The sequence below is a fragment of the Agromyces sp. ISL-38 genome, assembly GCF_018613935.1.
In the GTDB taxonomy this organism is placed as follows: Bacteria; Actinomycetota; Actinomycetes; order Actinomycetales; family Microbacteriaceae; genus Agromyces.
The window spans coordinates 111,779-168,442 of the sequence record NZ_JAGGPF010000001.1 but is presented as its reverse complement, the minus strand read 5'-3'; the positions used below and the strand labels follow the sequence as shown (position 1 = coordinate 168,442).

Sequence of the window (56,664 nt, the reverse complement as noted above, 5' to 3'; positions counted from 1 at the left end):
GTGATCGTCAGGGTGGTGCGGGTGGGTCGAATGTTCACGGTTGTCGCCTCCTTCTACTGTTCGGTGATGCCGGCGGCGAGGGTCTGGCCGTCAGCGGGGTGGATCACGAGGAACGAGCCGGCGTGCCGATTCGCCCCGTACGGTTCGAGCGGCAGCGGTGCCGCGAGACGTAGGCGAGCGCGGCCGATGTCGTTCGCCTCGAGCGTCTCGGCGGGCTCATGGGCGAGCGTGTCGAGGTCGCGCTTGGAGTCGACGGATGCCACGAGTGCCTGCACCGTGGCCGTGCCGTGCTTCACGAGCACGCGTGCCCCGGGCAGCAGCGGCCGCGGGTCGAGCCAGAAGAGCTCGGCGTCGACGTCGCGGCGCCCCTCGGGGAGGGTGCCCGTCTCGACGATCACGGCGCCGCGGGCGGCGTCGATGTCGTCGGCGAGGCGCAGCGCAACCGACTGGGGTGCCACCGCCTCGTCGAGGGATGCGCCGGCCTGGTCGATGCCCGCGACGGTGGTCTCGATGCCCGAGGGGAACACGCTCACGCGGTCGCCGACCCGAACCCGGCCCGAGCCGATGCGGCCCGCGAAGGCGCGGTAGTCGCGGAACGACTCGGCGCGCTCGGGGTCGCTCGCGACATCCGCAGCCAGGCCTCCCTGCGGGCGCAGCACGAGCTGCACCGCGAGGCGGAACGCGTCGAGCTCGGTCTCGAGCTCGTCGAGCGAGGGCAGCTGCTCGAGCAGTTCGAGGAGCGCGGGGCCGTCGTACCAGGGGGTGCGCTCCGAGCGCGTGACGATGTTGTCGCCCTCGAGCGCCGACACGGGCAGCACGTGCACGTCGTCGAGGCCTAGCTCGGCGGTGACGCGGCGCACGTCGGCGTCGACCTCGATGAACGCCTGCTCGTCGTAGCCGAGCAGGTCGATCTTGTTGACCGCGATGATGACGTGCGGCACTCGCAGCAGCGCGACCACGGAGAGGTGGCGGCGGGTCTGCTCGAGCACGCCCTTGCGGCCGTCGATGAGCACGACGACGGCGTCGGCCGTGGTCGCGCCGGTGACCATGTTGCGCGTGTACTGCACGTGGCCCGGGCAGTCGGCGAGGATGAAGCTGCGCGCCCCCGTCGTGAAGTACCGGTAGGCGACGTCGATCGTGATGCCCTGCTCGCGTTCGGCGCGCAGGCCGTCGGTGAGGAGTGCGAAGTCGAAGCCCGTGCCGTCGCCGAACCCGCGCTCGGCTGAGGTGCGCGCCACCGCCTCGAGCTGGTCGGCGAGGATCGCCTTCGAGTCGTGCAGCAGGCGGCCGACGAGCGTGGACTTGCCGTCGTCGACCGAGCCGGCGGTCGCGAAGCGGAACAGCGTGCCGGTCATCAGAAGTACCCGTCCTTCTTGCGGTCCTCCATGGCGGCCTCCGAGATGCGGTCGTCGGCACGCGTGGCGCCGCGCTCGGTGAGCGTGGACTGGGCCACCTCGCGCACGACGTCGGCGACGTCGGCGGCATCCGATTCCACGGCCCCGGTGCAGCTCATGTCGCCGACAGTGCGGTAGCGCACCGTGCGCAGCTCGACCGTCTCGCCGGGACGCGGTGGCGAGACCTCGCCGACCGCGCGCCACATGCCGTCGCGACGATAGACCTCGCGCTCGTGCGCGAAGTAGAGCTCGGGAAGCGGGATGTTCTCGCGCTCGATGTAGCTCCACACGTCGAGCTCGGTCCAATTGCTGATGGGGAACGCGCGCACGTGCTGGCCCGGGGTGTGGCGCCCGTTGTACAGGCTCCAGAGCTCTGGGCGCTGGTTGCGCGGATCCCACTGGCCGAACTCGTCGCGCAGCGAGATGATGCGCTCCTTGGCGCGCGCCTTGTCTTCGTCGCGGCGGGCGCCGCCGAAGACCGCGTCGTGCCGGCCGGCTGCGATCGCGTCGAGCAGCGGCTGCGTCTGGAGCGGGTTGCGAGTGCCGTCGGCGCGTTCGTGGAGGCGACCGTCGTCGATGTAGCTCTGCACCTCGGCGACCTCGAGGCGCAGGCCGAGGCGCTCGACCGTGGCGTCGCGGAACGCGATGACCTCGGGGAAGTTGTGACCCGTGTCGACGTGCAGCACCGGGAACGGCACGCGTCCCGGCCAGAACGCCTTCGCGGCGAGGTGCAGCACGACGACGGAGTCCTTGCCGCCCGAGAACAGCAGCACGGGACGCTCGAACTCCGCGACGACCTCGCGAATGATGTGGATGGCCTCGGACTCGAGCACGTCGAGCGCGTCGAGTTCGGCCCGCCCGTTGGTTGAGTAGGCCGCCTGCGGCCGTATCGAAACCACTTCGTTGACGCTGGTGGTGGCCTCGATACGCGCCTCCGGCGCTACTCGACCACCGGCAGTGACGATCTCGGTCATAGGTGCAATCCGCATTCGGTCTTGGCGAGGCCGGCCCAGCGGCCGGACCTCGGGTCTTCGCCCTCGGCGACGGGCTTCGTGCAGGGCGCGCACCCGATCGAGGGGTAGCCATGCGACATGAGGAGGTTCACGGGCACCTGGTGTGCGCCCGCGTAGTCGAGCAGTTCGTCGAAGGTCCAGGCCGCGAGCGGGTTCACCTTGATGAGCCCGTTGCGCTCGTCCCACTGGAGGAGCGGCGTGTTCGCGCGGGTCGGCGCCTCTTCGCGGCGCACGCCCGTGAACCACAGCTCGTAGCCCGCGAGGGCCTCCTGCAGCGGCGCGACCTTGCGGAGCGCGCAGCACTGGCCCGGGTCGCGCGAGAACAGCTCGGCGCCGAACTCGGCGTCCTGCTGCGCGACCGTCTGGCGCGGCAGCACGTCGACGATGCGCACGTCGAGCGCGCGGGCCACCTCATCGCGGGTCACGTAGGTCTCGGTGAAGTGGTAGCCCGTGTCGAGGAACAGCACGTCGATGCCGGGCAGCTGGCCCGCGACCACGTGCGGCAGCACGGCGTCGGCCATCGAGCACGCGACCGCTGCGGCGTCCGCCGAGAAGTTCTCGGCCACCCACGCGACGACCTCGGCAGCGGATGCCTCGGGGCCGCCCTCGGGCGAGAGCAGCGCGTTGCCCGACTCGACGAGCGCGCGCAGGGTATCGGCGTCGCGCTTCACGGCGACGCGGGGGGCCAGGCTCACGCTCACTGGAGTGCCTCCTCTTCGGCTCGGTGCGCCCATTCGGCGAACGTCTCGTCGATGGCGGCATCGCGGTCGGCGAGGAACCGTCGCACGAGGCGCTCGACGTAGTCGACGAGGCCGTCGGCGGTCACCTTGAGTCCGCGTACCGTGCGGCCGAGACCGGCCTCCTCGCGATCCTCGGACGCGAGTCCACCGCCGAGGTGCACCTGGAAGCCGGGCGTCTGACCGCCGTCGCCGTCGGGGAGGAGCTGGCCCTTGAGCCCGATGTCGGCGGTCTGGATGCGAGCGCAGGAGTTGGGGCATCCGTTGACGTGCAGGCTGAGCGGATGCGGCAGGTCGAGGCCCGCGAGCCGCTCCTCGAGCGCGAGCACGGCGTCGGTCGCGGTCTGCTTGGTCTCGACGATCGCGAGCTTGCAGAACTCGATGCCGGTGCACGCGATCGTGCCGCGGCGGAAGACGCTCGGCCGCGCCGAGAGTCCGAGTTCGTCGAGCTCGGCGACGACCTGCTCGACGTCGCGTTCCTCGATGTCGAGGAGCACGAGCTTCTGGTGCGGGGTCGTGCGCAGGCGCCCAGAGCCATGGCGCTCGAGGAGGTCGGCGAGGGCGGTCAGCTTCGAGCCCGAGACCCGGCCGACGAACGGCGTGACGCCGATGTAGTAGCGGCCGTCGTGCTGGCGATGCACGCCCACGTGGTCGCCCTGCGTGCGCGGCTTCGGAGCGGCCGGGCCGTCGGGAAGCGGGGCGTCGAGGTACTCGGTCTCGAGCACCTCGCGGAACTTCTCGGGCCCCCAGTCGGCGACGAGGTACTTGAGGCGTGCCTTGTTGCGCAGCCGCCGGTAGCCGTAATCGCGGAAGATCGCGGCGACGCCGAACCAGACATCGGGAACCAGCTCGGGGGCGACGAAGGTGCCGAGCCGCACGGCGAGGTGGGCGCTCGTCGAGAGTCCGCCGCCGACCCACAGGTCGTAGCCGACCCCGAGCTCGGGGTGGTTCACGGCGACGAAGGCGACGTCGTTGATCTCGTGCACGACGTCTTGGCTCGGGTGGCCCGTGATCGCGGTCTTGAATTTGCGCGGCAGGTTCGCGAGCTCGGGGATGCCGATGTAGCGCTCGGTGATGGCGTCGATCGAGGGCGTCGGGTCGATGAGCTCGTCGGCGGCGATGCCGGCGACCGGGGAGCCGAGCACCACTCGGGGCACGTCGCCGCACGCCTCGGTCGTGCCGAGCCCGACGGCTTCGAGGCGCCGCCAGATCTCGGGCACGTCTTCGACGCGAACCCAGTGCAGCTGCACGTTCTGCCGGTCGGTGAGGTCGGCGCTGTCGCGGCCGAACTCAGTGGAGATCTCGCCGATCACGCGGAGCTGCTGGGTCGTGAGCTGCCCGCCGTCGATGCGGACCCGAAGCATGAAGTACTCGTCTTCGAGCTCGTGCGGTTCGAGGGTCGCGGTCTTGCCGCCGTCGATGCCGGGCTTGCGCTGCGTGTAGAGGCCCCACCAGCGGAACCGGCCGTGCAGGTCGGTCGGGTCGATCGACGCGAAGCCGCCCGCGGCGTAGGTGTTCTCGATGCGCTCTCGCACGGCGAGGCCGCCGTCTTCCTGCTTCCACACCTCGTTGGCGTTGAGCGGGGTCGTGCCGTCGATCTTCCACTGGCCGTGCGGGCGAGAAGCGGGGCGCGGCGGGCGGTTGCCACGGTCGGTGCTGGCCGGGCGCTGGGGAGCGGCATCCGTCGTCGTAGGGGTCGTCACGGGCTTCCTCCTTCCTCAACCGGCGCAGGGTGCGCGAACGGTGGTATTCGCTCGAAGCTAGGCGAGGTCGGCGGGTGCCGACAATGCGTGTTGTCATGCCCGGTCACGTCGTGTCGCATTACGTCACAGAGCGACCCGAATGACATCGGGGGTTGCGCAGCGCAGAATGCAAGCCGAGGCAGACGCGCGGCGCGCGGTAGAGGACGAACTCCGGGCCGCTGAACCGGCTGGTGCGACCGGCCGGCCTGACCGGTCGACGAGTTCAGTCGAGCTGAGCGGATGCCGCGGCGTAGCGATCGAGCACGATGTCGACGAGCTCGGCCGGGGCCGGCTCATCCGGCAGCAGCAACGGGCGCGCGGTGATGTCGGCTCCGGCGCGCACGGCGAGGCGGTCGAAGTAGCCGGGAGCGAGCAGGTAGTTCGCGACGACGACGCGCTCACCGTCGTCGGCGGCCAGACGGGCGGTGGCAACGGCGTCGGGAAGCGCAGGCTGGGCGGCCGACAGGAAGCCCAACGCCACCTCGCGGCCGGATGCCGTGGCGAGCCTCGCGGCCATGTCGCGGCAGTGCTCGACGGCTCGAACGTCGCTCGACCCGGCGACGGCGAGCACGACATGGTCGCCCTCGCGGAGCCCCGCCTCGTGCAGGCGGCGCAGGAGCACGGCGACGAGTCGATCGTCGGGTCCGAGCGCGCCGGCGAGCACGACGGTGCGGTCGGTCTCCGCCTCGACGGCCTCGGTGAGGTCGACGTGCACGTGGTAGCCCGCCGAGAGCAGGAGCGGCACCACGACCGCGGGCTCGCCCGGCGCCAGGGTGGCGAGCGTCGCCGGCACGTCGGGCTGCTCGACGTCGACGTGTCCGAGCCGAACGGAGGAGGCAGCCGACGGATGCCGCGCGGCCACGGCCGCCTCGACGGCCTCGTGCAGGCCGCGCACCGCCCGTCTTCCCTCATCGGAGGACGTGCCGTGCGAGATGCCGACGAGTGCAGGGGGCCGTGCAGTCATCCGCCCATGGTGCCAAATTCCCCGCTCATATGCATTCTGCTGCGTCATCACGTGACGTCGGGCGCCTCCATCTCACCGAGACAGGACGTGGGCGCCGGGAGTGAGCCGCGGACGTCACGTGCACGTCATTCTCAGAAGCTCGTCACGAGGTCGCCGAGCACGTCGCCGACCTTGGTGGGGTCCGTCGCATCGTAGTAATGGGCGCCCGTCGTGCTCGAGATCGACTGCAGCGTTGCGACATCCGCGTCGGCGCCGTAGGCGAGGGTGAACACGAGCACCGGAGTGCTGTGGTGCAGGGCGTCGAGGTCCGCGACCATCTGCGCGGGGTCGACGGTCGGACTCGCCGTCTCGTTCTTGCCGTCGCTGAGGAGCACGATCGCGTTGATGCGATCAGGATCCCAGTTCTGGGCCCGCTGCTGCGCGAACGTGTCGACCGCGGAGTAGAGCGGCGTCCACTCCACGGGTTGCAGCGTGCCGAGCGCCTGCAGGAAGCCGTCGCGTCCGGCGCCGATGTCGGAGACCGGGCTCACGATGCCCGGCGTGATCGCACCGTCGTCGTCGGCGGAGAACGCGGCGAGCCCCACGTCGTCGCCGGCGGAGAAGTGATCCAGTGCCTTGGTGATGGCATCCTTCGCCGCAGCGAGCTTCGTCTGCCCGGTCGCGATCGGATCACCCATCGACCCCGAGACGTCGAGGAGGAAGAGCACCTCCGCGCGCTTGCGCACCTCGGGGAACGACTCGTGCACCGCGGCGACGACCTTCTGGCCGGGGAACTCCAGGGCGCCCTTCGGTGCGTCGGCGAGCTGCCCGACCTCCTCGGCGAGTGGGCTCAGCGCGCCGTTCAGGTCGCGGTAGCCGGCGTCGCGCACGATCTGCTGGCCCTCCTTCGTGCCGGCGAAGCGCACGAAGTCGTCGGCGGCGGCCTTCTCGTCGTCCTCGACCCACGCGCCGGTCAGCACGACGGCGGGATTGTCGGCCACATAGAAGCCGTCGGTCGGGTAGATGGGCCGGAGTTTCTCCGCGGGCGGAGTGCTCTCGATGCGGGTGACGCCGTCGCGGCTCGTGATGCCGCGGTTGTAGTCCCAGACCGACTTCTCGTCGACGATCACGGCGGACAGGAAGTCGGCGACGGAGCCGCCCTTGTCCTCGGATTGGCGCGCGTGCCAGAGGAAGTGCTCTGGCGTCGCCATGTAGTGGCTCGTCGCGAGCTCGTTCTGCTTGACCTGGTCGGTGACGTCGGCGTCGCCGATCTCGTCGGCGGTGAGCTTGGCCACGGAGCCCGCGGCGGAACCGTAGGAGGCGAGCAGGGCGGCCTCGCCCGAGCTCGCGATGAGCGGGCTGGTCTTGCCGAGCTTGAACGCGCCCCACTCGGGATGTCCGAGGTCGCTCCAGGCGTTCTCGTCTCCGGCGGCGGCGAAGACGTCGCTCCAGGTCGGCGGCTTCTGGTCCCATCCGATGGCGGACGCGAGCGCGTCGGGCATGGCCAGGACGATGTCGGATGCCCCGACGCTCGTGCCCTCCTTCGGCACGTTCGCGCTGCCGCCGGCGTCACGTGCCACCGAGATCCACGAGCGCGCGTCGGGCAGCCACACCGTCGGCTTCGCGGGTTCGGCGACGTCTGGGAAGCCCACCGCGGCGTCCGCGGCGGCGAGGCCCGACTTGTCGGCCTTCGCGACGACGGTCACGCAGGCGCCGTCGATGTCACGGGGTTGCGCGTTGTAGCCCTCGACGAGCTTCGCCACCATCTCGGCGTTCTCGAGCGAGGAGAGCACGTTCACCGTGATGCACGGCTCGGCTCCGGATGCCGCAGCGGGCTCGTCATCGGGGAAGACGATCGGCTGCGCTGCGGCTTGGGTGTTCGGGGCCTCTGCCGCCCCACCCTGACCCAACAGGAGCGCCGCGGTGGCCGCTCCGCCAGCGACGACCAGCACGCCCAGCGCGGCGGCGATGGCGATCCAGAAGATGCGACGACGACGACGTCGTTCCTCCCGGAGCCGGCGCCGATCGCGCCGGCCCGGAACGCCGCCCGCGCTCATGCGGCCGCCTCCGGGCGCGGGTCACCGGTCGGCGGGCGGCAGGCGCCGCGGGCCGACGCGGCATCGGGTGTATGACGCATCGTTCATCCTCAGGTCGGGTACTGGGATGGGGTGAGCCTATCTCGACGATCTGAGTGCGCCCAAAGAACTGCGTCGACCCGCGGTGGGGGTCGACGCCGGCCGATGTTCACGTGGTGGAGTTCACCATGCCGATGAGCACCGCGGTCCACCAGGCGATCTGCGACACGATCGCGCTCGTCATGAACGCGATCCGAGCGCTCTTCGGCAGCGCGGCGAAGCGTGCCTTCGAGGGCAGGCGCGAGAGATCCCTCGTCCACCGCGTGAGCGCGACGCCGTTCAGGGACAGCACCAGCACCGCGACGAGCTTGACGATGGTCCAGGGGTGGTCGAGGTGCGGCTGGAGGAGCGCGCCGCTCAGGAGCAGGCCGCCGAGCCCGACCCAGATCGGCAGGATCAACGTGCGGTCGGCCTGCCGCAACTCCCGCACGCGGCCCCAACCGGTGGCCCAGAGGAGCGCGTGCCACTCGATCATCAGGACCGCGCCGAGGCCCACGACGAGCGAGACCAGGTGCATGAACAGGACGGGCAGGTGCAGCCAGTCGGGGGGTTCGAGCACCGTGCTGAGCCAGACCGAGGTGGCCCACGCCGCCGTGACGCCCACGTAGGCGGCGATCCGACGACGCAGGCGACGGCGCTGCTTCTCTCTCAGGGTCATCGTCACGAGCTGATCGCGGCCTCTCGCTCATCGCGACCGCGATCGCGACAGCGACCGCGTACTCCAGTCCCCCGCGTACACACTATCCGAGGCGACCACGGTTCCTCCCCGGCGTCGGGAGTGGTCGGATGCCTCAGGCTTCGAGCACGAGCGCGAGCGACGTGTCGCCGCACGGCACGAGGGTCGCGCCGCCCGGCAGCGCCGCTGCATCGGTCGCCGTGACCGCATCGCGCAACGGCGTGAGCGCGTCGACGAGGCCGTCGAGCCGAAGCAGCGCACCGGTGGCCCGATGCGGGTCGGTCGACGTGACGATGCGGCCCGAGGCGTTCACGAGGGAGCACGGATGCCCCGACTCGCGGATCACCGGAAGCAGCACTCGCTCGAGGCGCGCGACGTACAGGTCGGTGCCGACCATGCCCGCGAGCTCTCCGGCGGCCATTACGGGCGTCGTGATGGTGACCGTGTAGTCGTCGGTGCAGAGGTAGTCGACGTACGGGCCGGTGAGGTGCCGGGTGCCGGTGCGCTCGGGCACCCGCCACCACTCGAGCGTCGTGTAGTCGCGGAACTGCTCGGAGTCGGGGTCGTTCACCGTGGCGAGGCGACGCAGCCCGGCGTCGGGCGCCGCGCGGAAGGTGTTCGCTCCGCTCAGCCACCACGCGAGGTGCCACGGCGCATCGGGGAGGAACCCGGGCGACGCCACGAAGCCGGCGCCCGTGATGAGGCTGCCGGGTCGCTCGAGCTCGGGTGCCACGAGGGCGGCGATGAGCGGGTCGAGGCTCGCCGCTCGCGGCTCGGGCTCGGTCGCGATCGCGCGCTCGACCGCGTCGCGCCAGCCGTCGATCATCGCGAAGACGGGGTCGATGGTCGAGGCGATGCGCTGCGCGATCAGTTGCGCGGTGACATCGACGGTGACGGTCATGCCGCGCCTCCTTCCGTTCGTTCGGCGACGGATGCCTCTGGCGACCCGGCAGGCCCGGGCGCCTCTGGCGGTTCGCTCGCCTCGAGCCGCACCTTCTCTTCGATGAGCCATTCGACGGCCGACGCGATGTGATCGGTCGTCACCCGGCGGGCCCGCTCGGGCTCCACCGAGCGGATCGCCTCGATCACGTCGAGTCGCGCCTGCCTGCTCCGGTCACGATAGTCCTGCTCACGCAGGCAGAGCCAGAGCAGGCTGCCGGTCTCGGCCTGCAGGCGCAGCTCCTCGTGCACGAGTCGCGGCGACTGGCTGACCGCGGCGATCTCCAGCTGGAAGCGCCCCACGGCCCGGCGTGCGCCGCCGGGCGTGGTGAGGTCGGCGCGCTCGTCGATCTCGACGAGGCTCTGCACGTCGTCGTCGCTCGCGCGGTCGGCCGCGACCTCGGCGGCCATGCCGGCGATCGCCGCGTAGTGCAGCGAGAGGTCGCGCAGCTCGATGCGGCTCTGCGCGCGCACGCGCTCGTCGATCATTCGCGTCGTGGCGTCGCGGTCGTGGGTGACGAAGCTGCCGCCGTCGCGGCCGCGACGGGTGAGCACGAGGCCCTTGTCACGCAGCGACTCGAGCGCCTCGCGGGCGGTCACGACGGCCACGCCGAGGCTGCGGGCGAGCTCGGATTCGCTCGGCAAGCGCTCCCCGTCGCGCAGCACGCCCGCGACGATGGCGTCGGTCAGGCGCTGCTCGACGAGCTCGGCGCGACCGGCGCCGTCGAGCGGCGAGAAGACGACCGCGCGCGTGGCGTCGCCGCGGCCCGTGGTCTGCGGCATCCGACCTCCCGGCATCCGTGCTGGCGAATCTGTGACATGACCGTAACACGGGCCTCTGGACATTTACATCTGGAGCCATATGATTTTGACCACGAACAACTGGTTCCAGATGTTTTGTGCATGTCGAAGGAGAACACATGACCGACTCGCAGCCGGCCATCCGCCTGACGGGGCTCACCAAGGAGTTCGGCTCGGTCACCGCGGTCGATCACGTCGACCTCGAGATCGCGGCCGGCGAGTTCTTCTCCATGCTCGGCCCGTCGGGATCGGGAAAGACCACCGTGCTGCGGCTCATAGCGGGCTTCGAACAACCCAGCGGCGGCACGATCGAGCTCTTCGGGCACGACGTCACGAAGCGCGCCCCGTTCGACCGCGACGTCAACACGGTGTTCCAGGACTACGCGCTCTTCCCGCACATGAACGTGCTCGACAACGTCGCCTACGGTCTCCGCGTGCGCGGCATCGGCCGCAAGGAGCGTAACGAGAGGGCGATGCGCGCGCTCGCCGCCGTGAAGCTCGAGCAGATGGCCGCACGCAAGCCCTCGAAGCTCTCGGGCGGCCAGCGGCAGCGCGTCGCGCTCGCCCGCGCCACCGTCGTCGAGCCGAAGGTGCTGCTGCTCGACGAGCCGCTCGGCGCCCTCGACCTGAAGCTCCGCGAGCAGATGCAGGTCGAGCTCAAGGAGATCCAGCGCGCGCTCGGCATCACCTTCATCTTCGTCACGCACGACCAGGAGGAGGCGCTCACCCTCTCCGACCGCATCGCCGTCTTCAACGACGGCCGCATCGAGCAGCTCGGCACGCCCGCCGAACTCTACGAGCGGCCCGGTTCCCGATTCGTCGCCGACTTCGTCGGCACCTCGAACCTCCTCGACACCGAGCGCTCGCTCGCGCTGCTCGGCCGAGCGGGCGAACACTCCGTGCGGCCCGAGAAGATGACCGTCGGCGCGGGCGAACTCGCGGGCGACGGAGTCAGGAACGCGTGGGGCACCGTCGTCGAGGCGATCTACCTCGGCAGCGGCATCCGGCTCGTCGTCGACCTCGACGCCGGCACCCGCGTCACCGTGCTCGAACAGAACGACCGGCACCGGGCGCACGACGACGAACGCGGCGACCGCGTCGTCGTGAGCTGGCACGACGCCGACGTCGTCGCGCTCGCTGCAGCGACGGATGCCGCCGCGTGAACAGACCCGCACCACACGGCACACCACACAGGAACAGGAGAGAACCATGAAGCGGATTCCCCCCACGGCACGCCGTGGCGCGACGGTGGGCCTCGCGCTCGCCTCGATCGCGCTACTCACCGCTTGCGGCACGACTGCTGCCAACAACGACGCAGGCGGCGAGGCGGCCGACGAACTCGGTGAGTTCGAGGGCCAGGTCTCGCTGCTCGCGTGGCCTGGCTACGTCGAGGACGGCACGAACGACCCCGAGGTCGACTGGGTCACCCCCTTCGAGGAGGAGACCGGCTGCGAGGTCACCTCGAAGTCGTACGGCACCTCGGATGAGGCGTTCAACCTCATGAAGACGGGCGACTACGACGTGGTCGCGGCTTCCGGTGACGCCTCGCTACGTCTCGTCGCCGCGGGCGACGTCGCGCCGATCAACACCGACCTCATTCCGAACTACGAGGGCATCTACGACTTCCTGAAGATGCAGTCGTGGAACTCGGTCGACGGCGAGGCCTACGGCGTGCCGCACGGGTACGGCGCGAACCTCCTCATGTACAACACCGAGCTGTTCCCCGAGGCGCCCACGTCGTGGGACGTCGTCTTCGACAAGGCGAGCGAGAACACGGGCAAGGTCACCGCCTACGACTCGCCCATCTACATCGCGGATGCCGCGGTGTACCTCATGGCCCACCAGCCCGAGCTCGGCATCGAGAATCCGTACGCGCTCGACGAGGAGCAGTTCCAGGCGGCCGTCGACCTGCTGAAGGAGCAGCGTGCGTCGATCGGCGAGTACTGGTCCGACTACCTCAAGGAGATCCAGGCGTTCGAGACCGGCGACACTGTCGTCGGCACGAGCTGGCAGGTCATCCAGAACGTGCTCGAGGGTTCGGGAGCGCCGACCGCGGTCACGCTGCCCGAGGAGGGCACCACCGGTTGGTCGGACACCTGGATGATCGCGTCGAAGGCGAAGAACCCGAACTGCGCGTACGCGTGGCTCGACTACATCGCGAGCCCCGAGGCGAACGCCGCCGCCACCGAGTACTTCGGTGAGGCGCCGTCGAACGAGGCCGCGTGCGAGTTCCGTTCCGAGGGATCCTGCGAGGCGTTCCACGCCGGTGACGAGGACTACGCGTCGCAGATCTGGTACTGGTCGACCCCGATCGCCGAGTGCCTCGACGGACGCACGGACGTCGAGTGCGTCGACTACTCCGGCTGGACCGAGGCCTGGTCGGAGATCAAGGGCTAGCCCCGGTGGTTGAGTAGCGCCGCCGCAGGCGACGCGTATCGAAACCACCACGGGCCAACCCAGTGGTTTCGATACGCCTGCCGCGCTGGCTACTCAACCACCGCCACCAACGACACGACAGGACATGCATTGACCCACGCAACCGTGCCGCGTCCACGCGACTCCGCCGCCCGCAAGGGGTCGGTGTTCCTCAGCACGCACCCGCGGGCCCGGCTCGCGCTGCTGCTCAGCGCGCCGCTCTTCTGGCTCGGGCTCGTCTACATCGTGGCGCTCGTGCTGCTGCTCGTCACCGCGTTCTGGACGGTCGACAGCTTCACGGGGAAGATCAGCCAGACGTGGACGCTCGACAACATCCTCACCGTCGTCACGGGTTCGCTCTACCAGACGGTGACCCTGCGCACCCTCGGCGTGGCGCTGCTCGTGACCCTCATCGACGTCGCCCTCGCCCTGCCGATCGCGTTCTTCATGGCGAAGGTCGCGACGCCGCGGATGCAGCGCATCCTCGTCATCGCGGTGCTCACGCCGCTCTGGGCTTCGTACCTCGTGAAGGCGTACGCGTGGCGCTCGGTGCTCTCGCAAGACGGGATCCTCGAGTGGCTCGTCGCGCCGATCGGCGGGCACACTCCGGGTTACGGCCTGCCCGCGACGATCATCACGCTCGCCTACCTGTGGCTGCCGTACGTGATCCTCCCGATCTATGCGGGACTCGAGCGCGTGCCCGACTCGTTGCTCGAGGCATCCGGAGACCTCGGGGGCAAGACTTGGTCGACGCTGCGGCTCGTCGTCTTCCCGCTGGCACTGCCGGCCATCATCGCCGGCACGATCTTCAGCTTCTCGCTCTCGCTCGGCGACTACATCACGGTGAACATCGTGGGCGGCGCGAACCAGATGCTCGGCAACCTCGTCTACACGAACGTCGGTGCGGCGAACAACCTGCCACTGGCATCCGCGATCGCCCTCATCCCGATCGTCATCATCTTCGGCTACCTCTTCCTCGTGCGCCGCACCGGTGCGCTCGACAACCTCTAGGGATCACGGATGCGACTCTCTCGCCTTTCCCGCACGACGCTCGGTCTCGTGACCGGCCTGATCCTCCTGGTCGTCTACGTGCCGCTCTTCGTCGTGCTCGTGAACTCGTTCTCGACGTCGACGTCGCTCACGTGGCCGCCGCCGGGCCTCACGCTCGAGTGGTGGGGGCGCGCGTTCCGGAGCGCAGGAGCGCTCGAGGCCGTCGGGACGAGCGTGCAGGTCGCGATCGTCTCGACGATCATCTCGCTCGTGCTCGGCACGCTCATCTCGCTCGCGCTGCAGCGATTCGAGTTCTTCGGCCGCGAGGCGATCAGCCTGCTCATCATCCTGCCGATCGCGCTGCCCGGCATCATCACGGGCATCGCGCTCAACAACTTCTTCCGCACGATCATGGGCGTGCCGCTCTCGATCTGGACGGTCGTGATCGCCCACGCGACGTTCTGCATCGTGACGGTGTTCAACAACGTCATCGCGCGGCTACGGCGGCTCGGCACGAATCTCGAGGAGGCGTCGGCCGACCTCGGTGCCGGCGTCTGGACGACGTTCCGGCTCGTGACCTTCCCGCAGTTGCGCTCGGCGCTCCTGGCTGGTGGTCTGCTGGCGTTCGCGTTGAGCTTCGACGAGATCATCGTCACGACGTTCACGGCGGGGTCGGGTGTGACGACGCTGCCGATCTTCATCCTGAACAACATGTTCCGGCCGAGCCAGGCGCCGATCGTGGCGGTCATCGCGGTGGTGCTCGTGCTCGTGTCGATCATCCCGATCTACATCGCGCAGCGGCTGTCGGGGTCCGAGCAGCAGCGGCGCTGAGCGCGAGGAGGCAGAATAACCGGTATGGATGCCTCCCTCGCCACCGATTTCTCCGCGTCGCTGCCCTCGTGGCTCGTCGACGACATGGCCGCGCTCGCCGCGTCTCCGCTCGCCACGCCCGAGGATCGGATGCGCCTCGTGAACGAGCTCGCCGATCGCAACTGGCGTGCGGGCAACGGTGGGCCGTTCGCGGCGATCGTCGTCGACGCGGCATCCGGAGCTCTCGTCTCGATGGGCGTGAACGTGGTGCTCGCGAGCGGGATCACCTCGATGCACGCCGAGGTCATGGCGCTGAGCCTCGCGCAGCGCGCGGTCGGCCGGTGGGATCTCGGGGCGGGCGGCGCGGATCTCGAGCTCATCGTCAACTGGCGGCCGTGCGTGATGTGTTACGGCGCGACGATGTGGTCGGGCGTGCGGCGGCTTACGATCGCGGGCGAGGGGGCGGAGCTCGAGCGGCTGACGGGGTTCGACGAGGGGCCGATGACCGAGGACTGGGAGGGCGAGTTCGAGCGGCGCGGCATCCGGGTGTCGGTCGGCGTCGGACACGACGACGCGCTCGAGGTGTTCCGCGCCTATGGGGCGTCGGACGCGGTCGTCTACAACGCGCGCGGCGTGACCGAGACCGGCGGCGCGTAGCGGGAGGCGCGGCAGGCGCGGCAGGCGCTGCAGGCGCGGCAGGCGTGAAGAGGCCCGATGCTCGGTGAGCATCGGGCCTTTGCGGTGGCGGGCGTCGAAGGCTACTGCCATCCAAGGGGATGTCTCTCTGCAAAATCGGTAGATTCGTCGACTTGTCTACTGATCTGCGAGGAAACTCACGACCGCTCATCCGAGGCGGATGTCTCTCTGCAAAATCGGTAGATTCGTCGACTTGTTCAGCGATTTTGCGGAGAGAACATCCCCTGGATCGGACCGGGGTGCCGGGTCACTCGGCAGCGTCCGTGCGGTCGGTGTCGGTGTCGGTGCCGCGGTCGCGATCGCTGTCGCGACCGTGCACGTGATCGCGGTGGCCGAAGCGGTGGCGGTGTTCACCGTCGTGACGGTGGTCGAACCCGTGCCCGCGCTCGCTGTCGTGAGAGAGGTCGAACCCGTGCCCGCGCTCGCCGTCGTGAGAGCGGTCGAACCCGTGCCCGCGCTCGCCGTCGTGAGAGCGGTCGAACCCGTGCCCGCGCTCGCCGCGGTGGCCGACGCGGTGCTCGTGCTCGCTGTCGTGAGAGTGGCCGAACCCGGGGCCGCGTTCGCCGGGGCGACCGTGGCCGAACCAGCGGCGGCGCTTGCGCGGCATCCGCTCGTCTTCGCTCCAACCGAGCTTGCGGGCGATCGCCTCGAGCGAGCTCATGGTGGTGGCGAAGTCCTCGGGGCTGACGGCCTCAGCGACGGTCGCGCGGAGTGAGGAGACCCGCCCGTGCAGGGACTGCAGGGCGGCCTCGCCGGCCTCGGTCAGGCTCCAGGAACCGGGTTCGCCGGTGACCCAGCCTCGTTCGACGAGCGGAGCGATGCGCTCGGGGCGCGCTGCCAGCCGCTCGGTCATGCCCGGGTCGGAGACCGTGCCGGCGATGAGGTTGAGCCGGCGCCAATCGCGGCGGCTGATGCCCTCGGCGGCGAAGAGGTCGCGCATCGCGTCGTCGAGGCGACGGTCGATGACGCGGAGCCAGTAGCCGAGGGGCCGCGGGCTCGTGGGGACAGTGGTTTCGGTGTGGTTGTCGTGGGTGGTCACGCGTGTTCCTTTCGTGACGCGGTGCGCGTCGGTGTTGCGGGCGGTACTCGAGGCTCGCCCGCTCGGGGAGGTGCTCACAGGCGGCGGATCCGCTCACGCCCGTGTCGGGCACCTGATCAATTACATGCACTATTACATGTGTATGTAGAATGACATACATGAACGGATCGCGTCAAGTCCCGCCCGGTGAACGCTCAGGGTCCGATGACGCGCCCGACCCGAACGACCCGGTAGCCCTCATCGAAGCGGCCCTTGTCGCGATGCGTCGCGACCAGGGCCGGAGGCGGCTGCAGCGTCGCGCCGAGGCGAACGAGCACGGGCTCGGGCGCGGACATGGCGATACCCACGGTTTCGGCTCTGCCCACGCGCACATCGAGCACGCGCATGACGAGCACGTTCGCGGACACGGCCACCGACGTGGCGGTCGCGGGACGGGCGGCCCGGATGCCGATGACGCCGAGGAGGGGACCGGGCGGGGGCATCCGCACCTCCGTGGCGGTCGCCGAGGCGATGGGCTCGCACAGGCTGCGCGTTTCCGCTTGCTCGACGCCCTCGAGGGCACCGAGCGCCCGCCGTCGGTGAGCGAGCTCGCCGACGCGATCGGGGTCGATCAGCCGCGCGCGAGCCGTCTCGTGCAGGCGGCCATCGACGCCGGCCACGCCCGGCGCGAGGTCGACCCCGCCGATGCGCGTCGCAGCGCCATCGTGCTCACCGCGGCCGGCCGCAAGATCCTCGCCGACGCAAGGGGCACGCGGCGCGACGCCGTCGTGACCGCGCTCGCCGAGTTCACTCCCGAGGAGCGCGCCGAGCTCGCCCGCTTGCTCTCACGCTTCGTGGCGGCCTGGCCACGCGACTGACCGTCTCTCTCGGACCGCCGGGAGCTCGGCAGGCCAGGTTTGGAGGACTTCGGGCGCTTGGGAGGACGGATGCGCCGCTCCGCGTCCTACGAATCGGCCGACGTCCTGCAAACCTGAAGCAAGGTCATGCTGCCGACCTCAGGCACGGTCGGCAGCCGGCACCTTCACGAAGAGCATGAGCACGAGGCCCGCCGCCACCACGATCATGATGCCGAGGATGCCCCAGTACGTCGCTCCGAACGCGGCGATGAACGACGCCCACAGCAACGGCGAGAGGAAGCTCGCCGCGCGACCGGTCGTCGCGTAGAGGCCGAAGATCTCGCTTTCGCGGCCGGCGGGAGTCACGCGCGCGAGGAAGGAGCGCGACGCCGCCTGGGCTGGGCCCACGAACAGCGTGAGCACGAGACCGAAGATCCAGAACACGAGCTTGCCCGAGTCGTGGAAGAAGAAGACCGTGAGGCCGGCGACGAGCAGGCCGCTGAGCGAGAAGATGATGACGGCTCGCGGTCCGAAGCGGTCGTCGAAGCGGCCCGCGAGGATGGTCGAAAGACCGGCGATGAGGTTGGCAGCGATGCCGAAGGTCAAGACCTCGTCCCTTGTGAAGTGGAACGCGACCGCCGCGATCACCGCGCCGAAGGCGAACACGCCCGCGAGGCCGTCGCGAAACACGGCGCTCGCGAGCAGGAACCAGAACGTCGGCCGGGTGCCGCGCCAGAGCGCGATGACGTCCCTGACGAGCACCGCGTAGCTGCGGAAGAACGACACTCGCTCGCGGCGCGGTGCGGGCGGTGCCTCGGGCACATACACGAGCACGGGCCAGGCGAAGGCGATCGTCCACACGGCGCATCCGACTGCGATCACCCGGAACGCGAGCCCGTTGTCGGTCGGCATGCCCCACCAGTCGAAGGTGGTCGCGACGACCACGAGCACGAGCGCGATGATGCCGCCGATGTAGCCGAGGCCCCAGCCGAGACCCGAGACCCTGCCCACCGTCTTCGGCGTCGACACCTGCACGAGCATCGCGTTGTAGTTCACGCCCGCGATCTCACTGAACACCGTCCCCGCGGCGATGAGCGAGACGCCGAGCACGAAGTACGCGGGCGCGCCCTGCACGAAGAACAGGGCGAACATGCACAGCACGAGCGCTGCGGTGGCGCCGCCGAGCCAGAGCTTGCGCCGGCCCGCGACATCCGCTCGCTGACCGAGCACCGGGGCGAGCACGGCGATGAGGATGCCCGCGATCGTGATCGCCCATCCGAGCCCGCTCGCCAGGTCGGCGAGCCCGCGCTCGCGCAACGGGTCTCCCTCGGCGAGCTCCGCGACCGCCGGGTCGAGGAACGTATCGCTCGTGAGGTACAGCGCCGTGAACACGAACGTGAGGATCACCGAGTTGAACGGCTGCGTCGCCCAGTCCCACAGCGCCCACGAGAACACCTGTCGGCGCGGGATGACCCGCCCCTCCTGCAGCTCGAGGCCCATCACCTTCACGGCGTCGCTGTCGATCGGGGACGGCTCGGGGGGAAGGGTCATGACTGAAGCCTCGTTCGGTCGGATGAACGGCAGGTGACGCGAGCGGCCGGGCGTGGCATCCGTCTCCGTTTCGATCGGCGCTGATCTTCGAGCACTGTAGCGCTCACGGATGCCGCTGCGGTAGCGGCTCGCGCACGCGCGTTCGCCCGCGGCGATCACCTGCGAGACGTCCTCCGGATGCTGCTTCATTGGACATGTGGCAGAGCACGACGAACTGTTCGACTACCTCCGCTCCACCGACACGGTGCACATCGTCACGACGACCCGCGACGGGCGCACGATTCCGACGCCGATCTGGGCCGTCGCGGTCGACGACGGGATCTACGTGCGCTCCGCGTACGGGCCCGACGCCAAGTGGTACCGGCGTGCCACCAGCAACGGCGGCGCCGCCTTCGACACTCCGGCCGGGGCGCGCGCGGTCGCGATCGAGGCGCCGAACGATGCGGAGCTCGAGGCTCGGATCGACGACGCGCTCCAGGAGAAGTACGCGGCAGAACCGGCATCCGTCGCCGAGATGCTCACCCCGCTCGCCCGGGGCACGACACAGCGGGTGACGCCCGCGCCGTAGCCCCGACCGAGCGCGCCGGCGCGCCGCCGCTCACCGGCACCGGCGCCGGTGCACCGCCGCTCACCGGTACACCTCGGCGATCAGCTCGCTGAAGAGCTCGTCGGCGTCGCACTCGAGGCGCTGCCGGGTGAACCAGTCGCAGACGTTGACGCAGTCGCGGTGCAGCAGGTCGAAACCCTGCGGATTCGAGACCAGGTCGACGACCTGCGGCAGGTCGATCGCGACCACCCGTCCGTCGTGCACGAGCAGGTTGTACGGCGAGAGGTCGCCGTGGGCGAGTCCCGAGCGCGCGAGCGTGCGCGTGAACTCGACGATCTGCTGGAACAGCTCGCGCAGCTCGTCGGGTGTCGCGCGCACCTGGGCGAGCCGGGGTGCAGCGACGCGGCCCTCGCCGATGAACTCCATGAGCACCTCCGTGCCTCCCACCTGCACCGGGTAGGGCACGGATGCCCCGAGCTCGGTGAGTCGCTTCAGCGCCTCGAACTCGGCATACGCCCACTGCACGCGGGCGACCTCTCGGCCGAACGTCGTGCTCTTCGCGACGGCGCGGGCGTCACGGCTCCGGCGGGTGCCGCGGCCCTCGGTGTAGACGGTGGACCGGTGGAACTGGCTGTGCTCGCTGCCGCGATAGCGCTTGGCCGCGAGCAGCACGCTCTGGCCTGGCGTGCCGGGCTCAGCTCCTGGCACCGCACGTTCGATGAGGTCGAGGTCGGCCTCCTTGCCGGTCTTCACGACACCGAGCTCGGTATCGATCGCCGCGGCATCCGTGACGAGCCAATCGGGGCGCGGCAGCGGGCCGCGTTCGGATGGAGTGGTGGCCGGCCAGGTCGACCAGCGCTGGTCCTCGCCGGGTTCCGTCAGCTGGAACGCGAGGTCGCCCGCGTCGAAGCGCGGGGTCGTGAAGGGGTGGGATGCCACGTGCGAGCGCACGACGGCGGATTCGTCGAGTGACGGGGTGATGTGCAAGGTGGGTTCTCCGAGATTCACGGAGGCCACCGAACGCCGGAGTGAATGGGCTACAGGCGGGCGGCCTCAGAGGGAAGGGTGTCTGCGATGCGCACGACAATGACGGTGTTCATCGATTTCTCCTTCCGGTCTCGGGCGACGGATGCCGCGACAGGCGGCCCGCACGCGAGCCTACGCCGCCGGGCAGCGCCGTGTCTACAGAATCACTCCCGCTGTCCCCGCCCGAGCCGAGTTGCCATTTGCGGCCGCTCCGCGGCCCGACATGCGGCCGAAAGTGGCAACTCAGCGCGCCGGCCCGCTCCAGCCGCGCGCTCGAAGCGCCCGATCGAGCTGCGCGAGCGCGCGCCGAAGAGGCAGTCGACGACCGACGCGGATGACGATCCAGCCATCGGTTGCCAGGTCGTTGAGCCGCTCCACGTCTCGGTGGAATTGTCTCTCGTCGGTGCGGTGTTGCTCGCCGTCGTATTCGAGCAGCACGCGGTACCGGCGGAAGACGAGATCGCCATGCGTCATCCGGCCGGCTGAGAGCTCGATCGCGCCGTTGCATTCGGGTTCCGGGTAGCCGTGGCGCGCGACGTTGAGTCGCAACAAGGTCTCCCTTCGTGATGCAGAGCGCGGTCGGAGGTCGATGCGGGCACGGCGCAGCGCCACCACGCCGGGTCTCGAGCCGAAACGAGCGATCGCCAGGTCGAGCTCGTCGAGCGTGGCGACGGGGTCTCGCCAGCCGAGCAGCCGGTCGCCGGCGGCGACGAGGTCATCGTGACCGAGTGAATCGGCGAGCTGACACCACGCGTCGCATGGCGCGACCACGGGCAAGCCGGCGATGAATCTCGTCTCGGCGTGGGTTCCGAGCCGGTGCCCCACCACACCCTTCATCCGCGGCTGCCGCATCGGGGCGGGAACAGCAACGTGAAGCGGAAGCGGAGTCGAGCTCGGAAGCGGCAGCTTCCACAGCATTGCGGCGGTGCGATGGCTGAAGACCTGGCCCTGCGGCATCCGCGTGGCATACGCCGTGCAGAGACCCGCCAGGTCGAGGTTGTCCAGGGAGGTGCGGACGCCGCGGAACGGTGTCGTCAGATCGTGCGCGCGAGTGCGCCGACGCGTGAGGCCGTAAGCGGCCGCCTGTCGCACAGTGAACGGCGCGGTTTCCAGCTCGGCGGGGAGTCGAGACGCTTTCGGCACGCGCGATATCGTCTCCCATCCGCGGCTCGCGGATGCCGCATCCGCTCCAGGCGTGGTCTGCCTGCGCCATCTGTTCCTGTCGAGGACCAGTCCAGCTGCCCCGAGTTGCCAGTTGAGGCCGCCTTCCGGCTGGCGGGGCGGCCGAAAGTGGCAATTCGGTTCGGTGGACGGCCGAGATGCGGGATAGGGTCGGCGGCATGCGGGGAGGCGAGCGGAACGGGGCATCCGCTACCGTCGTGCTCGTCGAGGGCGAGAGTGATCGGCTCGCAGTTGAGACGCTCGCGGCGCGGCTCGGGTGTGACCTGGTTGCAGCGGATGCCACGGTGGTCTCGATGGGCGGCGTCACGAACCTGCGTCGGCACCTTGCCGAGCTGTCGGCGGCTCCGGTTCGTCCGCGGGTACTCGGCCTCTTCGACGCTGGTGAGCTCGCGTATGTGCATGCCGTCGTCGAGCGTGACGGCCTTCGAGACGCGGGCGCCGGCATCGGCGCCGGCGGCGGCACGCCGGGCACGCTCGCCGGGCTCGCGTCGCTCGGCTACTTCGCGTGCGAGCCCGATCTGGAGGGTGAGCTCATTCGCGCGCTCGGCACCGACCGCGTGGAGCAGTTGCTGGCCGAGCACGGCGAGCTCACGCGCTTCCGCGGCTTCCAGCAGCAACCGGCGCAGCGATCGAGGGCGACGGATGCGCAGCTCAGGCGCTTCATGGGCACGCACAGCGGCCGCAAGGCGCGCTTCGCACCGATTCTCGTCGACGCGCTCGAGGAGTCGCGTATCCCCGTGGCCCTCGCCGCGCTCGTCGCGGCGGTCGGCGATGGCGCGGCCTGACCGGGGTGGTTTCGATACGGCTGCTTCGCGGCCTACTCAACCACCGGGCTGCTTCGCGGCCTACTCAACCACCGGGGATGCGTCGACGAACGGCCGGAGGGCGTCGACCTCAGCCGGGTCGAGGTCGTCGGCGTAGAAGCGATAGATGTTCTCCACCTGCACGGCGGCGGCGCCTTCGGCGTCGCGAGCGCTGATCGCCTCGACCAGCCGCGCCCCGTCGAGGGCGCTGCGCTGCACGATCGCGAGCTGGTCGGCATCCGTGTGAAGCCGGCGCACCATGAGTTCGGCCGTGATTCCGCCGATGACATTGCCGCAGATCTCGATGAGCTGGTTGCCGGAGGCGCGCCGGATCGCGGCATGGAACCGGGAGACGTGCTCGCTGAAGAACTTCGCGCCATCCGCCTGGATGCTCGCCTCGAGCTCCCTGAGCCGAGCCGTGATCAGGTCGAGGTCGGCCTCGCTCCGATTCCTCGCGGCGAGGCGGGTCGCGCTGCCCTCCAGGAGCAACCGGAACTGGAGCACCTCGACCCGCGAGACGCTGTCGAGCCGGGCGAGCTGCGACATGGACTTCTCCAGCAGGCGGGGCGAGTAGTGCGAGATGACCGGCCCGCGAGGGTCGCCCGGGCGGGACTCGACCACACCCGTCGCCTGCAGCACGCGGAGCGCCTCCCGCACGGTCGCGCGGCTCACCGAGAAGTCCGCCATGAGCTTGCGCTCGCCCGGCAAGCGGTCGCCCGCCTTCAGGTCGCCGTTCGCGATCGCGCTCTCGATCTGCAGGACGATCGACTCGTAGGCGCTGACCTTCTGCACGGGGGTGAATGGCACGCGGCTCCTTCGATCTCGGGGGTCGAACGTAAATAGTGTGTTTCACGGCTTGACCCCTGCGGCGGATTCATCATAGCGTTCCGTTTACTGGTCAGACCAGTAAACCCGCCCCACCCACATTGGAGCCGTGCAGTGTCCCCCACCACTCGAACTCTCGCCGCCACGGCCGCCGTGGGCGGCCTCCTCGCCCTCACCGCCTGCACCGCCGGCGCGACCGCCTCATCTCCGAGCGGCGACGCCCACGACGCATCCGTCACCATCGGACTCACGGGCGAACCCGTGAACTTCGACCTGACGACGACCGCTGGATCCGCGATCCCGCAAGTGCTCATGAACAACGTCTACGAGGGCCTCGTCGCGCTCGATCAAGACGGCGAGCTCCAGCCGAAGCTCGCCGAGTCTTGGACCGTGAGCGACGACGGCACGACCTACGACTTCGTGCTCGAGGAGGGCGTGACCTTCGCGAACGGTGAGGAGTTCACCGCCGACGACGTGAAGTTCTCGCTCGAGCGCATCGCGACCGACTGGGCGATCAACCAGGGCAAGATGGCCCTCCTCGACCACGTCGAGGTCGTCTCGCCCACCGAGGCGAGGGTCGTGCTGTCGAAGCCGAGCAACATCTGGCTCTACGACATGGCCGGCACTGTGGGCCTGATGTTCGACGCGAGCGGCATCGGCGATCTCGCCAACACTCCTGTCGGCACCGGGCCGTACACCGTGACGGAGCGCGTCACCGGCGACCACATCAGCCTCGCCGCTCGCGAGGACTACTGGGGCGAGGCGCCCGCGATCACCGACGTCGACCTGCGCTACTTCGCCGACGTCGTCGCGAGCACCAACGCGCTGCGTGCGGGCGACGTCGACATGCTCTACAACATGCAGGCGCCCGACCTGATCCCGCAGTTCGAGGCCGACGACGAACTCCAGGTGATCCAGGGCTCTTCGAACGGCGAGATCCTGCTCTCGATGAACAACAAGGTCGCTCCCTTCGACGACGTGCGCGTGCGCCAGGCGATCGCCTACGCACTCGACCGTCAGGCGATCATGGATGCCGCGTGGGCCGGCTACGGCGAGAGCATCGGCGCCATGGTGCCGCCGACCGATCCGTACTACGAAGACCTGAACGACCTCTACCCCTACGACCCCGAGAAGGCCCAGGACCTGCTCGCGGAGGCCGGCGTCGAGGACCTCGAAATCACCTTCGACGTGCCGACCCGTCCGTACGCGACGGCCGTCTCCGAGGTCGTCGTCTCGCAGCTCGCCGAGGTGGGCGTCACCGCGACGATCGCGAGCGACGAGTTCCCGGCAGTGTGGCTCGACAAGGTGTTCACGAAGCACGACTACCAGATGTCGGTCATCCTGGCCGTCGAAGCCCGCGACCTCCTCGCCACCTTCAACAACCCCGACTACTACATCGGCTACGACAACAGCGAGATCGCGCCGATCGTCGCGGCCGCCGATGCGGGCTCGGAAGAGGAGTGGGTCGACGGCATGAAGGAGGTCGCCGAGATCACCGCAACGGATGTCGCGTCGCTGCCGTTGTTCCTGTTCCCGAACATCGTGGTCGCCGACGCGCAGCTCGACGGGATCGCGGGAAACGCCGTGACCGAGTCGCTCGTGCTCTCGGGACTTCGCTGGGACTGACCGCCCGGCCGCGCCCGCCCGGCGCTCGACCGCGCCCGGCCGGGCGCGGCATCCGCTCCACTCGATCCTGAAAGGGGGTGACCGTGGCCGTTCGACTGCTGAAGCTCCTCGGAAGCTTCGTCGCCACGGTGCTCGTCTCCACCGTCGTGGTCTTCCTGCTCCTGCGCGTCTTGCCCGGAGACCCGGCCACGGTCGCCCTCGGTATCGAGGCGACGCCTGAACAGCTCGCCGCCTGGCGCGAGCAGCACGGCATGAACACGCCGCTCGTCGTGCAGTACCTCGAATGGCTCGGCGGGCTCCTCCGCGGCGACTTCGGAGTGTCGTACGTGACCGGGCAGAACATCAGCCCCGTGATCACCGACCGGCTGCAGGTCACGCTCATCCTCGTCGGGCTCGCCATGGTGCTCGCGATCGCGGTGGCCGTGCCGCTCGGCACGATCGCCGCGATTCGTCACCAGCGGCCGTCGGGAGCGGTCATCTCGGCCGTCTCGCAGTTCGGCGTGGCCGTTCCGAGCTTCCTCGTCGGCATGCTCCTCATCGTGTTCTTCGCGATCGAGCTGGACTGGCTCCCGTCGGGCGGCTGGGTGCCGCCGTCGGAGCCCGGCGAGTTCCTCCAGCACGTGACGCTCCCCGTCATCGCGCTGGGCACGGTGCAGGCGTCGATCCTCACGCGCTACGTGCGCTCGGCCGTGCTCGAGATCCAGCGTGAGGACTTCCTGCGCACGGCGCGCTCGAAAGGGCTCACCGCGAACCTCGCGCTCGTGCGCCACGGCTTGCGGAACGCGGGCATCCCGGTGCTCACCGTCGTGGGCCTGCAGATGGCGGGACTCCTCGTGGGCGCGGTCGTCGTCGAGCGCGTGTTCACGATTCCCGGGCTCGGCAGCTATCTCGTCGACTCCGTCGGAAACCGCGACCTGCTCGCCGTGCAAGCCGTCGTCGTGGTGCTCGTCGTCGCGATCGTGCTGATCAACTTCCTCGTCGACCTCGCCTTCACCCTGCTCGACCCGAGACTCCGGAGGGCCGCATGAGCATCCTCACCACTCCGTCGGGGCAGGCATCCGCGTCCGCCCCAGCCGACGCCGCCGTTCCTGAACCTGACGCGATGCGGGAGCGGAGCACGAAGCCCGGCGGCAGCGCGCGTCGGCGCCGCCGTGGCCCGAACGCACAGCTCGTCGTGGGCGGCGGTCTCATCGCCCTCATCGCGCTCGCGGCGCTCGTCTCCCTCGTCTGGACGCCGTACGACCCCACCCACGCGGTGGCGGCCGACCGTCTGCTGTCGCCGAGCCTCGCGCACCCGATGGGCACCGACCGCTACGGGCGTGACGTGCTCTCGGGCATCATGGCGGGCGCCCAGATCACGCTCCTCGTCGGCACCGTCTCGGTGCTCATCGGCGCGGCGATCGGTGTTCCGTTCGGAATCCTCGCCGGCATGCGGCCGAAGCGGCTCGGCGTGCTCATCATGGGCGGCAGCGACGTGGTGATGGCCTTCCCGGGCCTCCTCCTCGCCATCGTGTTCGGCGCCGTGTTCGGCGGCGGCACGCTGAGCGCGATGATCGCGCTGGGCATCGGCTCGGCGCCCGCCTTCGCGCGCGTCGCCCGCTCGGGAACGCTCCAGGTGATGTCGATGGACTACATCTTCGCCGCACGGGCGGCCAACCGCTCGGGCCTTGCGATCGCACTCCGACACGTGGTGCCGAACATCGGCGGCATGGTCATCGTGCAGTGCTCGGTGAACTTCGCGATCGCCGTGCTCGCCGAAGCGGGGCTCTCCTTCCTCGGCCTCGGCACCCTGCCGCCGACCCCGTCGTGGGGCCGCATGCTGCTCGACGCGCAGCAGTTCCTCGCCACGAGCGCGTACCTCGCCATCTTCCCGGGCGTGGCCATCGCCCTCGCAGTGCTCGGGTTCAACCTCCTCGGCGACGGGCTCCGCGACCGCTTCGACCCCAAGATGAGGAACCGATGACCTCCACTGCGCACCCCTTGGCGAGCAGCGTCCCCGTCGCCGACCACCCCGCACTCGAGGTGTCGGGCCTCACGGTCGCCACCGACGAGCACGAGCTCGTCTCGAACCTCGCCTTCCGCATCGAGCGCGGCGAGCGGGTCGGCCTGATCGGCGAATCGGGCTCGGGCAAGTCCCTGACCTCCCTCGCGGTCATGGGCCTCCTGCCCGACTCGCTCACCGCGACCGGCCGAGTCAACGTCGGCGGCGACGACCGCAACGTCATCGGGCTCGGCGAGGCGCAGGCCGCGAAGCTCCGCGGCGCGAACATGGCGATGGTCTTCCAGGAGCCGATGACCGCGCTCAACCCGCTCATGCGCGTCGGCCGGCAGATCGCCGAGTCCATGCTGATCCACGGCACGCAGCCGAACCGGGCGGCAGCCGAGCGGCGTGCGGTCGAGCTGATGACGGATGTCGGTCTGCCGACGCCGGCCGAGACGGCGCGCGCCTACCCGCACCAGCTCTCGGGCGGCCAGCGCCAGCGCGTCGTGCTCGCGATCGCCCTCGCCAACGACCCCGAGCTGCTCGTCTGCGACGAGCCGACGACCGCCCTCGACGTGACCGTGCAGAAGCAAGTGCTGAACCTCGTGCTGGAGACGGTGTCCCGCAGGTCGACCGGGCTCCTCTTCATCACGCACGACCTCGCGGTCGTCGGCGAGACGTGCGAGCGGGTGCTCGTCATGAACAAGGGCGTCGTGGTCGAGGAGGGCCCGATCGACCGGGTGTTCACGAGACCGCAGCATCCGTACACCCGAGGCCTGCTCGCGGCATCCGACCTCGATGCCACCGACGCCACGGGCCGCCTCTTCACGGTCGCGACCGCCGCCGACTACGTGCCGGGCCGATCGGTGACGCGCGTGGTTGCCCGGCCGGCCGCGCCGGAGGCACCCGCCGGGCACCCGAGCGATGCCGAACTCCCGCCGCTCCCATCGTCGACGGTCGTGCGCGCCGAGCAGCTCACCAAGCAGTACCGCCGCGACCGCACGTCGCTGCGCGCACCGGCGCCGACGGTCGACGCCCTGCGCGGGGTGTCGTTCGAGATCGAGGCGGGGCAGCGCTTCGGCATCGTCGGCGAGTCCGGGTCGGGCAAGTCGACGCTCCTCCGCATCCTCTCGGGCCTCGACCAGCCGACGTCGGGAACCATCGACGTCGTCGGGCGGCGCCTGAACGGCGCCCGTCATGCCGACCTCGCCGAGCTCCGCAAGAACCTGCAGATCGTCTTCCAGGACCCGATGGCGTCGCTCGACCCGCGGATGCGCATCGGCGAGATCATCGCCGAGCCGCTCATGAACGCCGCGAACCTGCAGGGCGGAGTCGCCGTCTCGCGCAAGGAGCGCGCCGCGCTCGTCGCCGAGATGGTGCACGCCGTCGGATTGCCGACGGACTCGGTCGAGCGGTTCCCGCACCAGTTCTCGGGCGGGCAGCGCCAGCGCATCTCGATCGCCCGTGCGCTCGTGTGCCGTCCCCGCATCCTCGTCGCCGACGAGCCCGTGAGCGCCCTCGACGTGTCGGTGCGCGCCCAGGTGCTGAACCTGCTCGCCGACCTCGTCGACGAGTACGAGCTCACGCTCGTCTTCGTCTCGCACGACCTCGGCGTCGTGCGTCACCTCTGCGACCGCGTCGCGGTCATGCAGCGGGGCGAGATCGTCGAGCAGGGGGAGACCCGTGCGATCTACGAGAACCCGTCCGACCCGTACACGCGCAGTCTCATCGAGGCGACGCCGACCATCCGACACAAGCAGGAGCAGGAATGACCGAGTCCGCCGCCGCGGCGACCTCCACCGCCGCCACGACCGCCACCACCGGCTCGGCCCTCGCCTCGCTCTCCGGAGCGGCCCTCGCGGCCGCCTACGCCTCGGGCGACCTCTCGCCCGTTGAGGTCGCCGGCGCGATCCTCGACGACATCGACGAGCGAAACCCGATCATCAACGCGTTCAGCGATCTCGACCCGGAGCAGGTGCTCGCCGACGCGCGCGCGAGCGAAGCGCGGTGGATGCGCGGCGAGCCGCTCGGCCGCCTCGACGGAATCCCGTGCACCGTCAAGGAGAACCTGTACCGTGCGGGCATCCCGGCCTATGCGGGGTCCGGCGCGAGCGTGCCGGTCATGCCGGCCAGGAACTCCCCGGTCGTCGACCGCATCCTCGAGGCGGGCGGCGTCATCATCGGTTCGACGACGATGCCCGACTGGGGGATGCTCTCCTCCGGAGTCTCGAGCGTGCACGGCATCACGCGCAGTCCGTTGGACTCGACGCTCACGGTCGGCGGATCGAGCTCAGGAGCCGGTGCGGCCGCCGCTGCGGGCTTCGGCACGTTCCACGTCGGCACCGACATCGGCGGGTCGGTGCGACTTCCCGCAACGTGGCTGGGCCTTGCGACCCTCAAGCCGAGCGACGGCCGGATCCCGATCGACAACCCCTACCTCGGTCGAGCGGCGGGCCCCATCGCGCAGTCCGTCGCCGACGTCGCGCTCGGCATGTCGGTGCTCTCGCGTCCCGATGCGCGCGACTACACGTCGCTGCCGCCCGAGGACCTCGACTGGGACGACCTCGATCTCGACGTGCGCGGCAGGCGCATCGCAGTGCATCTCGAGCCGGGCGCCGGCATGGACGTCGATCCCGAGGTGCCATCCGCCATCGAGCTGGCCGCGGCCGTGTTCTCCGACGCGGGCGCCGAGATCGTCGAACTCGCGCCGTTCATGAACGACCGGTTCCTCGACGAGCTCGACCTGTTCTGGCGCGTGCGCTTCTGGCGCACCTACGTCGACCTGAGCCCCGAGGCCAAGGCCCGCGTGCTCCCGTTCATCTCGACCTGGGTGCACGGAGGTGCGGATGTCTCGGGCCGCCGGACGCTCGAGGCCTACGACTCCATCGCCGAGATGCGCCGGGTCACGGTGGAGGCGACGCATCCGTTCGATGCCGTGCTCTCGCCGGTCTCTCCGGTCGCCGCGTTCCCGGCGGAATGGCCCATGCCGTGGGGAGACGACGATCAGCGGATGTCGCACATCGCCTTCACCGCGCCGTACAACATGACCGGCCAGCCCTCGTCGAGCGTCAACTGCGGTTTCACCGCCGACGGACGCACCATCGGGCTGCAGATCACGGGCCGGCGCTTCGCCGACCTCGAGACGCTGCGGTTCACCGCTTGGTACGAGCGTGCCCGGCCGGCGTCGGCCGTACCGGAGTTCCCGATGGCGATTCGTTCCGGTGGTTGAGTAGCCCGCGAAGCCGGCGTATCGAAACCACCGGGCTGCCGGGGTCACTCCGGCTCGTCGAGGAGCGAGGCTCGCGCCACCGCGATCACGAGTCCGATCTCCTCGAGGTGCACCGCAGGATACGGCGCGGAATCAAGCCCCGCGGCGCCCGCGGCCGCCGAGTCGGAACTCGTTGCGGAACATGAACAGCATCCGGATGCTGCGCAGTGGCGACATCCCGCCGGCGAGGTAGCGGAACATCTGCTCGGTGCGGAGGGCTGGTGTGACCACCCACGCGGCGCGCACCGGGACGTCACCGGCGTTCCACATCGCATGCGGCGTGCCCGGCGGCACGTCGAGCACGTCGCCAGGGCCCAGCGTGCGCATGTCGCCGGCGACCCGCACCGTGAGCCGACCCTCGAGCACCTCGAAATGCTCGGTCTGCCGCGGATGCCAGTGGGTCGGCGGCGGCTTCCCGCCCGGTGCCCAGGTCGACTCGAGCCGGAGGACATCGGTGGTGGACGAGGTGACGTGCAAGACCTGCGCCTCGCTCAACCTGATCTCACCGACGTTCATTGCCGCAGCATATTGCATCGCCACGCGGCGTGTCTCAGGACGGCGACCGGTGCACGCGGGCCGACCGGGGTGCTTTCGATACGGCTGCTTCGCGGCCTACTCAACCACCGGGCTTCGCGGCCGACTCAGCCACCGGCTCGTCGCCGACCGACGCTCGAGCCGCCGCGATCACGACTCCGATCTCCTCGAGGTGCACGGCCATCGCCCGTTCAGCCGCGTCGGGATCGCCGGACTCGATCGCCGCGAGGATCCGAGCGTGACCCCGGCGGGAGACATCCCGGCCGCGCGGTTCCAGGTGTGAATACGCGCGTTCGCTGATCGTCCAGCTCGCCGTGAGCCCGCTCAGCGAGGAGAGCAGGCGGTTGCCGGCCGTCTCGGCGACGGCCAGGTGGAACTCGATGTCGAGCGACATGGATGCCTCGACGTCGAGCTCGGTCGCTGAGGCGTCGAGGATCCTCCGCATCTCGGCGACGGTGTTCGGGGTCGCGCGATTCGCGGCGAGACGCGCGATCTGCGGCTCGACGACCGCGCGGAGCTCGGCCGACTCCGCGAAGTCGCGCTCCTCCTGCGAGAGATGCGCCACGAGTCGCGCCGATGACGACGGATCGTGCGTGACCCGCGTGCCGCTGCCCTGCTGGCTGTGCACGAGTCCGGCGCTCTGGAGCTGTTGCAGGGCCTCGCGCAGCGCCGCCCGCGAGACGCCGAGCTCTGCCGCGAGCGCGCGCTCGGCCGGCAGGCGCCCGCCGTTCGGGAACGCGCCGGTGACGATGAGCCGCTTCAGGTGCCGCGCCACGTCGTCGGCGACCGACGCACCATGCCTCGGCATGGGCCCGATCGGTTCGGTGGCTGCTGGCATCGAACTCATTCTCGAGGTGATGACGGAACTGGTGGATGCCGTGAAACGGCATCCACCAGTCTCCCACGTGGACGTTACGCGTTCACGGTCTCGAGCTGCACGGCGTCGACATTCTCGCTGGAGAACGCGGCCCGCATCTGGTCGTAGTCGAGCTGCTTCTCCCATCGCGACACGACGAAGGTGGCGACGCAGTTGCCGAGCAGGTTCACCGAGACGCGCATCGAGTCCATGATGCGGTCGGCTCCGAGGAGCAGGGCGACTCCCGCGACGGGGAAGAGGCCGAGCGCCGTGGCTGTCGCAGAAAGCGCCAGGAACGACGAACCGGGAACGCCCGCCATCCCCTTCGAGGTGAGGAGCAGGATGCCGAGGGCGCCGATCTGCTCGCCGATCGAGAGGTCGACCCCGAACGCCTGCGCGAGGAACAGCAGCGCGATCGACAGGTAGATGGCCGCGCCGTCGAGGTTGAACGAGTACCCGGTCGGCACGACGAGGCCCGTGATCGAGCGCGGGCATCCGGCTGCCGTGAGCTTGGCCATGATGCGCGGCAGCACCGCTTCGCTCGACGCGGTGCCGAGGGCGAGCGCGAACTCCGAGCGCGAGTACGTGATGAACTGCCAGAGCGGCACTCGCGCGAAGCCCCACGCGACGAGGAACAGCAGGCCGATGAAGATGATCGCGGCGCCGTAGCAGGCCGCGATCAGCACCGCGTAGGTACCGAGCGTCGCGATGCCGTACTGGCCGATGATGAACGCCATCGCACCGAACGCGCCGATGGGCGCAACCCTCATGATCCATCCCATGATCTTGAAGATGATCGTCATTCCCGAGTCGAGGAGGTCGACGACGGGCTTCAGCTTGTCCTTGCCGATCACCACGATCGCCGCGCCGACGAACACGGAGAAGAACAGCACCTGCAGCAGGATGTTGTTCGCGAATGCGCCGATCACGCTCTCGGGAATGACGTTGAGCAGGAACTCGGATGCGGTCGGCAGCGCGCCGCCGGCCGTCTTCGCCTCGAGGGCGGAGGCGTCGAGCGACGCGGGGTCGATGTCGAGCCCGGCACCAGGCTTGACGATGTTCGCGACGATCATGCCGAAGACGAGCGCGAACGTCGACGCGATCAGGAAGTAGGTGAGTGCCTTCACGCCGACCCTGCCGACCGACTTCACATCGCCGACGTGCGCGATTCCCGTGACGATGACGAGGAAGATGAGCGGCGCGATGATCATCTTGATGATCCTGATGAAGGCGTCACCCAGTGGCTTCAGCTGCGAGCCGAGGTCGGGGAAGAGCCATCCGATGCTCACACCGAGCACGATCGCCACGATGATCTGGAAGAACAGGGACTTGTAGATCGGTTGCTTCACACGGAGTTCGTGCTCGGGTGTCTCTTCGAACAGCCCGTCAGAGGTCTTCGCCATTGGTCGTTCCTTCGCGTCGGTCCGAGTGGACACGGAAAGTGGTCTGACCAATTAAGGCGTTGCGATGTTGCCCAGGCTTCGCCTCGGTGTTACGAAGGCGTAAAGCTTTCGGCTCCCTGACACGCGTTCGACGAGTCGGCGCCGCCGTTCCTGAAGACGTGCGCGAGCGCGTCGCGCACCGCGGCGACGCTGCTGCGTTCGAGGGCAGCGCTCCGGGCGATCGCGACGATGTCGCGTGTGGACCCGCCTGGGAGCGGGGCGACCGGAGTGTCCGTCGGATGCAGGATCATCATCAGTGGCGTCGCCAGCGTGATCCCGATGCCGGATTCGGCCATGGCGATCGACACCGCCGTGTCGGTCACCGTGTGGATGACGTGCGGTTCGATGTCGGCCGCCGCGCACGCCAAGCGGGTGGCCCTGCCGAACGACGAGCCGATGGGCGGGAGGATCCACTCGGCCTCGTTGGCGTAGGCGAGCAGCTGCCCAGGCGCATCGAGCAGCTCTCGAGCGGCCGGTGGAAGCACCATGTGGAACGGTTCCCGGCGCAGCAGCGTGCTGACGATGCCGCGTTGCGGGGGCACGGGAGCGTCGGAGTAGTTGAGCCCGAGTGCGATGTCTATCTCGTTGGCGAGGACTGCTTGCGGCATCCGCTCGACGTCGACCTCGAGCGCTCGCATGTCGACGTTCGGGGCAACCCGGCGCAACTGCTCGGTGACCGGGCGAATCGCCGAGACCGCCGCCGAACCGAACACCCCCAGGATCACGACCGTCTCGTGTGCCGTCTCGGGGCCGCTCAGTGCCGCCTCGGCTCGGTGCTCAGCGTCGAGCACCAGTCGAGCATGGTGGCGCAGGATCCGCCCGGTGTCCGTGAGGGTCAGCACGCGCCCAGATTTCACGAACAGCGGTCGAGCCAGCGTCGACTGCAACGCGCTCATCTGCTGGGAGATGGCTCCCGTCGTGTATCCGAGTCGTTCCGCCGCCGCCGTCATCGTTCCGAGCTCGGCCACGACCGAGAACGTGCGGAGCTGGTCGAGCGTCCAGTGCATATAGCAATGCTAAACGGTTGGTGAAAATCGCATCGATTGTTCTCAACGCGTCGCGAGCGCATGCTGGAACAAGGCTCGGCGAGAGGACGCCATGGAAACCGACCACCTCGAGAACGTCGTTCCCCTGGTCGAGCAGCCCGAGACGAAGCTGCCCTCCAGCGCGGAGATCGTCATCATCGGTGGCGGCATCATGGGCACGAGCATCGCCTTCCACCTCGCCGAAGCGGGCGTGCGGAACGTCGTCCTCCTCGAACGCAACACGCTCGGGTCGGGCTCATCGGCGAAGCCCCTGGGAGGAGTCCGCGCAACATTCTCCGACCCCGGCAACATCCGGCTCGGCCAGCGCAGCCTCGAGGCCTACGAACGCTTCGACGAGACATTCCGCACCGACATCGGTCTCCGACAGGTCGGCTATCTCTTCCTCTGCCGTGACGAGTCCGAGATGGCGTCCGTCGAGTCGAGCACCCGGGTCCAGAACGGCCTGGGGTGCTCCAGCCATATGGTCACGCCGGCCGAAGCGCGAGAGATCAACCCGTTCCTCGATCCGGAGGCGCTGCTCGGCGGCTCGTTCTCGCCGCGAGACGGATTCGCGCAGCCCTCACGCGTCGTCAAGGCCTACGCAGAGGCTGCCGCACAGCTCGGTGTCTCGATCTGCGAGCACACCGAGGTGCTCGACATCGACGCCGAGGGCGGCGCGGTGCGCGAGGTGCACACGAACCGCGGATCGATCACCACGAACTCGGTCGTTCTCGCCGCCGGCGCGTGGTCGACGAGGCTGGGTGAGATGGTCGGGGTGTACCTGCCCGTCGAGCCGGTGCGCCGCCAGATCGGCTTCACGCGGCAGCAAGCCAGACCGCTTCCCACGGTTCCGTTCACCCTCGATCTCTCGACCACCCTGTACTTCCACAACTACCGCAACGCGATGCTGCTGGGCATCTCCAACCAGGATCAGGAACCCGGCTTCGACCGCGAGTTCTCCTACCGGTGGAAGCCGTCGTTCGATCGGGCCGCGGAGATCATCGCTCCCGCCCTGGCCAACCTCCCGCTGGAGGCCGGCTGGGCAGGGCTCTACGAGAACACGCCAGACCACAACGCGATGATCGGCCGGTCCGACGATGTGCAGGGGGTGATCTATGCGACGGGGTTCTCGGGACACGGCTTCCTGCAGGGCCCGGCCGTGGGAGAGCTCGTCTGCGACCTCTACCTCGGACGCGACTCATTCATGGACGCCACCTCGTTCAGCGCCATCCGGTTCGAGGGCCTGCAGGCCCGTCTTGCCGAAGTCCACATCATCTAACCGGTGCAAGGAAGGGAGAACCACCGATGACCACCACCGAGCTGACACTGTCGGATCTGCGAGCAGACTTCGCACTCCGCCTGGCGACGCTGTACGGCAACGAAGTGCCCGCCTACAACACCCTCGTCGACGTGTCCAAGGAGGTCAACGAAGACTTCATCCGCAAGAACGGGGCCGATGCCGAGCGACTCGGCAGCATCGAGCGGGTCACCGCTGAGCGCCACGGCGCCATCCGCGTCGGCTCAGCCCGTGAGCTCGCACAGGTTGCCCGGGTGTTCGCCGGGTTCGGCATGCACCCGGTCGGGTTCTACGACCTCCGTGACGCATCCGCCAGTTCCGTTCCGGTCGTCTCGACCGCGTTCCGTCCGATCGATGCTGCCGAGTTGGCCAAGAACCCGTTCCGCGTGTTCACCTCGATGCTCGCGCACGACGACCGCCGGTTCTTCGACGAGGAGACACAGCAGCAGCTGGAGACGTTCCTCGACTCACGCACCCTCTTCGGCGAGGAGCTGCTCAGCCTCGCCGACAGGTCCGCTCGCGACGGTGGTCTGGAGGAGCCGGATGCGTCGCGGTTCCTCGATCTGGCAACCGCCGCGTTCGAACTCTCGCAAGAGCCCGTAGACCATGACTGGTACTTCAAGCTCGAGAAGATCTCCGCAGTGGCGGCGGACATCGGCGGCGTCCCCTCGACGCACATCAACCACCTCACGCCCCGGGTTCTGGACATCGATGACCTGTACGCGCGGATGGAAGCGCGCGGAATCACGATGATCGACGAGATCCAGGGCCCGCCCGACTGGGACGGCCCCGACGTGCTGTTGCGCCAGACCTCGTTCAAGGCCCTCGCCGAGGAGCGCCGGTTCCGCCACGCCGGGGGTGAGGTGCGCACGGGGTCCCTCCGCGTGCGATTCGGCGAGGTCGAGCAGCGGGGCATCGCCCTCACCGCGAAGGGCCGCGACCTCTACGACCGCCTGGTCGCCGAAGTCGACGCGCGTCGTGCCGGCGCCCCGGCAGGAACCACTCGGGTCGAGGTCGCCGAGGTCGTCTGGCGAGAGAGCCTGCCCGCCACGGAACACGAGCTCGCCCTGCAGGAACTCGCCTTCTTCACCTACCGTGTTGCGGATGCCCCTGCGCCGCAGACGCAGACGGAACCCGCGACATTGCGCGCGCTCGTCGAATCCGGCGCGCTCATCCCGGAACCGATCGTCTACGAGGACTTCCTGCCGCGTTCCGCTGCCGGCATCTTCCAGTCGAACCTCACCGACGACGGATCCCGCGACGACGACCAGGAGGGCACGTACTACGACATCGAGCGGCTCTCCGAGGTCATCGGAATCCGCATCAGCGACCCGACCGACCTCTATGCCGCCCAGCAGCGAGCCTCCCTCAGCGCTGCTGAGACCGCCCTCGGGCTGCGCATCTCCACCGACGCCTGACCAACCGGGTTCGCCCGGAACACAGAAAGCAGACATCCATGACGAACTTCCCCAGCACCGCCTCCATCACCGACGACGTGCGTCGCGCGCTCGAGGCGACCGGCGTCGACCTCGACGCCATCGGGGGCGACGCCGAAGTGCGCTCGCCCATCACCGGAGAGGTCATCTTCCACACTCGAACCCACGACGACGAGGAGATCGACGCCGCCATCGCCGGAGCGGCGGAGGCGTTCAAGACCTGGCGTGAGGTTCCGGCGCCGGTGCGCGGGGCGCTCGTGAAGCGCTGGGGGCAACTGCTCACCGAGCACAAGGAAGACCTCGCCACCCTCGTCACCGCCGAGGTCGGGAAGATCCGCTCCGAAGCGCTCGGCGAGGTGCAGGAGATGATCGACATCGCCGATCTGGCCGTCGGGCAGTCCCGCCAGCTCTTCGGCAAGACGATGCCCTCGGAGCGTCCGGGCCACCGACTCGCTGAGGCGTGGCATCCGCTCGGCGTCGTCGGCATCATCTCTGCTTTCAACTTCCCCGTCGCCGTGTACGCCTGGAACACCGCGCTCGCCCTCATCGCGGGCGACACCGTGGTCTGGAAGCCCGCTGACGCCGTGCGGCTCTCCGCCCTCGCCACCGATGCGCTCCTCGCGCAGGCGGTGCACGATGTCGGAGCCCCCGAGGGCCTCCACCATGTGTTGCTCACCGACCGCGTCGGCGGCCAGCGACTCGTCGAAGACGAGCGAGTCGCCCTCGTCTCGGCCACCGGATCGGTGCGGATGGGGCGCGAGATCGCGCCGCTCATCGCCAAGCGGTTCGGCCGGGCACTGCTCGAGCTCGGCGGGAACAACGGCGCCATCGTCGCGCCATCCGCCGATCTCGATCTCGCCCTGCGAGGCATCGTGTTCGCCGCCGCCGGCACTGCCGGCCAGCGCTGCACCTCACTGCGTCGCCTCATCGTGCACTCGTCGATCGCCGAGACGCTCACCTCGCGCATCGTCGACGCCTACAAGACCCTCAGCATCGGCAGCCCGACCGTTGAGGGCACCCTCGTAGGACCGCTGATCAACAAGGCCAGCTTCGAGGCGCAGCAGGAGGCCCTCTCACGGGCGGTCGCCGAGGGCGGAGAAGTGCTCTACGGCGGCACCCGCGTGCTCCACGACGAGCATCCCGATGCGTACTACGTGGAGCCCGCCGTGGTGCGCGTCCCCTCGCAGTCGGGCGTCGTGCAGGAGGAGACGTTCGCGCCCATCCTGTACGTGCTCACCTACGACACGCTGGACGAGGCCATCGATCTCCACAATGGAGTCCCGCAGGGCCTGTCGTCGGCGATCTTCACCAACGACCAGACCGAAGCCGAGCGGTTCCTCTCCGCCGGCGGCTCGGACTGCGGCATCGCCAACGTCAACATCGGAACCTCCGGAGCCGAGATCGGCGGCGCGTTCGGTGGCGAGAAGGAGACCGGTGGGGGCCGTGAGTCCGGCGCCGACTCGTGGAAGCAGTACATGCGCCAGGCCACCAACACGGTGAACTTCTCGGGCCAGCTGCCGCTCGCCCAGGGCGTGAAGTTCCTCTGACGGTGAGCCCTCTTCCCGACCTCATCCGCAGGCTCGGCAGCCAGGTCCTCACCGACCCGGCCGACCTCGTGGGCTACAGCTCGGATGCCTCCCGGGCCCGGCCCGAGGGGCTTCCCGCCGCCGTCGTCATCGCCCGCAGCAGCGCCGTCGCGGCCGCCGTCGAATGGGCGAGCAGCAACTACGTCAGGGTCTCGGTCCGCGGCAGCGGCACCGGCCTTGCCGGCGGAGCCGTGGCGTATCCCGGCGGCCTCGTCATCTCGCTCGCCGAGCTGAACAAGATCGTGGCGATCGACCCCGCCAACCGGCTCGCCGACGTGCAGGCCGGGGTCATCACGGCGAACATCGACAGGGCCGCTGCGGAGCATGGGCTGATGTACGCGCCCGACCCCGCCAGCTCCCGTGAATCCACGATCGGCGGCAACATCGCCACCAACGCCGGAGGACTCCGCTGCGTGAAGTACGGGGTCACCGCAGACAGCATCGCCGCCCTCGAAGTCGTCCTCGCCAGCGGCGAGATCATCCACACCGGGTCGAGGACCCGCAAGAACGTCGTCGGCTACGACCTGACGAGTCTCTTCGTGGGGTCCGAGGGCACGCTCGGCATCGTCACCGCCGCAACGGTTCGCCTTCGACCGCGGCCCGTCGGCACGACGGTCACCTTCCGCGCGGCGTTCCCGACCATCGCGGCGGCCGGCCGCGCCGTCACGGCGATCATGACGAGCGACGTCGTGCCAGAGGTGCTCGAGCTCATGGACCGCACGAGCGTCGAACTCGTCGAGAAGTTCTCCCCCACCGGACTGAGCACCGACGGAGCCGCCGCGCTCCTCGTCGGCCAGTTCATCGGAAGCACCGCGACCAGCGATCTCGAGCAGGCAACCACGATGAGTCGGCGAGCGGGGGCGATCAGCGTCGAGCAGGCTGAAGGCGACATCCTGCTCGAAGCGCGTCGCGTGTCGAGTCGGGCCCTCTCGGCCGAAGGCCCCCGGGTGTCATCTGATGTCGCGCTGCCCATCGCTCGCCTCGCAGACATGTTCGAAGCCATCGAACGGATCAGTGCGGAGGAAGGCGTCCCGATCCCGACGTTCGCGCACGCCGGCGACGGGAACCTGCACCCCTCCGTCATCGTGCGAGGCGACAGCGACGAGGTCTCCGACGATGCCGAACGCATCCTCGACCGGATCACCGACACCGCCCTCAGCCTCGGGGGCACCATGTCCGGAGAACACGGAGTCGGCTCCCTCAAGCACGGCTCGCTCGCCAAGCAACTGGATCCGGCGACGATGGCCGCCCACCGCCTCATCAAGAGCGTCTTCGACCCGAAGGGAATCCTGACGCCGGGGCGCGGCATCTAGGGCGTGTCTCCTAATTCTGCGTGAGTCGCGCGCCGAGGAGGGCAGCAACGGCCGGATCCGATCCCACTGGGCATCAGTCAGAACAACATCACGCGTCACCTGACATCATCCCGATCTCTGACACCGCTCCCGAACTCGGCGCATGTCGAAGCAAATGTCAGGCGAGAGACTAGCCCGGCGGTAATGGTAAGCGCTGTCCTCATTAATGACGAGTGTTGTCGGAGACTTTTCTCCGATTGAATGTGCCCACCCAGGCGGGGACCCTGCCGCGAAGGAGGTAAATGCAACGGCGCATGAACCAAAACCAGTTCACTGGGGCGACGAAGGAGTCGGGTCAGGTGAATCAAAGGTGGATTGAAGCAACTTTTATGAGAGGGCAATGAAATAAAATGAACACATTCGCGAGAAGGACAATTGCCGGTCTGGGGGTGGCGCTGGCCGCACTGCTCTTCGCTCCGGTCTTGTCATCTCCTGCCTACGCCGAGGACACCACGCCCGAGGAAGCCGTTGTAGTGACGGTGCCCATGACTTTCGACTGCTCAACCCTTACGCCAAGAGGACGCGCTTACGCGATCGCCAATAATCTGGACGTATGTGGTGTTCTCTCCCAGGGTGGATCTAAGCCCGGCACCGTCACGCCATATAACACCGTCTACGGAAACTGCGGCAGCGCAAGCGTGAGCATCTCGGCTTATGGCAGCGGAAAGGCATACATTTGGTGGGAGATTGAGTCCAGTACAGGTCCGATCATTACTTACAACACAACCCTGTACTACGCAGGCGCAGCAGGGTCTTTCAGCCGGCCATATAGCGGATGGTGGCCGGGTAACTCCGCAGACGATGTTGCCATTCCATACCTCGGCTCCGGTTGGGCGACTACACAACTTGCGGGCAGCGTGGAGACCCTCTTGGCCAGTTGCGTCATCGGCAATCCAAGCTCCAGCGCCTACCTGTAGAGGGCTTTAGCCCACAGTCGATGTCGAGAGGGGCGGAAGAATTGAGTAGTGGATCGGAACCAATGTGGGGAGTCCCGCTCTCCGTCGAGGAGGTCGCGAGGCGGAGAGCATTGCTCGACGAGTTCTATGCGCAGAACAAGCTCCCGCCCCTCTACCGGACGTCGACGATGAACGGGGGGAGCATTCGCCGTGGCACAAGCAAGGGTCCCGGGTTCGTTAGTCATCGCATTTATGAATCCGAGTTCTCTGGCAGCGGGTCGGGTCTTGAGGTTCATACGATCGAACAGGGTGGAGTTGCAGATCTTGCACGCTCGCTATGGCGACGCAGGTTCGGTGGAGACATGCCTTCGCCATCCCCCAGCAGCTCCTCTGTCGACGTTACGGTCGAAGGCGATCTCCGACCCGCGCAGGTGCTCGGTGAGAACTCCGAGGGGTGGATGATCGCAGTAAACCCGCCCGGACATCAGGTACTGATTCTGGGGACGAGCCCCACGCCTGTATCGCTTTTCCTTGAACGCGTTGCATTGCACGAAGCGGAGTAGAGCCTGACGAGAGTCCGGAACTGCGCAGACTCACTATGAGTCCCGTCCGTATGGGGATCGTCTACTGAGACAGCCAGGCCCGGCCGTCGCCACCGCGGCGAGCCGGGCCTGTTGCTGTCTCAGATGAGCTGTACGCTCCGAATCTCACAGATGGTGCCCTAATTTAGACGAGGAAGCATGCTCATCGGCTTCGCGCGAGTCTCGACGGTGGAGCAGGACGAGGCGACGCAGATTGCCAAGCTCCTGACGCTCGGCGTCGACCAAGAGCGCATCTACATCGACCACGGCTTCACCGGCAAGACCATGACGCGGGCCGGCCTCGACCAGGCGCTTGCAGCGTGCCGAGAAGGCGATGTGTTCGCTGTGCCGGCGATCGACCGTCTCGCGCGAAACGCGCTCGGCACGCTCGAACTCCTCAAGGAGTTGCACGAGCGCGACATCGTGTTCAGCCTCAACGGGATCGTCTACGACCCGAACGACCCCATGGCCAAGCTCTTCTTCACGATGCTCGCCGCGGTGGCCGAGGCCGAAGGCGGCTGGATCAGCATTCGCACACGCGAGGCCATGGCGCGGCCGAGCGTTCGCGCGAAGCTCCGCGGCCGACAGCCACGGCTCACGCCGAAGCAAGATGCCGCGGTGACCGCGCACTACGAGGCCGGCGACATGTCGGTGCCCGAGATTGCTGCACTGTTCAACGTCTCGCGGCCGAGTGTCTATCGGGCGATTGAGCGCCACCGCCTGACGCTCGTCAGCTCGAGCCGTTGACACGTACGTGTCAACGGCGCCGCGACGGAAGCACTTCCACGTCGGGACCGCGAAAGCGAGGAGGCACCGTGCCAGTTCATCGCACGACGATTCGGCAGGAATCACCGGAGTTGGCCGAAGCGGGAGCGCGACTCCTGCAAGAGTGCTTCGCGCGCATCGAGTCGTTTCCCGAGCGCTTCGAGGTGCACAAGATCGAGCCGGAGAGCCGTCTCGCGGAGGCGAACAGGTGGACCGAGGCAGTTGATCCGTTCTCCTCGCAAGTGATGCACCTTGCGGTCAGCGCGCAGCAACACCTGCACTTCCTGAGCTCGTATATGTCGACAACACACGATGCCCCCACCATGGGCGGCTACACGCTCGCCCGGTCGGCGATCGAGTCGTCAGCCGTCGGCCTCTGGCTCCTGAATGCGGGCACGCTGAACGCCCGCGTCATCTCCTCGCTACGCCTTAGTTGGCGAAACGCTGTCGACACGGAGGAGTTTGCCGCGGCATCCGGGGTCGCTGAGCCTGAGAATCTTGCAGAATTCAGGACGCGTGTTGAGGCATGTCGAGATGCGCGGAAAAGTCTCACGGGGAAATCCATCGACTGGTTCCCGCCATGGAGCAAGATCGTTCGCGAATCGGATCGATGGGGCATTCGCACGCACGCAATCACGGCGATTCAGGCGTGGAAGATGGGGAGCGGCTTCGTTCACGCGAATCGCAACCTGACTGTGCAGGTCTTGGAGCATCGCCTGGAAGGCGACGGGTATCGAATGGCGACGCGACTTTCGACGCTCGCAAAGGTCGTCGAAAAGGCCACGGACCACACCGAGAGCCTGCTCGATCATCTCGACCGTTCCGCAACAGCGCCCGGTCAGCGATCGAACTAGGGTGTGTCTGCTAAATCGTGGGCTGCTACGGAGTCAGACCTCGCGGGGGTGAGCCGGCCTGTCTCAGTGAATAGTCTTTGCCTATGACAGATCAGGCTGTGGTGCTGGACGCTCACGAAGCCATTGTCCTCTTCGAGATATTGCACCGGTGGGAAGACCAAGACCTCGACTTGCAGCTCTTCCCCAGCGAGCAGACCGCGTTGTGGGCGCTCTCAGCTGCGCTCGAGCGTGTCCTCGTGGAGCCGTTCGATCCGCGCTATGCGGACATCCTGCAGCAGGCGTGAGCGATTGTTCGCTCGCGGGGGAGCCTAGGTCACGGTTGATAGATGTCTCGCCCAGGCGATGACCGCGTTCAGGACCGCGCCAGCACGGTAGACGATGGCGAGTTTGTCGTAGCGGGTGGCCAGTCCACGCCATTGCTTGAGGTGGCAGAAGCGGCGTTCGATCACGTTCCGACCACGGTAGTCCTCGGCGGCGAATGATGGTGGGCGGCCCCCTTGTGAACCGCGCCGTTTCCGATGTCCGGCTTGGTCTGCCGGTTCCGGGATGACCGCCTTGATACGCCGATTACGCAGGTGCGCGCGGATCGCCCGTGAGGAGTATGCCTTGTCGGCCCAGACCGCGTCCGGCGTCGTTCGCGGCCGGCCGATCGTGCGGGATACCCGGAGCTGGGCCATAAGCGGCAGGAACATCGGCGAGTCCCCGGCCTGGCCCGGAGTGACTGCGATCACGAGCGGCAGCCCGCATCCGTCGACGAGTTGGTGAATCTTGGTCGACAGACCGCCGCGGGAACGGCCGAGCGCGTGGTCAGCCGGTTCGAGGAGCGGATTCTTGTAGTTCGACCCAGCCCCCTGTGTGCCGGGTGAGATTCGTGGCGTTCTGGTGCGCGCGAGCGATCGTCGAGTCGACTGACACCGACCAGTTCACGGCGCCGACGGCATCGGCTGCGGCAATCAGCCTTGCGAGCACATCATCCCAAGTGCCATCGGCGGCAAGCCGCCGGTGCCAAGTCCAGACCGTTTCCCACGGCCCGAACACAGCGGGGAGGTCTCGCCAAGCGATCCCACAGCGGTACCGGTAGACGATCCCCTCGACCATCGTGCGGGCATCGGAGAACGGTCGACCTCGTCTGCGCGTTCGGGCCGGTAGCAAATCAGCGACCAGAGCCCAATCGGCATCAGAGAGCAACTGGAAGCGCGACACGTTACCAGCATCACGCCGCGCCAGCCCCGCGTTTGTCAGACACGCCCCAGGCGGCGCAGGGGTCGCCGCCCATGCGTCGGTTCCGTTGCCCCGTGTCGAGGTGGCTCTGCCTCCCGACCGTCAATACCGTGGATGACGAGAGTCGTCCCCATCGGCGCGACGACTGAAAGGATGTTTGCTGATGAAGGTCACCGTGAACCCCGTCACGTGCATTGCCTCCGAGAACTGCGGGCGCATCGCTCCGAAGGTGTTCGGCAACCCGCCCGAGCAGGGCGGTTTCGTGGAACTGCTCGACGCGAACCCGCCGGAGTCCGAGTGGGCGGCGGTCCGCGAAGCGAAGGAGCTGTGCCCGTCGGCAACCATCTCCATCGAAGCCGACGACACGCACACGGCGCGACGCTGAGCGAAGTGCCGTTTCCCGCGGGCGTTGTTCTCCTCCCACATCCCCGCGAATTCGGGGCTCTTCACCTGTGGTGATCACACCCAGGGCTGCAGGTCCTTCTGATGGATCACGAGGTCGCACGGGGTCACCAGATGAGCAGCGAGAGCGGGGTAGGACTCCTCGAGACGACCTGTGCGCACTGGGCGATAGCCGATTCGGGTGTACCAGGCAGTGAGGAACTCCTTCGACGGATGCGACCACTCGCGCGGCACCAGAAGCTCCAGTTGCATGATCTCCCGGCCGTGCTCCGCCGCGAGCGCCTCGGCGAACCGAACCAGCTCGCGACCGATTCCGGCCCCTCGCCGGTGCGGGGCGGCGGCAAGCAGGCCGAACTCGCAGATTCGATCGGAGAGCTCGTGAATCCGGATGCATCCGACGAGCTCGTCGTCGAGGAATGCGACGGTGATCTCACCTGAACGGATCAGCGTCGCGACCTCCTCAGCCGTCGTCCTCGCGCTCTCGGGCTCCCACAGTCCCTGTTCCGCGACCTCGTAGACGCCGTTCACCAATCGCGAGAGTGTCGTGACGAGCTCGGCGTCGTCGGCGTGAGACGCCGAGAGGGTGGTGAGGCGAAGGTCGCTGTTCATTCGCTCATTCTTGCGGGTATCACTCGTCGAGCAATTCGCGAGCGGCGGCCGCGATGTGGTCGGCGTCGAGGCCGGCCCACGCGAGAAGCTCGGGGCCGGATCCGGAGCCTGGCATGTCGCGAACCGCGAGGTGCGCGAGCGACAGGCTCGTCGGTCCGGAGGTCAGGAGCGCGTCGGTGACGGCCGAGGCGAGTCCGCCTTCTGGGTGGTGGTCTTCGGCCACCACGATCCGCCCCGACGTGGCACCGACCGCGGCGGTCAGGGTGTCGGCGTCGATCGGCTTCACCGAGTAGCAGTCGATCACCCGGGTCTCGATCCCTTCCTCGGCCAGGATCTCGGCGGCGCGCAGGCAGGCGTGCAGCGTCACGCCGGCGCCGACCAGGGTCACCCGGTCGTCGTCACCGGAGCGCAGCACCTTGGAACCGCCGACCGGGAATGCCTCCCCGGACGGATACAGCACGGGGTAGGCGCCACGAGTGGTGCGCAGGTAGCTGATGCCCGGAGTGGATGCCATCGCCTCGACGAGCGCGGCGGTGCTCGTCGCGTCGCTCGGGTAGAGCACCGTCGACCCGTGCACTGCGCGCATCATGGCGAGGTCTTCGAGCGCCATCTGCGAGGGTCCGTCGGCCCCGATCTCCACGCCCGCGTGCGAGCCGACCAGCCGGAGATCGACGCCCGAGATGGCGCCCATCCGGATGAAGTCGTGCGCACGGGTCAGGAACGCGGCGAAGGTCGACGCGAATGCGCGGTAGCCGCGAACGCTGAGGCCGGTCGCTGCGGCAACCAGCTGCTGCTCGGCGATGTACATCTCGAAGTACCGGTCGGGATAGGCGTGCGCGAACTCGTTGGAGTAGGTCGAGTTGCTCACCTCTCCGTCGAGCGCGACGATCCGCGGGTCGGCAGCGCCGAGTGCGACGAGCGCGTCTCCATAGGCCTTGCGCGGGGCCACCTCGTCGCCGAGGTCGTAGTGCGGCAGCGTCGCGACGCCCGCGCCCGCGCCGGCGTCGCCACCTGCCGGCTCGGCCGTCGCGTCGATGGCCGGGGCGGGCTCAGGACCCGGGCCGCGAAGCACCAGATTCCGGATGCCGCCGAGCTCCGCGATCGCCCGGTCGGCCATGTCGGCGGGAAACGGCTTGCCGTGCCAATCGGGACGATCCTCGACCTCGGAGAAGCCGCTGCCCTTCACGGTCTTGGCGAGGAGAACCGTGGGCCGGCCATCCGTGGGAGCGGCGGCCGTGGCCAGGGCGTCGTCGATGGCGCTCAGATCATGGCCGTCGACGACGAGCACACGAGCACCGAAGGCCTCGGCACGGCGGGCATACGCGTCGAGATCCCAGCCCAGCTCGGTCGGCCCGCTCTGGCCGAGGCGGTTGACGTCGACGATGGCGATGAGATTCGACAGCTCGTAGTGGGCGGCCTTGTCGAGCGCCTCCCAGATGGATCCCTCGGCGAACTCGCTGTCGCCGCACAGCACCCAGGTTCGGTAGGGCTCCCGATCCAGGTACTTGCCGGCCAACGCGATCCCGACGCCGTCGGGCAGTCCCTGGCCGAGCGACCCGGTCGCGACATCGACCCATGGCAGCACTGGGGTCGGGTGGCCTTCCAGCCGTTGCCCGAAACGTCGGTACCCGTTCATCAGCTCGTCGTCCGAGACGACGCCGACGGACTTGAACACCGAGTACAACAGCGGCGAGGCATGCCCCTTGGAGAAGATCAGGTGGTCGTTGCCGGGCGCCGTCGGGTCATCCCAGTCGAAGCGCAAGTGCCGGGTGACGAGCACGGCGAGCAAGTCTGCCGCCGACATGCTGGAGGTCGGATGCCCCGAGCCGGCGCTCGTGCTCGAGCGGATCGAGTCGACGCGCAATTGGGCGGCGAGCTCGGCCACCGTGTCGAGGTCGATCTGGGAAGTCTGGGTGATGGTCACGGTCGCTCCTTCATGACTGCGCCGCCGACGGATGCGCCGACGACGCTCCTGACTACGATGCGAGGAATCTGTTCACCACACCCTTATTCACCCACGACCTTGATGCCGCCTGAATGCATCCGATGCGTACCATGTGTCGCGGGGTATCGGCCGCGTCCAGGGCCGGAACACTGGGCATCCGCTGTGAGTTGAGTCACTTGCACTCAAGTTTCGCGGCGCCAACTTGACACGTCGAAACGGCGTTGAGACACTTGAGTCGTCAGGGCTCAAGTCTTGACACACCGACTTCGGTCGCGGGCCAGCACGGCCGGGCCGACCGCCGATGGAGCGCTGCGGCATCCGCTCGCGAAGCCTCCAGGCAGAAGGAGAGACAACATGTCACGAGCAGTAGGAATCGACCTCGGCACGACCAACTCGGTCGTCTCGGTCCTCGAGGGCGGCGAGCCCACCGTCATCGCCAATGCAGAGGGCTTCCGCACCACCCCGTCGGTCGTCGCATTCACGAAAGACGGCGAGGTGCTCGTCGGCGAGACCGCCAAGCGCCAGGCCGTCACGAACGTCGACCGCACCATCGCGTCGGTCAAGCGGCACATGGGCACCGACTGGAAGTCGTCCGAGATCGACGCCAAGAACTACACGCCGCAGGAGATCTCGGCGCGCATCCTGCAGAAGCTGAAGCGCGACGCCGAGCAGTATCTCGGCGACGCCGTCAGCGATGCGGTCATCACCGTGCCGGCGTACTTCAACGACGCCGAGCGCCAGGCCACGAAGGAGGCCGGCGAGATCGCGGGCCTCAACGTGCTGCGCATCATCAACGAGCCCACGGCGGCCGCACTCGCCTACGGTCTCGACAAGGGCAAGGAAGACGAGCTCATCCTCGTCTTCGACCTCGGTGGCGGCACGTTCGACGTCTCGCTCCTCGAGGTGGGCAAAGACGACGATTTCTCGACCATCCAGGTGAAGGCGACCGCCGGCGACAACCGGCTCGGCGGCGACGACTGGGACCAGCGGGTCGTCGCGTGGCTCATCAAGCGCTTCAAGGACTCCACCGGCGTCGACGTCTCGAAGGACAAGATCGCCCTCCAGCGCCTCAAGGAGGCCGCTGAGCAGGCGAAGAAGGAGCTGTCCTCGAACATGAAGGCCAGCATCCAGCTGCCCTACCTCTCGCTCACCGAGAACGGCCCCGCCAACCTCGACGAGACGCTCAGCCGCGCCGAGTTCGAGAACATGACGAGCGACCTGCTCGACCGCACGAAGAAGCCCTTCGACGACGTCATCCGCGAGGCCGGCATCAAGCTGTCGGATGTCGCGCACGTCGTGCTCGTCGGCGGATCCACGCGTATGCCCGCCGTCTCCGACCTCGTGAAGCAGGAGACCGGCCAGGAGCCCAACAAGGGCGTCAACCCCGATGAGGTCGTCGCCGTGGGCGCCGCCCTCCAGGCGGGCGTCCTCAAGGGTGAGCGCAAAGATGTGCTGCTCATCGACGTCACCCCCCTCAGCCTCGGCATCGAGACCAAGGGCGGCATCATGACGAAGCTCATCGAGCGCAACACCGCCATCCCCACGAAGCGCAGCGAGACCTTCACGACCGCCGACGACAACCAGCCGTCGGTCGCCATCCAGGTCTTCCAGGGTGAGCGCGAGTTCACGCGCGACAACAAGCCGCTCGGCACGTTCGAGCTCACCGGCATCGCGCCTGCACCCCGCGGCATCCCGCAGATCGAGGTCACGTTCGACATCGACGCCAACGGCATCGTCCACGTGTCCGCGAAGGACAAGGGCACCGGCAAGGAGCAGCGCATGACGATCTCCGGCGGCTCCGCGCTGCCGAAGGACGACGTCGAGCGCATGGTGCGCGACGCTGAAGAGCATGCCGCCGAAGACAAGAAGCGCCGTGAGTCCGCTGAAACGCGCAACTCCGCCGAGCAGCTCGCCTACTCGATCGACAAGCTCATCAGGGACAACGACGACAAGCTGCCCGCCGACGTCAAGTCCGAGGTGCAGGGCGACGTCGACGCGTTGAAGTCGGCGCTCGCCGGCGACGACGATGAGGCCGTGAAGACCGCGTTCGAGAAGCTCTCGCAGTCGCAGGGCAAGCTCGGCGAGGCCATCTACGCCCAGAGCCAGACGGCGGATGCCACGGCCGGCGCCGGAGAGGACTCGAACCCGACCGGTGAGCAGGCTGCCTCCGATGAAGACGTCGTCGACGCCGAGGTCATCGACGACGAAGACACCTCGACGAGCTCAGAGGCCAGGTAATCATGACAGACGAGAACCAGATCCCCGAAGAGCCGGTCATCCGCGACAAGCGGCGGATCGACCCCGAGACGGGCGAGGTTCGCCGTCCTGCGGAGGAGGCCGAGACTGCCGAAGCAACGGAAGCGGCGGAGTTTATCGAAGGAGCTGATGGCCCCGAAGCGGCCGCCGGCGCGGACGAGATGATCGAGGAGACGGATGCCGCGGCATCCGAATCCGACGACGACGACACGCCGCTCACGGTCGACGACATCCTGAACGCGGCCACCGCCGAGATCCGGGAGCCGAGCGACGAGCACCTCGCCGACCTCAAGAGGGTCACCGCCGAGTACGCGAACTACCGCAAGCGCACCGAGGCGAACCGAGAGGTCGAACGCGAGCGCGCCGTCGGCGCGGCCGTCGCCGTGCTGTTGCCCGTGCTCGACGACCTCGACCGGGCCGAGAAGCACGGCGACCTCGAGGGCGACGCCCCGTTCTCGACGATCGCGGCGAAGCTCCGTGCGGCCGTCGAGAAGCTCGGGCTCTCGTCGTTCGGCGAGATCGGCGAGCCGTTCGACCCGCAGCGCCACGAGGCGATCTTCCAGCAGCCGAGCGACGAGGTCGACACCGACACCGTCGCCGACGTCGTCGAGACGGGCTACCTGCTCGGCGGCACGCTGCTTCGCGTGGCGAAGGTCGTGGTGAAGACCCCGCAGTGACCGTTCGGCCGGCTCGCGGCATCCGGCGAATCGGATGTCGCGAGCCTGCCAACACCGTTTTCCGCCAGACTCATGAGAGGAGGTGCCGATGGCCAGTCAGGATTGGTTCGACAAGGACTTCTACGAGGTGCTCGGCGTCTCCAAAGACGTGAGCGACGCGGAACTCAAGAAGGCCTACCGCAAGCTCGCGCGCAAGTACCACCCCGACTCGAACCCCGGTGATGACGCGGCGGAGGCGAGGTTCAAGGAGATCAGTGAGGCGCACTCGGTGCTCTCCGACCACGAGCAGCGCAAGGAGTACGACGCGATCCGGGCGATGGGCTCGGGTGCGCGATTCACCGCGCCCGGTGGCGGCGGCGCGGCAGGTGGCTTCGAAGACGTCTTCGGCACGATGTTCGGCGGTCCTGGCGGTCGCACGTACCAGCAGGGCGGCCAATACGACGACCTGCTCGGCGGCCTGTTCGGCGGCGGTCGCTTCGGCCAGCCTACCGGTGGATTCCGAGGTTTCGGCGGCCCCTCGAAGGGCCGCGACGTCACCGCCTCGACGACGCTTGACTTCATCACCGCCACCAAGGGTCAGCAGATCACCCTGCAGGCGTCCGACGGCAAACCGATCACCGTGAAGATTCCCGCCGGGGTCGCCGACGGGCAGAAGATCCGGCTGCGGGGCAAGGGCCAGCCCTCGCCCGACGGCGGCGAATCCGGTGACCTCGTGCTGACCGTCTCGGTGCGCAAGCACCCCGTGTTCGAGCGCGACGGCCTCAACCTCCGCGTCACCGTGCCCATCACGTTCGCCGAGGCGGCGCTCGGCGCGACTATCCAGGTGCCCACACTCGGGGGCGACCCCGTGAAGCTGCGCGTCACCCCCGGCACCCCCAGCGGCCGCGTGCTTCGGGTGAAGGGCCGCGGCGTCGAGACCTCGAAGGGCACGGGCGACCTCCTCGCCGAGGTGCAGGTCGCGGTGCCCTCGCACCTGTCGAAAGACGCCGAGGAGAAGCTCCGCGACTTCATCGCCGAACTGCCCGACGAGAATCCACGCGACGGGCTCATCGCGAAGGCCAAGGGCTAGGTGCGACCATGAACGAGCTGAGTCCGCTCTTCGTCATCTCCGTCGCCGCGGAGCTCGCGGGAATGCACCCGCAGACACTGCGGCAATACGACCGGCTCGGTCTCGTCTCTCCGACACGCACCGCCGGCAAGTCCCGCCGGTACTCGATGCGCGACGTCGTGCAGTTGCGCGAGATCGCCCAGCTCTCGAGCGAGGGCGTGAGCCTCGAGGGCATCCGGCGCGTGCTCGGCCTCGAAGACCAGGTGGCGTCGCTCGAGACCCGTGTGCGCGAGCTCGAGGCGGCGCTCGCCGACGAGATGCTCAACCGCCCGGGTCGTCGCGTGTTCGCCGCTGGTGCTGCAGGCGAGGTCGTCTCGATGCGCGCGGGCACGCGCGTGCGCCGCGAGAACGCCGTCGTGGTGTGGCGTCCGCTCGAGCGCGAGTAGCCCGCGAAGCAGGCGTATCGAAACCACCAGGCCGGGGATATCGCCGGCGTATCGAAAACCGCATACGTCCTGATAACACCAGGCTGCCTTGACTGGAGGCATGGCCTACCGCGAACATGCACGAACAGCGCCCCCCGGCATCCGATCGCTGATGGCGTCGTCCTCGTCAACTGCCCTCGACCGCCGTGATGCGCTTGGTGAGGCAGACGCCGTCGTCCCGAGAACGGGAATCTCGATCTACGGATGCGGGCGGGACGAGGCCGTCGTGTTCCGCGAGGTGGCGCCTCGTTTCGGCGTCACCCCGACGATCATCGACACGGCGGTATCCGAGGTGAATATCGGGCTGGCAATCGGGAATCGATGCATCAGTGTCGGCCACAAGACTCCGATCGCCAATTCAACGCTTCGCTCGCTCAGCGAAGCCGGCGTCGCCTACATCTCCACCAGGAGCACGGGGCACGACCACATCGACGTGGACTTCGCGCGGAGCGTCGGCATCTCGGTCGAGGGTGTCGTGTACTCGCCAGACGGCGTCGCCGACTACACGCTGATGCTGATGTTGATGGCGCTGCGGAACGCACGATCGATCATCACCCGCGCAGAAGCTCATGACTTCAGGCTGAATCGCGTGCGCGGCAGGGAACTCCGCGACATGACGGTCGGAGTCATCGGAACAGGCCGCATCGGTGCAGCAGTCGTCGACAGGCTGCGGGGCTTCGGCTGCCGCGTACTGGCCTACGACCGCAATCCCAAGACCACTGCGGATTACGTCGATCTTGACGAGCTGCTCCAGCGGAGCGACCTCGTCACGCTCCATACGCCACTCAGTGCGGAGACGAGACATCTCCTGGATCGTCAGCGGTTCGAGCAGATGAAGCATGGCGCGATCATCGTCAACACGGGCCGCGGTTCGCTTCTCGATACCGAGTCCCTGCTTTCCGCGCTGGAGAGCGGCAAGCTCGGCGGTGCGGCGCTCGACGTCCTCGAGGGTGAGGAAGGCATCTTCTACACCGACCGGCGGAACAGGCCGATCGAAAGCCGACTCGTCCTGCGACTGCAGCGGCTGCCGAATGTGCTCATCACTCCGCACACCGCCTATTTCACGGAGCACGCCCTGCGCGACACGGTCGAGAACACCATTCTGAATTGCCTCGAGTTCGAAGGCCGTGCAGCATGAGTCGGTGGAAGCTCGCGGTCATATTCGGAGGGGCCTCGGAAGAGCACCCCGTGTCAGTCAAGTCTGCGCAAGAGGTCGCACGAAACCTCGACTTCGGCAAGTACGAACCGTTCTTCGTCGGGATCACCAGGAGCGGCGAGTGGAAGCTGTGCGAGAGCCCTGACGCGGGCTGGGAGAACGGCAACGGCCGTCCGGCGATGCTGTCACCGGACAGAGGCGTCCACGGATTGCTTGTCCAGACGGATGGCCGATACGACACGGTCCACCTGGACGTGGCGCTTCCGGTGCTGCACGGCACACTCGGTGAGGACGGCGCCATCCAGGGCCTGTTGGACCTCTCCGGCATCCCCTATGTGGGGTGCGATGTCCAAAGCTCTGCGCTGTGCATGGACAAGTCCCTTGCGTATCTCGTCGTTCGAAGCGCAGGAATCGCGACCCCGAGGTTCTGGACGGTCACGGGCGACGGGCACGTCGACCCCGACCGACTGACGTATCCCGTATTCGTGAAGCCGGCCCGATCGGGATCGTCCTTCGGCGTCAGTCGCGTGGATCGAGAGGAAGACCTGCCGAGCGCGGTGGAAGCCGCACGACAGTACGACGCGAAGGTGCTGATCGAGGAGGCGGTCTCCGGCAGCGAGGTCGGATGCGCGGTGCTCGAGACCGACACGGAGCTGGTCGTCGGCGAGGTGGATCAAATCCGTCTGTCGCACGGCTTCTTCAGGATCCATCAGGAGAGCGCGCCCGAAGTCGGCTCCGAGAACTCGACCGTGGCCGTTCCCGCCGACATCACCGCAGACGCGCGCCTCCTCGTGCAGCAGACGGCGAAAGCCATCTATCGCGCATTGGGATGCAGGGGACTCGCACGGGTGGACATGTTCCTGACGGACGACGGCCAGGTCGTACTCAACGAGGTCAACACCTTCCCAGGCATGACCTCGTACAGCCGCTACCCGCGAATGATGGCGGCCGCCGAGCTCCCGCTTGCCGAGGTGATCGACCTGCTGGTGTCATTCGCACTGAGCGGACAACGTCGATGAACGACGACTTCGTCTTCGTGGACGAGCTGGTTCCCGGAATACGCTGGGACGCGAAGTACGCCACCTGGGACAATTTCACCGGCAAGCCTGTCGACGGATACCTCGCCAATCGGGTCGTCGGCACGAGGGCTCTGTGTGGAGCTCTGGAGGGCGCGCGCGACAGAGCGGCATCCTATGGCTTCGGCTTGCTCCTGTGGGATGGATATCGCCCTCAGCATGCCGTGGAGAGCTTCCTGCGCTGGTCACGGCAGCCGGAGGATGGCCGGACGAAGGCACGGCACTATCCGAACATCGACAGATCCGAGATGTTCGAGCTCGGCTATGTGGCCGCGAAGTCGGGCCACAGCCGGGGCAGCACCGTGGACTTGACGCTCTACCACCTGGCGACCGGCGAACTCGTTGCCATGGGTGGCGACCATGACCTGATGGATTCGGTCTCACATCACGGAGCCGAGGGAATCCCAGATGCCGAGGGCCCGAAACCGTCGACACCTGCGTTCGATCATGGAGGCCTGCGGGTTCAGTTCCTACGCGGCCGAGTGGTGGCACTACACGCTGCGGAACGAACCGTATCCCGACACCTATTTCGACTTTCCCATCACATTGGCCTCTGGGGCGCGGCTGGTAGTTGCACGGTGACGCGGAGCCCGCCATCGGCCCGGGGAGTGATCGTGAGGTTCCCGTCGTGTGCTTTGGTGATGCTCTTGACGATTGCCAGGCCGAGGCCGACACCTGCGTGGTGAACGCGTATGCGTCCGGTGCCGCGCTGGAACGGCTCGGTGAGGGTCGAGACCAGTTGCGGAGTGAGCATCTCGCCGCTGTTCTCGACCGTCAGCATGACGGACCCGGGGCCCATGGCGGTGTCGACCTGAATGGTGCCGCGCGCGGGGAGGTTGTGGACGATGGCGTTGTGCAGGAGGTTCGTGGTCATCTGCAGCAGGAGCGCATGCGAGCCGATGGCGGGGGCGATGTCCCCGCCAGTCTCGATGGTGACGCCGTGCAGTTCTGCGAGGGGAAGAAGTGTTTCGGTGGCCTCCTCTGCCAAGAGGGAGAGGTCGACGTGTTCTCGGGTGAAGGACCGCTGGTCGGCGCGGCTGAGCAGGAGCAGCGCTTCGGTGAGCTCGATCGCTCGGGCGTTGACGGCGTGGAGGCGTTCGACGAGCTCGGCATTGCCGTTCGGATCGTGGCGGGCGACGTCGAGGAGCGTCTGCGTGATCGCCAGCGGAGTACGCAATTCGTGCGAGGCGTTCGCTGCGAACCGCTGCTGTTCTGCGACGTGCGCTTCGAGCTGTGCGAGCATGGCGTCGAAGCTGTCGGCGAGCTCGCGGAACTCGTCATTCCGGCCTTCCAGCTCGATCCGGTACGAGAGTGACCCGTTGCCCGCCCTGCGTGTGGCGTCCCTGATCCGGGCGAGGGGCACGAGCATGCGGCCGGCGAGGATCCACCCTCCCAGCAGCCCGAACACCAGCAGGAAGACCAGCGCCCAGGCTACGGCCGGGACGAAGGCGCGCACGAGGTCGTCGCGGTTGGGCACGCCGCCCCCGATGGCCATGATCGGACCGTCCGGGACGTAGCGCAGGAGGAACACCCACACGACCGCGAGCAGCAGGGCACCTGCGATCATGAGGAATCCCGCGTAGCTGAGGGTGAGCTTGAGGCGAACGCTCAACCCAGGCGCTCTATCCACGCTCGACTTCCTCACTGCCGGCGTCCGATTCTGGGTCGATGCGGTAGCCCACGCCGGGCACCGTGGAGATGATCCAGGGTTCGCCGAGCCGCTTGCGAAGTGCCGAGACGGTGATCCGCACCGCGTTGGTGAACGGGTCGGCGTTCTCGTCCCATGCCCGTTCCAGCAGCTCTTCGGCGCTGATGACTCCGCCTTCGGCGGCGACGAGAACTTCGAGCACGGCGAACTGCTTGCGCGTGAGCGCGACGTACCGGCCGTCCCGGTAGACCTCGCGGCGGAACGGGTCCAGACGCAGGCCTGCGAGCTCTCGCACGGGCGGTCTGTTGTGTGCGCGCCTCCGGTCGAGTGCTCTGAGCCTGAGCACGAGCTCTCGAAGTTCGAACGGCTTGGTGAGGTAGTCGTCTGCTCCGAGCCCGAATCCGGACGCCTTGTCGTCGAGCCGGTCGGCAGCGGTGAGCATCAGGATCGGCATGCCGCTGCCGGAGGCGACGATGCTTTCGGCGATCTCGTCACCGGAGGGTCCGGGGATGTCGCGGTCGAGGACGGCGATGTCGTAGGCGTTGATGCTCAGCAGCTCCAGCGCAGCATCCCCATCCCCAGCGATGTCCGCTGCGATCGCTTCCAGGCGCAGCCCATCACGGATGGCTTCTGCCATGTAGGGCTCATCCTCGACGACCAACACGCGCATACTCGCAATGCTAGGAGCCGATGCATATCGCCGGCGTATCGAAAGCCGCATACGGGCTGGCAACACCACCCTGCCTTGACTGGCAGCATGACGCGAAGCGCAGCAGCACGAACACGATTCCGCAGGACTCTCTGGCCAACCGCGGTCGGCCTGGTCGTCGTCACCACTGCGATCATCGGAACCCTCGCGTCTCAGTCAGCGTCGTCAGCGGCGACCGAGGCAGACGGTGCGATCACCGAGCATGACGGCGCCGTGCCTGACGGCGTGACCGTCTTCGATGATGAGTATCCCGGCGTAGCCAACGTCGAGCCCGATCTGCTCGAGGCCCTGCGCCGAGCGGCGACGGATGCCGCTGACGACGGCGTCGAGTTCTCCGTCAACAGCGGCTGGCGTTCCGCGGAGTACCAGAGTCAGCTTCTCCGGGAGGCGGTCTCGGAGTACGGGTCTGAAGAGGAAGCCGCCCGATGGGTCGCGTCCCCGGGTACGTCCGCTCACGTGTCCGGGGACGCGGTCGACATCGGGTCCTTCGATGCCACGGCGTGGTTGTCAGAGCACGGCGCCGAGTACGGGTTGTGCCAGATCTACGGCAACGAGCCATGGCACTACGAGCTGCGTCCCGAGGCGATTGATCGTGGTTGCCCTCCCGTGTATGCCGACCCCACGGAGGATCCGAGGATGCAGGAGTGACCGTAGCGGTGTTGAGCAGGATCGCGCCGGGGCGGGCCTCACCAGGCGGAGGCCGGGGCCTCGACGATGGGCACGGGCGAGGTCGTCCAGTTCGCACCGTTGCCGTAGTGGCTCGACGCCCACGGCGACGCCCAGATCGCCTGCGCCACGGCCGCGGCCGACGTGCCGTCTTCGAGCGCCGCGAC

The 56,664-nt window shown here is 68.3% G+C and carries 55 protein-coding genes and 1 pseudogene (2 of these 56 only partly in view); 30 read left to right on the top strand and 26 right to left on the bottom strand.

Translation table 11 applies throughout. From position 1 onward, the window contains the following. The 10 genes from J7E25_RS00795 to J7E25_RS00750 all read right to left on the bottom strand — a co-directional run. Window positions 1-38, bottom strand: partial view of an ABC transporter substrate-binding protein gene (locus J7E25_RS00795; RefSeq protein WP_215007166.1) — the 5' portion only. Its footprint begins 1,045 nt before the window's first position; the window shows 38 of its 1,083 coding nt (coding positions 1-38); the start codon lies at window positions 36-38; its stop codon lies beyond the left edge, outside the window. Between the two features lie 15 nt (window positions 39-53). Next, on the bottom strand, window positions 54-1,355 hold the full coding sequence (locus tag J7E25_RS00790; RefSeq protein WP_214867027.1) for a sulfate adenylyltransferase subunit 1: 1,302 nt from the start codon (window positions 1,353-1,355) through the stop codon (window positions 54-56). Beyond that, on the bottom strand, window positions 1,355-2,368 hold the full coding sequence (gene cysD, locus J7E25_RS00785) for a sulfate adenylyltransferase subunit CysD (RefSeq protein ID WP_251038684.1): 1,014 nt from the start codon (window positions 2,366-2,368) through the stop codon (window positions 1,355-1,357). Before cysD ends, J7E25_RS00790 begins: the two co-directional genes overlap by 1 nt. Beyond that, window positions 2,365-3,108, bottom strand: a complete 744-nt coding sequence (locus J7E25_RS00780; RefSeq protein WP_308164278.1) for a phosphoadenylyl-sulfate reductase — start codon at window positions 3,106-3,108, stop codon at window positions 2,365-2,367. The genes cysD and J7E25_RS00780 overlap by 4 nt, the downstream gene beginning before the upstream one ends. Continuing rightward, on the bottom strand, window positions 3,105-4,847 hold the full coding sequence (locus J7E25_RS00775; RefSeq protein WP_214867023.1) for a nitrite/sulfite reductase: 1,743 nt from the start codon (window positions 4,845-4,847) through the stop codon (window positions 3,105-3,107). The genes J7E25_RS00780 and J7E25_RS00775 overlap by 4 nt, the downstream gene beginning before the upstream one ends. A gap of 262 nt (window positions 4,848-5,109) precedes the next feature. Further along, entirely contained in the window at window positions 5,110-5,850 is a 741-nt protein-coding gene (locus J7E25_RS00770; protein ID WP_214867021.1) for a sirohydrochlorin chelatase, read from the bottom strand. Window positions 5,851-5,981: 131 nt separating this feature from the next. Next, window positions 5,982-7,886 (bottom strand): VWA domain-containing protein, encoded by a 1,905-nt coding sequence (locus tag J7E25_RS00765; protein WP_214867019.1) that lies wholly within the window; start codon window positions 7,884-7,886, stop codon window positions 5,982-5,984. A 187-nt stretch (window positions 7,887-8,073) separates the two neighbouring features. After that, a complete protein-coding gene (locus J7E25_RS00760; protein ID WP_214867017.1) occupies window positions 8,074-8,622 on the bottom strand; it encodes a hypothetical protein in 549 nt (182 codons plus the stop codon). Window positions 8,623-8,755: 133 nt separating this feature from the next. After that, on the bottom strand, window positions 8,756-9,541 hold the full coding sequence (locus J7E25_RS00755) for a cache domain-containing protein (RefSeq protein ID WP_214867015.1): 786 nt from the start codon (window positions 9,539-9,541) through the stop codon (window positions 8,756-8,758). Next, window positions 9,538-10,362 carry a FadR/GntR family transcriptional regulator gene (locus J7E25_RS00750; protein ID WP_214867013.1) on the bottom strand — a complete coding sequence of 275 codons (825 nt, stop codon included), beginning with the start codon at window positions 10,360-10,362 and terminating at the stop codon, window positions 9,538-9,540. The genes J7E25_RS00755 and J7E25_RS00750 overlap by 4 nt, the downstream gene beginning before the upstream one ends. Window positions 10,363-10,499: 137 nt before the next feature. Between J7E25_RS00750 and J7E25_RS00745 the strand changes: the two genes are divergently transcribed. The 5 genes from J7E25_RS00745 (at window position 10,500) to J7E25_RS00725 (ending at window position 15,252) form a co-directional block, all read left to right on the top strand. Further along, window positions 10,500-11,543, top strand: a complete 1,044-nt coding sequence (locus tag J7E25_RS00745; RefSeq protein WP_214867011.1) for an ABC transporter ATP-binding protein — start codon at window positions 10,500-10,502, stop codon at window positions 11,541-11,543. 46 nt (window positions 11,544-11,589) lie between these two features. Next, window positions 11,590-12,777 carry an ABC transporter substrate-binding protein gene (locus tag J7E25_RS00740; protein WP_214867009.1) on the top strand — a complete coding sequence of 396 codons (1,188 nt, stop codon included), beginning with the start codon at window positions 11,590-11,592 and terminating at the stop codon, window positions 12,775-12,777. Window positions 12,778-12,906: 129 nt separating this feature from the next. Beyond that, complete coding sequence (locus J7E25_RS00735) at window positions 12,907-13,806, top strand: ABC transporter permease (protein ID WP_214867007.1); 900 nt, start codon at window positions 12,907-12,909, stop codon at window positions 13,804-13,806. Between the two features lie 9 nt (window positions 13,807-13,815). Beyond that, a complete protein-coding gene (locus J7E25_RS00730) occupies window positions 13,816-14,616 on the top strand; it encodes an ABC transporter permease (protein ID WP_214867005.1) in 801 nt (266 codons plus the stop codon). Window positions 14,617-14,640: 24 nt separating this feature from the next. After that, window positions 14,641-15,252, top strand: a complete 612-nt coding sequence (locus tag J7E25_RS00725) for a nucleoside deaminase (RefSeq protein WP_214867003.1) — start codon at window positions 14,641-14,643, stop codon at window positions 15,250-15,252. A 286-nt stretch (window positions 15,253-15,538) separates the two neighbouring features. On the opposite strand, the gene J7E25_RS00720 is transcribed toward J7E25_RS00725, so the two are convergent. Continuing rightward, window positions 15,539-16,330 (bottom strand): hypothetical protein, encoded by a 792-nt coding sequence (locus J7E25_RS00720; protein ID WP_214867001.1) that lies wholly within the window; start codon window positions 16,328-16,330, stop codon window positions 15,539-15,541. Between the two features lie 194 nt (window positions 16,331-16,524). Further along, window positions 16,525-16,812, bottom strand: a complete 288-nt coding sequence (locus J7E25_RS17650; RefSeq protein WP_215007206.1) for a hypothetical protein — start codon at window positions 16,810-16,812, stop codon at window positions 16,525-16,527. Between the two features lie 57 nt (window positions 16,813-16,869). Here J7E25_RS17650 and J7E25_RS17645 point away from each other — a divergent pair, with 57 nt between their 5' ends. Beyond that, window positions 16,870-17,187: a MarR family winged helix-turn-helix transcriptional regulator gene (locus tag J7E25_RS17645; RefSeq protein WP_215007209.1), complete on the top strand. Its 318-nt coding sequence runs from the start codon at window positions 16,870-16,872 to the stop codon at window positions 17,185-17,187. Window positions 17,188-17,325: 138 nt separating this feature from the next. Here J7E25_RS17645 and J7E25_RS00710 read toward each other — a convergent pair whose 3' ends face one another. Further along, on the bottom strand, window positions 17,326-18,717 hold the full coding sequence (locus J7E25_RS00710; RefSeq protein ID WP_214867781.1) for an MFS transporter: 1,392 nt from the start codon (window positions 18,715-18,717) through the stop codon (window positions 17,326-17,328). Between the two features lie 196 nt (window positions 18,718-18,913). Here J7E25_RS00710 and J7E25_RS00705 point away from each other — a divergent pair, with 196 nt between their 5' ends. Then, entirely contained in the window at window positions 18,914-19,285 is a 372-nt protein-coding gene (locus J7E25_RS00705) for a DUF2255 family protein (RefSeq protein ID WP_214866999.1), read from the top strand. A 60-nt stretch (window positions 19,286-19,345) separates the two neighbouring features. On the opposite strand, the gene J7E25_RS00700 is transcribed toward J7E25_RS00705, so the two are convergent. Beyond that, window positions 19,346-20,272: an RIO1 family regulatory kinase/ATPase gene (locus tag J7E25_RS00700; protein ID WP_308164277.1), complete on the bottom strand. Its 927-nt coding sequence runs from the start codon at window positions 20,270-20,272 to the stop codon at window positions 19,346-19,348. Window positions 20,273-20,533: 261 nt separating this feature from the next. Then, the gene (locus J7E25_RS00695) at window positions 20,534-21,433 is read right to left on the bottom strand and encodes a hypothetical protein (RefSeq protein WP_214866997.1); all 900 of its coding nucleotides are present in this window, start codon (window positions 21,431-21,433) and stop codon (window positions 20,534-20,536) included. Between the two features lie 197 nt (window positions 21,434-21,630). Here J7E25_RS00695 and J7E25_RS00690 point away from each other — a divergent pair, with 197 nt between their 5' ends. Then, complete coding sequence (locus J7E25_RS00690) at window positions 21,631-22,257, top strand: TOPRIM nucleotidyl transferase/hydrolase domain-containing protein (protein ID WP_214866995.1); 627 nt, start codon at window positions 21,631-21,633, stop codon at window positions 22,255-22,257. A 60-nt stretch (window positions 22,258-22,317) separates the two neighbouring features. Here J7E25_RS00690 and J7E25_RS00685 read toward each other — a convergent pair whose 3' ends face one another. Continuing rightward, window positions 22,318-23,082 (bottom strand): FadR/GntR family transcriptional regulator, encoded by a 765-nt coding sequence (locus J7E25_RS00685; protein ID WP_214866993.1) that lies wholly within the window; start codon window positions 23,080-23,082, stop codon window positions 22,318-22,320. A gap of 132 nt (window positions 23,083-23,214) precedes the next feature. Between J7E25_RS00685 and J7E25_RS00680 the strand changes: the two genes are divergently transcribed. From J7E25_RS00680 to J7E25_RS00660, 5 genes are all read left to right on the top strand, one after another. Then, window positions 23,215-24,726 carry an ABC transporter substrate-binding protein gene (locus J7E25_RS00680; RefSeq protein ID WP_214866991.1) on the top strand — a complete coding sequence of 504 codons (1,512 nt, stop codon included), beginning with the start codon at window positions 23,215-23,217 and terminating at the stop codon, window positions 24,724-24,726. Between the two features lie 83 nt (window positions 24,727-24,809). After that, a complete protein-coding gene (locus J7E25_RS00675) occupies window positions 24,810-25,754 on the top strand; it encodes an ABC transporter permease (protein WP_214866989.1) in 945 nt (314 codons plus the stop codon). After that, window positions 25,751-26,689, top strand: a complete 939-nt coding sequence (locus tag J7E25_RS00670) for an ABC transporter permease (protein ID WP_251006833.1) — start codon at window positions 25,751-25,753, stop codon at window positions 26,687-26,689. The genes J7E25_RS00675 and J7E25_RS00670 overlap by 4 nt, the downstream gene beginning before the upstream one ends. Continuing rightward, a complete protein-coding gene (locus tag J7E25_RS00665; protein WP_214866987.1) occupies window positions 26,686-28,479 on the top strand; it encodes an ABC transporter ATP-binding protein in 1,794 nt (597 codons plus the stop codon). Before J7E25_RS00670 ends, J7E25_RS00665 begins: the two co-directional genes overlap by 4 nt. Continuing rightward, entirely contained in the window at window positions 28,476-29,936 is a 1,461-nt protein-coding gene (locus J7E25_RS00660) for an amidase (protein ID WP_214866986.1), read from the top strand. Before J7E25_RS00665 ends, J7E25_RS00660 begins: the two co-directional genes overlap by 4 nt. Before the next feature lie 132 nt (window positions 29,937-30,068). Here the strand turns inward: J7E25_RS00660 and J7E25_RS00655 are convergent, their stop codons facing one another. The 4 genes from J7E25_RS00655 to J7E25_RS00640 form a co-directional block, all read right to left on the bottom strand. Then, window positions 30,069-30,491: a cupin domain-containing protein gene (locus tag J7E25_RS00655; protein ID WP_214866984.1), complete on the bottom strand. Its 423-nt coding sequence runs from the start codon at window positions 30,489-30,491 to the stop codon at window positions 30,069-30,071. Window positions 30,492-30,591: 100 nt separating this feature from the next. Then, window positions 30,592-31,347, bottom strand: coding sequence for a FadR/GntR family transcriptional regulator (locus J7E25_RS00650; protein WP_214866982.1), 756 nt, complete (start codon window positions 31,345-31,347; stop codon window positions 30,592-30,594). A 74-nt stretch (window positions 31,348-31,421) separates the two neighbouring features. Beyond that, window positions 31,422-32,768 carry a cation:dicarboxylate symporter family transporter gene (locus J7E25_RS00645; protein ID WP_214866980.1) on the bottom strand — a complete coding sequence of 449 codons (1,347 nt, stop codon included), beginning with the start codon at window positions 32,766-32,768 and terminating at the stop codon, window positions 31,422-31,424. An 89-nt stretch (window positions 32,769-32,857) separates the two neighbouring features. Then, the gene (locus tag J7E25_RS00640; RefSeq protein WP_214866978.1) at window positions 32,858-33,814 is read right to left on the bottom strand and encodes a LysR family transcriptional regulator; all 957 of its coding nucleotides are present in this window, start codon (window positions 33,812-33,814) and stop codon (window positions 32,858-32,860) included. A 91-nt stretch (window positions 33,815-33,905) separates the two neighbouring features. Here J7E25_RS00640 and J7E25_RS00635 point away from each other — a divergent pair, with 91 nt between their 5' ends. From J7E25_RS00635 to J7E25_RS00600, 8 genes are all read left to right on the top strand, one after another. Then, window positions 33,906-35,111: an FAD-binding oxidoreductase gene (locus tag J7E25_RS00635; RefSeq protein ID WP_214866976.1), complete on the top strand. Its 1,206-nt coding sequence runs from the start codon at window positions 33,906-33,908 to the stop codon at window positions 35,109-35,111. A 26-nt stretch (window positions 35,112-35,137) separates the two neighbouring features. Beyond that, a complete protein-coding gene (locus J7E25_RS00630) occupies window positions 35,138-36,547 on the top strand; it encodes a VOC family protein (RefSeq protein WP_214866974.1) in 1,410 nt (469 codons plus the stop codon). A gap of 38 nt (window positions 36,548-36,585) precedes the next feature. Continuing rightward, window positions 36,586-38,112, top strand: a complete 1,527-nt coding sequence (locus J7E25_RS00625) for an aldehyde dehydrogenase family protein (protein WP_214866972.1) — start codon at window positions 36,586-36,588, stop codon at window positions 38,110-38,112. A 2-nt stretch (window positions 38,113-38,114) separates the two neighbouring features. Next, window positions 38,115-39,464 (top strand): FAD-binding oxidoreductase, encoded by a 1,350-nt coding sequence (locus tag J7E25_RS00620; protein WP_214866970.1) that lies wholly within the window; start codon window positions 38,115-38,117, stop codon window positions 39,462-39,464. 389 nt (window positions 39,465-39,853) lie between these two features. Next, a complete protein-coding gene (locus J7E25_RS00615; RefSeq protein ID WP_214866969.1) occupies window positions 39,854-40,420 on the top strand; it encodes a hypothetical protein in 567 nt (188 codons plus the stop codon). A 719-nt stretch (window positions 40,421-41,139) separates the two neighbouring features. After that, entirely contained in the window at window positions 41,140-41,727 is a 588-nt protein-coding gene (locus J7E25_RS00610; protein WP_214866967.1) for a recombinase family protein, read from the top strand. A 68-nt stretch (window positions 41,728-41,795) separates the two neighbouring features. Next, complete coding sequence (locus J7E25_RS00605; protein ID WP_214866965.1) at window positions 41,796-42,599, top strand: hypothetical protein; 804 nt, start codon at window positions 41,796-41,798, stop codon at window positions 42,597-42,599. Between the two features lie 83 nt (window positions 42,600-42,682). Next, complete coding sequence (locus J7E25_RS00600) at window positions 42,683-42,883, top strand: hypothetical protein (protein WP_214866963.1); 201 nt, start codon at window positions 42,683-42,685, stop codon at window positions 42,881-42,883. A 24-nt stretch (window positions 42,884-42,907) separates the two neighbouring features. Here the strand turns inward: J7E25_RS00600 and J7E25_RS00595 are convergent. Then, window positions 42,908-43,802 (bottom strand): IS5 family transposase gene (locus tag J7E25_RS00595; RefSeq protein WP_214866960.1). Its coding sequence is split into 2 segments (ribosomal slippage): window positions 42,908-43,450 and window positions 43,452-43,802, totalling 894 coding nucleotides; the frame shifts between segments, so codons are not numbered across the junction. Between the two features lie 181 nt (window positions 43,803-43,983). Here J7E25_RS00595 and J7E25_RS00590 point away from each other — a divergent pair. Continuing rightward, a complete protein-coding gene (locus tag J7E25_RS00590) occupies window positions 43,984-44,205 on the top strand; it encodes a ferredoxin (RefSeq protein ID WP_214866958.1) in 222 nt (73 codons plus the stop codon). A 74-nt stretch (window positions 44,206-44,279) separates the two neighbouring features. Here J7E25_RS00590 and J7E25_RS00585 read toward each other — a convergent pair whose 3' ends face one another. Then, on the bottom strand, window positions 44,280-44,831 hold the full coding sequence (locus J7E25_RS00585; protein WP_214866956.1) for a GNAT family N-acetyltransferase: 552 nt from the start codon (window positions 44,829-44,831) through the stop codon (window positions 44,280-44,282). A gap of 19 nt (window positions 44,832-44,850) precedes the next feature. Further along, on the bottom strand, window positions 44,851-46,755 hold the full coding sequence (locus J7E25_RS00580) for a transketolase (RefSeq protein WP_214866954.1): 1,905 nt from the start codon (window positions 46,753-46,755) through the stop codon (window positions 44,851-44,853). Between the two features lie 375 nt (window positions 46,756-47,130). Between J7E25_RS00580 and dnaK the strand changes: the two genes are divergently transcribed. The 7 genes and pseudogenes from dnaK (at window position 47,131) to vanX (ending at window position 54,056) form a co-directional block, all read left to right on the top strand. Beyond that, a complete protein-coding gene (dnaK, locus tag J7E25_RS00575) occupies window positions 47,131-49,014 on the top strand; it encodes a molecular chaperone DnaK (protein ID WP_214866952.1) in 1,884 nt (627 codons plus the stop codon). A 2-nt stretch (window positions 49,015-49,016) separates the two neighbouring features. Continuing rightward, window positions 49,017-49,709 (top strand): nucleotide exchange factor GrpE, encoded by a 693-nt coding sequence (locus J7E25_RS00570; RefSeq protein WP_214866950.1) that lies wholly within the window; start codon window positions 49,017-49,019, stop codon window positions 49,707-49,709. Between the two features lie 88 nt (window positions 49,710-49,797). Next, entirely contained in the window at window positions 49,798-50,778 is a 981-nt protein-coding gene (locus tag J7E25_RS00565; RefSeq protein ID WP_214866949.1) for a DnaJ C-terminal domain-containing protein, read from the top strand. 8 nt (window positions 50,779-50,786) lie between these two features. Beyond that, window positions 50,787-51,203, top strand: a complete 417-nt coding sequence (locus tag J7E25_RS00560) for a heat shock protein transcriptional repressor HspR (RefSeq protein ID WP_214866947.1) — start codon at window positions 50,787-50,789, stop codon at window positions 51,201-51,203. Between the two features lie 151 nt (window positions 51,204-51,354). Further along, the gene (locus J7E25_RS00555; RefSeq protein ID WP_214867775.1) at window positions 51,355-52,380 is read left to right on the top strand and encodes a D-isomer specific 2-hydroxyacid dehydrogenase family protein; all 1,026 of its coding nucleotides are present in this window, start codon (window positions 51,355-51,357) and stop codon (window positions 52,378-52,380) included. Continuing rightward, window positions 52,377-53,417 (top strand): D-alanine--(R)-lactate ligase, encoded by a 1,041-nt coding sequence (gene vanA / locus J7E25_RS00550; protein WP_214866946.1) that lies wholly within the window; start codon window positions 52,377-52,379, stop codon window positions 53,415-53,417. Before J7E25_RS00555 ends, vanA begins: the two co-directional genes overlap by 4 nt. Further along, window positions 53,414-54,056: pseudogene (gene vanX, locus J7E25_RS00545) on the top strand (D-Ala-D-Ala dipeptidase VanX). Before vanA ends, vanX begins: the two are co-directional and overlap by 4 nt. Here vanX and J7E25_RS00540 read toward each other — a convergent pair. Together J7E25_RS00540 and vanR-Sc are read right to left on the bottom strand one after the other, a co-directional pair. Next, a complete protein-coding gene (locus J7E25_RS00540) occupies window positions 54,016-55,086 on the bottom strand; it encodes a HAMP domain-containing sensor histidine kinase (protein WP_251038682.1) in 1,071 nt (356 codons plus the stop codon). The pseudogene vanX and the gene J7E25_RS00540 overlap by 41 nt on opposite strands. 10 nt (window positions 55,087-55,096) lie before the next feature. Further along, window positions 55,097-55,792: a response regulator transcription factor gene (gene vanR-Sc, locus J7E25_RS00535; RefSeq protein ID WP_214867773.1), complete on the bottom strand. Its 696-nt coding sequence runs from the start codon at window positions 55,790-55,792 to the stop codon at window positions 55,097-55,099. An 87-nt stretch (window positions 55,793-55,879) separates the two neighbouring features. On the opposite strand from vanR-Sc, the gene J7E25_RS00530 reads away from it, so the two are divergent. Next, entirely contained in the window at window positions 55,880-56,479 is a 600-nt protein-coding gene (locus tag J7E25_RS00530) for a M15 family metallopeptidase (RefSeq protein WP_214866942.1), read from the top strand. A 38-nt stretch (window positions 56,480-56,517) separates the two neighbouring features. Here J7E25_RS00530 and J7E25_RS00525 read toward each other — a convergent pair whose 3' ends face one another. Further along, a protein-coding gene (locus J7E25_RS00525) for a hypothetical protein (protein WP_214866940.1) crosses the window boundary here: on the bottom strand, window positions 56,518-56,664 show its final stretch. Its footprint extends 564 nt past the window's final position; 147 of the gene's 711 nt are visible here — the last part of the coding sequence; its start codon lies off the right edge, out of view; its stop codon occupies window positions 56,518-56,520.

Coding starts and splice junctions, on each gene's coding strand:
- J7E25_RS00790 (WP_214867027.1), bottom strand. CDS start 1,355: ATGACCGGCACGCTGTTCCGCTTCGCGACCGCCGGCTCGGTCGACGAC.
- cysD (WP_251038684.1), bottom strand. CDS start 2,368: ATGACCGAGATCGTCACTGCCGGTGGTCGAGTAGCGCCGGAGGCGCGT.
- J7E25_RS00770 (WP_214867021.1), bottom strand. CDS start 5,850: ATGACTGCACGGCCCCCTGCACTCGTCGGCATCTCGCACGGCACGTCC.
- J7E25_RS00765 (WP_214867019.1), bottom strand. CDS start 7,886: ATGAGCGCGGGCGGCGTTCCGGGCCGGCGCGATCGGCGCCGGCTCCGG.
- J7E25_RS00760 (WP_214867017.1), bottom strand. CDS start 8,622: ATGACCCTGAGAGAGAAGCAGCGCCGTCGCCTGCGTCGTCGGATCGCC.
- J7E25_RS00755 (WP_214867015.1), bottom strand. CDS start 9,541: ATGACCGTCACCGTCGATGTCACCGCGCAACTGATCGCGCAGCGCATC.
- J7E25_RS00750 (WP_214867013.1), bottom strand. CDS start 10,362: ATGCCGCAGACCACGGGCCGCGGCGACGCCACGCGCGCGGTCGTCTTC.
- J7E25_RS00745 (WP_214867011.1), top strand. CDS start 10,500: ATGACCGACTCGCAGCCGGCCATCCGCCTGACGGGGCTCACCAAGGAG.
- J7E25_RS00740 (WP_214867009.1), top strand. CDS start 11,590: ATGAAGCGGATTCCCCCCACGGCACGCCGTGGCGCGACGGTGGGCCTC.
- J7E25_RS00730 (WP_214867005.1), top strand. CDS start 13,816: ATGCGACTCTCTCGCCTTTCCCGCACGACGCTCGGTCTCGTGACCGGC.
- J7E25_RS00725 (WP_214867003.1), top strand. CDS start 14,641: ATGGATGCCTCCCTCGCCACCGATTTCTCCGCGTCGCTGCCCTCGTGG.
- J7E25_RS17650 (WP_215007206.1), bottom strand. CDS start 16,812: ATGCCCCCGCCCGGTCCCCTCCTCGGCGTCATCGGCATCCGGGCCGCC.
- J7E25_RS00710 (WP_214867781.1), bottom strand. CDS start 18,717: ATGACCCTTCCCCCCGAGCCGTCCCCGATCGACAGCGACGCCGTGAAG.
- J7E25_RS00690 (WP_214866995.1), top strand. CDS start 21,631: ATGCGGGGAGGCGAGCGGAACGGGGCATCCGCTACCGTCGTGCTCGTC.
- J7E25_RS00670 (WP_251006833.1), top strand. CDS start 25,751: ATGAGCATCCTCACCACTCCGTCGGGGCAGGCATCCGCGTCCGCCCCA.
- J7E25_RS00665 (WP_214866987.1), top strand. CDS start 26,686: ATGACCTCCACTGCGCACCCCTTGGCGAGCAGCGTCCCCGTCGCCGAC.
- J7E25_RS00660 (WP_214866986.1), top strand. CDS start 28,476: ATGACCGAGTCCGCCGCCGCGGCGACCTCCACCGCCGCCACGACCGCC.
- J7E25_RS00655 (WP_214866984.1), bottom strand. CDS start 30,491: ATGAACGTCGGTGAGATCAGGTTGAGCGAGGCGCAGGTCTTGCACGTC.
- J7E25_RS00650 (WP_214866982.1), bottom strand. CDS start 31,347: ATGCCAGCAGCCACCGAACCGATCGGGCCCATGCCGAGGCATGGTGCG.
- J7E25_RS00645 (WP_214866980.1), bottom strand. CDS start 32,768: ATGGCGAAGACCTCTGACGGGCTGTTCGAAGAGACACCCGAGCACGAA.
- J7E25_RS00640 (WP_214866978.1), bottom strand. CDS start 33,814: ATGCACTGGACGCTCGACCAGCTCCGCACGTTCTCGGTCGTGGCCGAG.
- J7E25_RS00635 (WP_214866976.1), top strand. CDS start 33,906: ATGGAAACCGACCACCTCGAGAACGTCGTTCCCCTGGTCGAGCAGCCC.
- J7E25_RS00630 (WP_214866974.1), top strand. CDS start 35,138: ATGACCACCACCGAGCTGACACTGTCGGATCTGCGAGCAGACTTCGCA.
- J7E25_RS00625 (WP_214866972.1), top strand. CDS start 36,586: ATGACGAACTTCCCCAGCACCGCCTCCATCACCGACGACGTGCGTCGC.
- J7E25_RS00615 (WP_214866969.1), top strand. CDS start 39,854: ATGAACACATTCGCGAGAAGGACAATTGCCGGTCTGGGGGTGGCGCTG.
- J7E25_RS00610 (WP_214866967.1), top strand. CDS start 41,140: ATGCTCATCGGCTTCGCGCGAGTCTCGACGGTGGAGCAGGACGAGGCG.
- J7E25_RS00600 (WP_214866963.1), top strand. CDS start 42,683: ATGACAGATCAGGCTGTGGTGCTGGACGCTCACGAAGCCATTGTCCTC.
- J7E25_RS00590 (WP_214866958.1), top strand. CDS start 43,984: ATGAAGGTCACCGTGAACCCCGTCACGTGCATTGCCTCCGAGAACTGC.
- J7E25_RS00585 (WP_214866956.1), bottom strand. CDS start 44,831: ATGAACAGCGACCTTCGCCTCACCACCCTCTCGGCGTCTCACGCCGAC.
- dnaK (WP_214866952.1), top strand. CDS start 47,131: ATGTCACGAGCAGTAGGAATCGACCTCGGCACGACCAACTCGGTCGTC.
- J7E25_RS00570 (WP_214866950.1), top strand. CDS start 49,017: ATGACAGACGAGAACCAGATCCCCGAAGAGCCGGTCATCCGCGACAAG.
- J7E25_RS00565 (WP_214866949.1), top strand. CDS start 49,798: ATGGCCAGTCAGGATTGGTTCGACAAGGACTTCTACGAGGTGCTCGGC.
- J7E25_RS00560 (WP_214866947.1), top strand. CDS start 50,787: ATGAACGAGCTGAGTCCGCTCTTCGTCATCTCCGTCGCCGCGGAGCTC.
- J7E25_RS00555 (WP_214867775.1), top strand. CDS start 51,355: ATGGCGTCGTCCTCGTCAACTGCCCTCGACCGCCGTGATGCGCTTGGT.
- vanA (WP_214866946.1), top strand. CDS start 52,377: ATGAGTCGGTGGAAGCTCGCGGTCATATTCGGAGGGGCCTCGGAAGAG.
- vanR-Sc (WP_214867773.1), bottom strand. CDS start 55,792: ATGCGCGTGTTGGTCGTCGAGGATGAGCCCTACATGGCAGAAGCCATC.
- J7E25_RS00530 (WP_214866942.1), top strand. CDS start 55,880: ATGACGCGAAGCGCAGCAGCACGAACACGATTCCGCAGGACTCTCTGG.